Origin of the sequence: Amphritea sp., assembly GCF_050300915.1 — a bacterium.
GTDB lineage: Bacteria > Pseudomonadota > Gammaproteobacteria > Pseudomonadales > Balneatricaceae > Amphritea.
The window spans coordinates 1-46,370 of sequence record NZ_JBNKYN010000029.1; the positions used below are offsets into that span (position 1 = coordinate 1).

General features: G+C 51.9%; 49 protein-coding genes. 26 read left to right on the forward strand and 23 right to left on the reverse strand.

What is annotated here, in order from left to right; translation table 11 throughout:
- The 7 genes from ACQY8X_RS09575 to ACQY8X_RS09605 form a co-directional block, all read left to right on the forward strand.
- Positions 1–828 (forward strand): CmpA/NrtA family ABC transporter substrate-binding protein (locus ACQY8X_RS09575; protein WP_428034920.1); only part of this gene is annotated, 828 nt, incomplete at its 5' end.
- A gap of 103 nt (positions 829–931) precedes the next feature.
- Positions 932–1,915, forward strand: a complete 984-nt coding sequence (locus ACQY8X_RS09580; RefSeq protein WP_428034921.1) for an ABC transporter permease — start codon at positions 932–934, stop codon at positions 1,913–1,915.
- Positions 1,916–1,933: 18 nt separating this feature from the next.
- Complete coding sequence (locus ACQY8X_RS09585; RefSeq protein ID WP_428034922.1) at positions 1,934–2,833, forward strand: ABC transporter ATP-binding protein; 900 nt, start codon at positions 1,934–1,936, stop codon at positions 2,831–2,833.
- Between the two features lie 371 nt (positions 2,834–3,204).
- Complete coding sequence (locus tag ACQY8X_RS09590; RefSeq protein ID WP_428034923.1) at positions 3,205–4,578, forward strand: NAD(P)/FAD-dependent oxidoreductase; 1,374 nt, start codon at positions 3,205–3,207, stop codon at positions 4,576–4,578.
- Positions 4,575–7,121 (forward strand): nitrite reductase large subunit NirB, encoded by a 2,547-nt coding sequence (gene nirB / locus ACQY8X_RS09595; RefSeq protein WP_428034924.1) that lies wholly within the window; start codon positions 4,575–4,577, stop codon positions 7,119–7,121. Before ACQY8X_RS09590 ends, nirB begins: the two co-directional genes overlap by 4 nt.
- A 16-nt stretch (positions 7,122–7,137) precedes the next feature.
- Positions 7,138–7,473 (forward strand): nitrite reductase small subunit NirD, encoded by a 336-nt coding sequence (gene nirD / locus ACQY8X_RS09600; RefSeq protein WP_428034925.1) that lies wholly within the window; start codon positions 7,138–7,140, stop codon positions 7,471–7,473.
- A gap of 91 nt (positions 7,474–7,564) precedes the next feature.
- Positions 7,565–10,231, forward strand: coding sequence for a molybdopterin-dependent oxidoreductase (locus ACQY8X_RS09605; RefSeq protein WP_428034926.1), 2,667 nt, complete (start codon positions 7,565–7,567; stop codon positions 10,229–10,231).
- A gap of 5 nt (positions 10,232–10,236) precedes the next feature.
- Here the strand turns inward: ACQY8X_RS09605 and ACQY8X_RS09610 are convergent, their stop codons facing one another.
- Complete coding sequence (locus ACQY8X_RS09610; protein ID WP_428034927.1) at positions 10,237–10,632, reverse strand: diacylglycerol kinase; 396 nt, start codon at positions 10,630–10,632, stop codon at positions 10,237–10,239.
- Between the two features lie 86 nt (positions 10,633–10,718).
- Between ACQY8X_RS09610 and ACQY8X_RS09615 the strand changes: the two genes are divergently transcribed.
- The 4 genes from ACQY8X_RS09615 (at position 10,719) to ACQY8X_RS09630 (ending at position 15,058) form a co-directional block, all read left to right on the forward strand.
- Positions 10,719–11,405, forward strand: a complete 687-nt coding sequence (locus tag ACQY8X_RS09615) for a class I SAM-dependent methyltransferase (protein WP_428034928.1) — start codon at positions 10,719–10,721, stop codon at positions 11,403–11,405.
- 196 nt (positions 11,406–11,601) lie between these two features.
- Entirely contained in the window at positions 11,602–11,820 is a 219-nt protein-coding gene (locus ACQY8X_RS09620; RefSeq protein ID WP_428034929.1) for a hypothetical protein, read from the forward strand.
- Positions 11,821–12,222: 402 nt separating this feature from the next.
- Positions 12,223–14,151 carry an FAD-dependent monooxygenase gene (locus ACQY8X_RS09625; RefSeq protein WP_428034930.1) on the forward strand — a complete coding sequence of 643 codons (1,929 nt, stop codon included), beginning with the start codon at positions 12,223–12,225 and terminating at the stop codon, positions 14,149–14,151.
- Between the two features lie 154 nt (positions 14,152–14,305).
- Positions 14,306–15,058, forward strand: coding sequence for a helix-turn-helix domain-containing protein (locus ACQY8X_RS09630; RefSeq protein ID WP_428034931.1), 753 nt, complete (start codon positions 14,306–14,308; stop codon positions 15,056–15,058).
- Between the two features lie 241 nt (positions 15,059–15,299).
- On the opposite strand, the gene ACQY8X_RS09635 is transcribed toward ACQY8X_RS09630, so the two are convergent.
- Entirely contained in the window at positions 15,300–15,860 is a 561-nt protein-coding gene (locus tag ACQY8X_RS09635; RefSeq protein WP_299200542.1) for a dTMP kinase, read from the reverse strand.
- Entirely contained in the window at positions 15,838–17,136 is a 1,299-nt protein-coding gene (locus ACQY8X_RS09640; RefSeq protein WP_428034932.1) for a B12-binding domain-containing radical SAM protein, read from the reverse strand. Before ACQY8X_RS09640 ends, ACQY8X_RS09635 begins: the two co-directional genes overlap by 23 nt.
- A gap of 469 nt (positions 17,137–17,605) precedes the next feature.
- Between ACQY8X_RS09640 and ACQY8X_RS09645 the strand changes: the two genes are divergently transcribed.
- The 4 genes from ACQY8X_RS09645 (at position 17,606) to tal (ending at position 20,705) form a co-directional block, all read left to right on the forward strand.
- Positions 17,606–18,046: a hypothetical protein gene (locus ACQY8X_RS09645; RefSeq protein ID WP_428034933.1), complete on the forward strand. Its 441-nt coding sequence runs from the start codon at positions 17,606–17,608 to the stop codon at positions 18,044–18,046.
- Positions 18,037–18,393: a hypothetical protein gene (locus ACQY8X_RS09650; protein ID WP_299200549.1), complete on the forward strand. Its 357-nt coding sequence runs from the start codon at positions 18,037–18,039 to the stop codon at positions 18,391–18,393. The genes ACQY8X_RS09645 and ACQY8X_RS09650 overlap by 10 nt, the downstream gene beginning before the upstream one ends.
- Before the next feature lie 315 nt (positions 18,394–18,708).
- Positions 18,709–19,722 carry a tRNA dihydrouridine(20/20a) synthase DusA gene (dusA, locus tag ACQY8X_RS09655; RefSeq protein ID WP_428034934.1) on the forward strand — a complete coding sequence of 338 codons (1,014 nt, stop codon included), beginning with the start codon at positions 18,709–18,711 and terminating at the stop codon, positions 19,720–19,722.
- 26 nt (positions 19,723–19,748) lie between these two features.
- On the forward strand, positions 19,749–20,705 hold the full coding sequence (tal, locus tag ACQY8X_RS09660; protein WP_428034935.1) for a transaldolase: 957 nt from the start codon (positions 19,749–19,751) through the stop codon (positions 20,703–20,705).
- Between the two features lie 241 nt (positions 20,706–20,946).
- On the opposite strand, the gene ACQY8X_RS09665 is transcribed toward tal, so the two are convergent.
- The 3 genes from ACQY8X_RS09665 to ACQY8X_RS09675 form a co-directional block, all read right to left on the reverse strand.
- Positions 20,947–22,404, reverse strand: coding sequence for an NAD-dependent succinate-semialdehyde dehydrogenase (locus ACQY8X_RS09665; RefSeq protein WP_428034936.1), 1,458 nt, complete (start codon positions 22,402–22,404; stop codon positions 20,947–20,949).
- A gap of 111 nt (positions 22,405–22,515) precedes the next feature.
- A complete protein-coding gene (locus ACQY8X_RS09670; protein ID WP_428034937.1) occupies positions 22,516–23,724 on the reverse strand; it encodes a CaiB/BaiF CoA transferase family protein in 1,209 nt (402 codons plus the stop codon).
- Entirely contained in the window at positions 23,724–24,911 is a 1,188-nt protein-coding gene (locus ACQY8X_RS09675) for an acyl-CoA dehydrogenase (RefSeq protein WP_091356399.1), read from the reverse strand. The genes ACQY8X_RS09670 and ACQY8X_RS09675 overlap by 1 nt, the downstream gene beginning before the upstream one ends.
- A 404-nt stretch (positions 24,912–25,315) precedes the next feature.
- Between ACQY8X_RS09675 and ACQY8X_RS09680 the strand changes: the two genes are divergently transcribed.
- The 5 genes from ACQY8X_RS09680 (at position 25,316) to ACQY8X_RS09700 (ending at position 30,143) form a co-directional block, all read left to right on the forward strand.
- Entirely contained in the window at positions 25,316–25,735 is a 420-nt protein-coding gene (locus tag ACQY8X_RS09680) for a YbaN family protein (RefSeq protein WP_428034938.1), read from the forward strand.
- A 198-nt stretch (positions 25,736–25,933) separates the two neighbouring features.
- Positions 25,934–28,216 carry a 5-methyltetrahydropteroyltriglutamate--homocysteine S-methyltransferase gene (gene metE, locus ACQY8X_RS09685; protein WP_428034939.1) on the forward strand — a complete coding sequence of 761 codons (2,283 nt, stop codon included), beginning with the start codon at positions 25,934–25,936 and terminating at the stop codon, positions 28,214–28,216.
- A 145-nt stretch (positions 28,217–28,361) separates the two neighbouring features.
- The gene (locus ACQY8X_RS09690; protein WP_428034940.1) at positions 28,362–29,054 is read left to right on the forward strand and encodes a DUF4336 domain-containing protein; all 693 of its coding nucleotides are present in this window, start codon (positions 28,362–28,364) and stop codon (positions 29,052–29,054) included.
- 56 nt (positions 29,055–29,110) lie between these two features.
- Positions 29,111–29,452 carry a 5-carboxymethyl-2-hydroxymuconate Delta-isomerase gene (locus tag ACQY8X_RS09695; RefSeq protein WP_428034941.1) on the forward strand — a complete coding sequence of 114 codons (342 nt, stop codon included), beginning with the start codon at positions 29,111–29,113 and terminating at the stop codon, positions 29,450–29,452.
- A gap of 40 nt (positions 29,453–29,492) precedes the next feature.
- Complete coding sequence (locus ACQY8X_RS09700; RefSeq protein WP_428034942.1) at positions 29,493–30,143, forward strand: hypothetical protein; 651 nt, start codon at positions 29,493–29,495, stop codon at positions 30,141–30,143.
- Between the two features lie 25 nt (positions 30,144–30,168).
- Here ACQY8X_RS09700 and ACQY8X_RS09705 read toward each other — a convergent pair whose 3' ends face one another.
- The 3 genes from ACQY8X_RS09705 to ACQY8X_RS09715 all read right to left on the reverse strand — a co-directional run bounded on the left by ACQY8X_RS09705 (position 30,169) and on the right by ACQY8X_RS09715 (position 33,191).
- A complete protein-coding gene (locus ACQY8X_RS09705) occupies positions 30,169–32,373 on the reverse strand; it encodes a diguanylate cyclase domain-containing protein (RefSeq protein WP_428034943.1) in 2,205 nt (734 codons plus the stop codon).
- Between the two features lie 120 nt (positions 32,374–32,493).
- On the reverse strand, positions 32,494–32,838 hold the full coding sequence (locus ACQY8X_RS09710) for a hypothetical protein (RefSeq protein WP_428034944.1): 345 nt from the start codon (positions 32,836–32,838) through the stop codon (positions 32,494–32,496).
- A complete protein-coding gene (locus ACQY8X_RS09715) occupies positions 32,838–33,191 on the reverse strand; it encodes a NifB/NifX family molybdenum-iron cluster-binding protein (RefSeq protein WP_428034945.1) in 354 nt (117 codons plus the stop codon). The genes ACQY8X_RS09710 and ACQY8X_RS09715 overlap by 1 nt, the downstream gene beginning before the upstream one ends.
- Before the next feature lie 191 nt (positions 33,192–33,382).
- Here ACQY8X_RS09715 and ACQY8X_RS09720 point away from each other — a divergent pair, with 191 nt between their 5' ends.
- From ACQY8X_RS09720 to ACQY8X_RS09730, 3 genes are all read left to right on the forward strand, one after another.
- Positions 33,383–33,748: a bacteriohemerythrin gene (locus tag ACQY8X_RS09720; RefSeq protein ID WP_428034946.1), complete on the forward strand. Its 366-nt coding sequence runs from the start codon at positions 33,383–33,385 to the stop codon at positions 33,746–33,748.
- On the forward strand, positions 33,745–34,011 hold the full coding sequence (locus ACQY8X_RS09725) for a hypothetical protein (protein ID WP_428034947.1): 267 nt from the start codon (positions 33,745–33,747) through the stop codon (positions 34,009–34,011). Before ACQY8X_RS09720 ends, ACQY8X_RS09725 begins: the two co-directional genes overlap by 4 nt.
- A gap of 213 nt (positions 34,012–34,224) precedes the next feature.
- Positions 34,225–34,782, forward strand: a complete 558-nt coding sequence (locus tag ACQY8X_RS09730) for a hypothetical protein (RefSeq protein WP_428034948.1) — start codon at positions 34,225–34,227, stop codon at positions 34,780–34,782.
- A gap of 143 nt (positions 34,783–34,925) precedes the next feature.
- Here the strand turns inward: ACQY8X_RS09730 and ACQY8X_RS09735 are convergent, their stop codons facing one another.
- Positions 34,926–35,150, reverse strand: coding sequence for a tautomerase family protein (locus ACQY8X_RS09735; protein ID WP_428034949.1), 225 nt, complete (start codon positions 35,148–35,150; stop codon positions 34,926–34,928).
- A 197-nt stretch (positions 35,151–35,347) separates the two neighbouring features.
- Between ACQY8X_RS09735 and ACQY8X_RS09740 the strand changes: the two genes are divergently transcribed.
- The 3 genes from ACQY8X_RS09740 to ACQY8X_RS09750 all read left to right on the forward strand — a co-directional run bounded on the left by ACQY8X_RS09740 (position 35,348) and on the right by ACQY8X_RS09750 (position 37,823).
- The gene (locus tag ACQY8X_RS09740; protein ID WP_428034950.1) at positions 35,348–36,031 is read left to right on the forward strand and encodes a winged helix-turn-helix transcriptional regulator; all 684 of its coding nucleotides are present in this window, start codon (positions 35,348–35,350) and stop codon (positions 36,029–36,031) included.
- A gap of 176 nt (positions 36,032–36,207) precedes the next feature.
- A complete protein-coding gene (locus tag ACQY8X_RS09745) occupies positions 36,208–37,188 on the forward strand; it encodes an amidoligase family protein (RefSeq protein ID WP_428034951.1) in 981 nt (326 codons plus the stop codon).
- Complete coding sequence (locus tag ACQY8X_RS09750) at positions 37,161–37,823, forward strand: gamma-glutamyl-gamma-aminobutyrate hydrolase family protein (RefSeq protein WP_428034952.1); 663 nt, start codon at positions 37,161–37,163, stop codon at positions 37,821–37,823. Before ACQY8X_RS09745 ends, ACQY8X_RS09750 begins: the two co-directional genes overlap by 28 nt.
- 9 nt (positions 37,824–37,832) lie before the next feature.
- On the opposite strand, the gene ACQY8X_RS09755 is transcribed toward ACQY8X_RS09750, so the two are convergent.
- From ACQY8X_RS09755 to ACQY8X_RS09815, 13 genes are all read right to left on the reverse strand, one after another.
- Positions 37,833–38,309, reverse strand: a complete 477-nt coding sequence (locus tag ACQY8X_RS09755; RefSeq protein ID WP_428034953.1) for a NifB/NifX family molybdenum-iron cluster-binding protein — start codon at positions 38,307–38,309, stop codon at positions 37,833–37,835.
- 106 nt (positions 38,310–38,415) lie between these two features.
- A complete protein-coding gene (nifS, locus tag ACQY8X_RS09760; protein WP_428034954.1) occupies positions 38,416–39,624 on the reverse strand; it encodes a cysteine desulfurase NifS in 1,209 nt (402 codons plus the stop codon).
- A gap of 2 nt (positions 39,625–39,626) precedes the next feature.
- The gene (gene nifU / locus ACQY8X_RS09765; protein ID WP_428034955.1) at positions 39,627–40,541 is read right to left on the reverse strand and encodes a Fe-S cluster assembly protein NifU; all 915 of its coding nucleotides are present in this window, start codon (positions 40,539–40,541) and stop codon (positions 39,627–39,629) included.
- Positions 40,542–40,576: 35 nt separating this feature from the next.
- Positions 40,577–40,900 (reverse strand): HesB/IscA family protein, encoded by a 324-nt coding sequence (locus tag ACQY8X_RS09770; protein ID WP_428034956.1) that lies wholly within the window; start codon positions 40,898–40,900, stop codon positions 40,577–40,579.
- Between the two features lie 180 nt (positions 40,901–41,080).
- Positions 41,081–41,500, reverse strand: a complete 420-nt coding sequence (locus ACQY8X_RS09775; protein WP_428034957.1) for a hypothetical protein — start codon at positions 41,498–41,500, stop codon at positions 41,081–41,083.
- Positions 41,501–41,530: 30 nt separating this feature from the next.
- Complete coding sequence (locus ACQY8X_RS09780) at positions 41,531–41,902, reverse strand: hypothetical protein (protein WP_428034958.1); 372 nt, start codon at positions 41,900–41,902, stop codon at positions 41,531–41,533.
- A 50-nt stretch (positions 41,903–41,952) separates the two neighbouring features.
- A complete protein-coding gene (locus ACQY8X_RS09785) occupies positions 41,953–42,276 on the reverse strand; it encodes a (2Fe-2S) ferredoxin domain-containing protein (RefSeq protein ID WP_428034959.1) in 324 nt (107 codons plus the stop codon).
- Between the two features lie 43 nt (positions 42,277–42,319).
- On the reverse strand, positions 42,320–42,622 hold the full coding sequence (fdxB, locus tag ACQY8X_RS09790) for a ferredoxin III, nif-specific (RefSeq protein WP_428034960.1): 303 nt from the start codon (positions 42,620–42,622) through the stop codon (positions 42,320–42,322).
- Positions 42,623–42,651: 29 nt separating this feature from the next.
- Positions 42,652–42,855, reverse strand: coding sequence for a CCE_0567 family metalloprotein (locus ACQY8X_RS09795; protein ID WP_428034961.1), 204 nt, complete (start codon positions 42,853–42,855; stop codon positions 42,652–42,654).
- A 31-nt stretch (positions 42,856–42,886) separates the two neighbouring features.
- Positions 42,887–43,357 carry a NifX-associated nitrogen fixation protein gene (locus ACQY8X_RS09800; RefSeq protein WP_428034962.1) on the reverse strand — a complete coding sequence of 157 codons (471 nt, stop codon included), beginning with the start codon at positions 43,355–43,357 and terminating at the stop codon, positions 42,887–42,889.
- A gap of 143 nt (positions 43,358–43,500) precedes the next feature.
- Positions 43,501–44,013, reverse strand: a complete 513-nt coding sequence (locus ACQY8X_RS09805; protein WP_428034963.1) for a NifB/NifX family molybdenum-iron cluster-binding protein — start codon at positions 44,011–44,013, stop codon at positions 43,501–43,503.
- Complete coding sequence (gene nifN, locus ACQY8X_RS09810; protein ID WP_299200611.1) at positions 43,973–45,358, reverse strand: nitrogenase iron-molybdenum cofactor biosynthesis protein NifN; 1,386 nt, start codon at positions 45,356–45,358, stop codon at positions 43,973–43,975. Before nifN ends, ACQY8X_RS09805 begins: the two co-directional genes overlap by 41 nt.
- A 3-nt stretch (positions 45,359–45,361) precedes the next feature.
- Positions 45,362–46,370 (reverse strand): nitrogenase component 1 (locus ACQY8X_RS09815; RefSeq protein WP_428034964.1); only part of this gene is annotated, 1,009 nt, incomplete at its 5' end.

Here is a 46,370-nt window from a genome sequence, read left to right on the forward strand (position 1 = left end):
CGTTACTGGCTGGCCGCCGGTGGTATCCACCCTGGTTATTATGCCCCGATGCGCGGCGATACAGCCGGACAGATCGATGCGGATGCCCTGCTCTCTGTGACGCCGCCACCGCAGATGCCCTCCACCATGGAAGCCGGAACTATTTTCGGCTATTGCGTTGGCGAGCCCTGGAACCAGCAGGCGGTATTTAAAGGCATCGGTGTACCGGTCATCACCGACTATGAGATCTGGAAAGACAACCCGGAGAAAGTGTTTGGGGTATCCAAAGCCTGGGCTGACCAGTATCCCAACACCCATATCCGCGTGGTTAAAGCGATGATCCGTGCGGCCAAATGGCTGGATGACAATAACAACGGCAACCGCCCTGAAGCGGTCGACATTCTCTCCCGTCCGGAATATGTCGGTGCCGATTACGATGTCATTGCCAACTCCATGACCGGTACCTTTGAATATGAGAAGGGTGATAAGCGCGACGTACCTGACTTCAACGTCTTCTTCCGTCACAACGCCACCTATCCTTACTACTCCGATGCGATCTGGTATCTGACCCAGATGCGCCGCTGGGGGCAGATCGCTGAGCCAAAGTCTGATGAGTGGTTTATGGAAACAGCGAAGAAGGTTTACCGCCCGGACATCTATGCCATTGCCGCAAAAGAACTGATTGCAGAGGGTAAGCTGGAGGCCAGCGAGTTCCCTGACTTTGCCACTGAAACCGGCTTCAAGGCACCTCAAACCCAGTTTATCGATGGTGTCACCTATGACGGTCATCAGCCGAATGACTATCTGACTAAGTTTAAGATCGGCCTGAAACCCGATAGCAAAATTTAAAACTCAGTCCGGCCACTTAAACATAAGTGGCCGGATAAAACCACGCACCACCCCCTGAAGAAAACCAAAGGGTCGCGGGTGAGCGCCCCGTTGGAGAGTAACTATGAGTAGCATCGCACTGAAACTGTTAAAGCCATTAGGCTTGCCAGATAAGCTGAATCTGGCGGCGCTGATTAAAGCATTGGTTGTACCCATGAGCGGTATTCTGATCTTCCTGTTTATCTGGAATGTCGGTGCCCGGAATATCCATACCTCGCTGGGGGAGTTTCCTGGCCCCGCACAGGTGTATGAGCAGGGCCTTAACCTGCTGGATGAACATAACAGAGAACGTCAGAAAGAGGCGGATTTCTATCAGCGCCAGGATGATCGCAATGCTAAAAAGCTGGCGAAAAATCCCGACGCAGAGATCAAGATCCGCGCCTATACCGGTAAAGCGACCTTTATCGATCAGATCGGCACCAGCCTGATCACGGTGCTGGCGGGTTTTTTTGCCGCTTCGCTGATCGCTATTCCCGCGGGCATTGTGATAGGGCTGAATAAAACCCTTTATAGTGCCTTTAATCCGGTGATTCAACTGTTCAAACCGGTGTCCCCCCTGGCCTGGCTTCCGCTGGTGACAATGGTGGTCAGTGCCGTGTATGTCAGCGATAACCCGATGTTTGCCAAGTCCTTTATTACCTCACTGATCACCGTGTCGCTGTGCTGCCTCTGGCCCACTCTGCTGAACACCGCTGTCGGTGTCTCTAGCATCAGTGCCGATCTCAACAATGTCAGCAAGGTGCTGCGGCTGTCGTGGTTAACCCATGTGGTCAAGATTGTTATCCCCTCCGCGATTCCGATGATTTTCACCGGTCTGCGGCTGTCACTGGGGATCGCCTGGATGGTGCTGATCGCCGCCGAGATGCTGGCGCAAAACCCCGGGCTGGGTAAGTTTGTCTGGGATGAGTTTCAGAACGGCAGTTCCAACTCTCTGGGACGGATTATGGTGGCGGTGCTGGTGATCGGCCTGATCGGTTTTATGCTCGACCGCATCATGCTGATGCTGCAAAAGAAAGTCTCCTGGGATAAGACCCAGGAATTACGTTAACCGGTCAGGAGAAAGATCATGGCAACTAAAACACATCTGGAGCTTACCGGTGTCGATATTGACTTCCCGACGCCTAACGGCCCGTTCAAAGCCCTGAGCAATGTTAACCTGAAGATCGAACGGGGCGAATTTGTTTCCCTGATCGGTCATTCCGGTTGCGGTAAATCCACCGTACTGAATATCGTTGCCGGTTTGTATCAGGCCACCCAGGGCGGCGTGCTGCTGGATGGTAAAGAGGTGAATGAACCCGGTCCGGAACGTGCTGTCGTGTTTCAGAACCACTCCCTGCTGCCCTGGCTGACTGCGTATCAGAATGTCGAACTGGCGGTCAAGCAGGTGTTTAAGCACACTAAATCCAAGGCGGAGATGAAGGAGTGGATCGAACATAACCTGCATCTGGTGCATATGGATCACGCGATGCATAAACGTCCGGATGAGATCTCCGGCGGCATGAAACAGCGGGTCGGTATCGCCCGGGCACTGGCGATGGAACCCACGGTGATGCTGATGGATGAACCGTTCGGTGCACTGGACGCGCTGACCCGAGCACATCTGCAGGACTCACTGATGGAGATTCAGGCCGACCTGAACAACACCGTGATTATGATCACCCACGATGTTGACGAGGCAGTATTGTTATCTGATCGCATCGTGATGATGACCAACGGCCCGGCAGCCACGGTGGGTGAGATACTTGAGGTGAAACTGGAACGCCCGCGACATCGTCTGGCGCTGGCGGATGATCCCGAATATAACCACTATCGCGCTGCGGTTTTGAGCTTCCTCTATGAGAAACAGAGAAAGCCAGGCGAAGGCAATGCAGCTCCGGTGACAACGGACACAAAGCAGAACTCAGTTGCAGCGACCGCGGAGGAAACTGCGGCAAAGACGGTGCTTGCGGATGAACAGGCCGCCTGACGAAAACGCTTTGATGATCAATTTCAGCCCGGCAACTGCCGGGCTTTTTTTCGACTGGCTGTTTACTGCAGTTATCTCGTTCCCACGCTCCTGCGTGGGAATGCATACACCCCCTGAAGTTACCTTTCTGTGCACGCCAGGCGGTATTCGCCCCAACACAGTGCAACAAACCGGGGAAATTTGATTAGGAAAACAACTTAAATAGATTAAGACATTGATTTATATACAATTATAAATTTCAGGCACACTCCCTGCTATATACAGAGAGCCTATCTTAGGCTTCTCATATTTTTTTGGACAATGGTGTTCATCCTCCAGTACTTCGCACTCGTACTGGTCGGTGAATGCCATTTTTTTTTTGGATTTTTTTTATGCCCAAAGCAGATCTTATCATTATCGGTAACGGCATGGCCTGCGGCCGGTTGCTGGACGAGATTCTGAAACGGGATGCGGATCGCTTTCGCATCACCGTGTTCGGTGCTGAAGGCTATGCCAACTATAACCGCATTATGTTATCCCCGGTGCTTGCCGGTGAGATCACCGCAGAACAGATTGTTACGCACTCAGAGCAGTGGTATCGGGATCATCAGATTACCCTGCACAGTGACGATCCGGTGATTGAGATTGATGCAGAGAACCAGACACTGACCTGTCAGAGCGGCAGCCTGTTCAGCTATGACACACTGGTATTAGCCACCGGCTCTGAACCGGTTATTCCGCCTGCAGCCCGAGACTGTGATCTGGAGGGCATCCTCAGCTTCCGTAATCTGAAAGATATTGAGCGGATTATGCAGAAAGTCCGTCAGAGCCGTCATGCTACCGTGGTCGGTGGCGGTTTACTCGGGCTTGAAGCCGCCTGGGGGCTGCGTCAACAGGGACTGGAAGTCACCGTCATCCATCGTGGCGGCTGGTTGCTGAACCGGCAGCTGGACCCGGCAGCCGGAGAACTGTTAAAGCAGTCGCTGGAATCACGGGGTATCCGCTTCCACCTCAATGCTGAAATCCACCATTTCGCTACTAACCCGGGAATATCTTCTGATGAGAGCTCTGCCCTGCTGTCTGCAGGCTCAAAAAGCAAAGCATCGCCAACCCCGAAAACACTGCAGAAAGTCACCCTCAGCAACGGCACGGAAATCAACACCGATCTTGCCGTGATCGCCATCGGCATCTCCCCCAACCACCAGCTGGCGAAGATCAGCGGGCTCGATTGCGACCGGGGGATCCGGGTTAATGACCGGATGCAGAGCTCTCATCAGAGGATATATGCCCTGGGCGAATGCACCCAGTTTGGCAACCACACCTTCGGCCTGGTCGCTCCCCTGTGGGACCAGGCAGCAGTACTGGCCGACCAGCTGTGTCAGACCGCCGATAGCCGCTTCAGTGTCCAGCCCTGCGCCACCAAACTGAAGGTGTCCGGCATCGACCTGTTTTCCGCAGGCGAGTTTCTTGACTCCCCGGAGACTGAATCGGTGGTCTGTCAGGACAGCAGCAGTGGTGTTTACCGCAAACTTATTTTCCGCAACCAGGTACTCACCGGCGCCGTACTTTACGGCGCAGTTAACGACGGTAACTGGTATTTCGAACTGATTCAGCAGTCGCAGCAAATACAACATCTGAGCCCGGACCTTATTTTTGGCCGACGCTATTGCGACGCTGAATTAATCACCCCTTTAACCCCAGCCGGTGTCGAAGAGATCCCGACTTCAACACCTGAATTACGTCTGGCAACAGGAGCAACCCTATGAGCAAAACAAAACTGGTTATCGCCGGAAACGGTATGGTTGGCCATCAGTTTCTTCAAAGCCTGGCAGACAGCGGCCGCTTACATGATTTCGACGTCACCGTCTTTTGCGAAGAAACCCGGCTGGCCTATGACCGGGTGCATCTGAGCGCTTACTTCTCCGGTGCAACCGCAGAAGATCTGGCGATGGGCAATGCCGACACTTATCGCAGCTGGGGGCTGACTGTACTCACCGGTGAAACCGTCACCGGGATCGACAGAGAATATAAATCGGTAACCACCGACAAAGGCCGCGAACTGAGCTATGACAAGCTGGTGCTGGCAACCGGGTCCTATCCGTTTGTGCCTCCGGTTCCCGGTCATGACCGCCCGCAATGCCTGGTGTATCGCACCATTGATGATCTCGATGCCATCGCCGCCGCCGCAAAAAACTCTAAAGTCGGCACCGTGGTGGGTGGTGGTTTACTGGGGCTGGAAGCGGCTAAAGCACTCACCGATCTGGGACTGGAAACCCATGTGGTGGAGTTTGCTCCGCGTCTGATGGCCGTACAGCTGGATAACGGTGGCGGCGCGATGCTACGGCAGAAGATCGAAGCACTGGGTGTGAAAGTGCATACAGAGAAAAATACTCAGCTGATCGATGCTGGTGAGCAGTGTTTCCACAAGATGAACTTTGCCGATGGTGAAGTGCTGGAAACCGACCTGATTCTGTTCTCTGCCGGTATCCGCCCCCGTGACGAACTGGCACGCCAGAATGGCCTGGAAGTGGGTGAACGTGGCGGCATTGTGATCAACAACGTCTGCCAGACCTCAGACCCATCGATCTATGCCATCGGTGAGTGTGCCCTGTGGAACAAGCAGATCTTCGGTCTGGTCGCCCCCGGTAATCAGATGGCGAAAGTGGCACTGTCTCACCTGCTGGGTGGAGCCGACAGTTTCACCGGCGCTGATATGAGCACCAAACTGAAACTGATGGGGGTAGATGTCGCCAGCATCGGCGATGCCCACGGCAACACGCCGGGATCACGCAACTACACCTTTGTCGATGAGCGTGCCGAGGTTTACAAAAAGCTGGTGGTGTCAGAGGATGGCAAAATTCTGCTGGGCGCTATTCTGGTGGGCGAAGCTGAACAGTACGGCACCCTGCTGCAATATATGCTCAACGGTATTCACCTGCCGGAATACCCGGACACCCTGATTCTGCCCAACCGGGGCGACGACAAACAAACTGGCCTGGGGGTTGCCGCACTACCAGAAACCGCGCAGATCTGCTCCTGCCATGATGTCAGCAAAGCGGATGTGCGTGCGGCACTCGATGGCGGCTGCTGCACCCTCGCCGATGTCAAAGGCGCTACCAAAGCGGCCACCGGTTGTGGCGGTTGCTCTGCCCTGCTAACCGATCTGGTGAATCACGAACTGGAGGAGATGGGCGTCGAAGTTAACCGCGACCTGTGCGAACACTTCCCTTACACCCGTCAGGATCTCTATAACATCATCCGCATCGAAGAGATCCACAGCTTTGATGAACTGCTGGAAAAACATGGTCGCGGCCATGGCTGTGAGATCTGTCGCCCGGCGGCGGGCAGTATTCTGGCCTCCTGCTGGAACGATTATATCCTGACGGAAAACAACGTCAGCCTGCAGGACACCAACGATACCTTTATGGCGAATATGCAGAAGGATGGCACCTATTCGGTGGTGCCCCGGGTGGCGGGCGGCGAAATCACCGCCGATAAGCTGATCGTGCTGGGCCAGGTAGCAAAGAAATATAACCTCTATAGCAAGATTACCGGCGGCCAGCGGGTCGACCTGTTTGGTGCCCGGCTGGAGCAACTACCGGATATCTGGCAAGAGCTGATCGACGCTGGATTTGAAACCGGCCACGCCTACGGTAAATCGCTGCGTACCGTTAAATCCTGCGTTGGCAGCACCTGGTGCCGTTTTGGTGTGGATGACAGTGCCGGTCTGGCGATCGATCTGGAGAACCGTTACAAAGGTCTGCGCGCACCGCACAAAATCAAATTTGCGGTGTCCGGCTGCACCCGTGAATGTGCTGAAGCACAGAGCAAGGATATCGGCGTGATCGCCACCGAAAAAGGCTGGAACCTCTACGTCTGCGGTAACGGCGGCATGAAACCCCGCCACGGTGACCTGTTTGCCACCGACCTCGACCGGGAAACTCTGGTGCGTTACATCGACCGCATCCTGATGTTCTACATCAAAACCGCCGACCGTCTGCAGCGCACCTCCGTCTGGATGGAAAATATGCAGGGAGGTCTGGACTACCTGCGTCAGGTGATTATCAACGACAGCCTGAGTCTGGGCGAAGAGCTGGAGCAGCAGATGGAACATATTGTTGCCACCTATCAGTGCGAATGGAAAACCACCCTGGAAGATCCGCAAGCACTGAAACGATTCCGCCATTTCGTTAACTCCGACGCCCCTGACAGCAATGTCGTCTTTGTCGAGGAGCGCCAGCAGATTCGCCCGGCGACCCCACAGGAAAAAGCTGAAATTCAGGCGGAACCGATCAAACTGGTTAGTTGAGAACGAGGAAGAGAAGATGACTACACAAGCCCACTGGACTGCCGTATGCAGCCAAACCAACCTGGTGCCTGATTCCGGTATTTGCGCCCTGCTGAAAGAGACTCAGATCGCGCTTTTCTATGTTAAAAAAGAGCAGACAGTGTTTGCCATTGCCAACCATGACCCGTTCAGCCAGGCAAATGTGCTGTCACGGGGTCTGATCGGTTCAAAAGGTGACGACCTGTTCGTCGCCTCACCGGTCTATAAGCAGCACTTCTGTCTTAAAACCGGGCGCTGCCTGGATGATGAAACCACCCAGATTCAAACCTGGCCTGCGCGGATTGAGAATGGGCAGGTCGAAGTTCTTTTTTAAAGCTCTTTTTTAGAGCTCTTTAAGAAGGTTCTTTTAGAAAGCTCTTTTAGAAGGCTCTTTTCTAAACACCGCTATACAGGAAATTGTATTGATGATGACCACTGCAGCCAGCCCGCAAACCTGCGAGGTAAAAACCACCTGCCCTTATTGTGGAGTGGGCTGTGGTGTTAATGCCAGGGTCAGTGATAACCGGCTGATTGCCGTCAGTGGCGACAAGAGTCATCCCGCCAATCTGGGACGTCTGTGTGTTAAAGGGTCCGCCCTGCATGAAACAACCGGACTTGAGGGGCGCTTGCTGCAACCACAAATTAAGGGACAACCCGCTTCATGGGAGCAGGCGATCAATAAAGTCGCCCAGGGGTTTAAGGAGATCATCGCGGAACATGGCCCCGATGCTGTGGCATTGTATCTTTCCGGGCAGATTCTCACTGAGGACTATTACGTTGCCAACAAGCTGATGAAAGGCTTTATCGGCTCGGCCAATGTCGATACCAACTCCCGCCTCTGTATGTCCTCTGCCGTCGCTGCCCACAAGCGGGCATTCGGTGCCGACCTGGTGCCCGGCTGCTATGAAGACCTGGAGCTGGCCGATCTGTTGCTACTGGTCGGATCGAATACGGCCTGGGCACATCCGGTGGTCTATCAACGAATTGTAGCGGCTAAAAAAGCCCGCCCAGAGATGAAGATCGTGGTGATCGACCCCCGTCAGACCGCCACCTGCGATATTGCCGATCTGCATCTGCCACTCAAACCCGGCAGCGATGGCTATCTGTTTACCGGACTGCTGAGTTATCTGGCGGACAACAGTGCTCTGGATGCCGCCTTTATCGACAACCACACCGAAGGTTTTGACAACGCCCTGCTGGCGGCGAATCAGCTGACCGGCAGTGTGGCAGAATCCGCCCGCCTCTGTGGTCTGAATGAGGCCGAGCTGGGTCTGTTATATGACTGGTTCAGCCGCACCGAGAAAGTTGTCACCCTGTTCTCTCAGGGGATCAACCAGTCCTCCTCCGGCGTCGATAAGGGTAATGCGATTATCAACTGTCATCTGGCCAGCGGCAAGATTGGCAAACCGGGGGCAGCGCCCTTCTCCATTACCGGGCAGCCCAACGCCATGGGTGGCCGGGAGGTTGGAGGCCTGGCCAATCAGCTGGCGGCACATATGGATTTCAGTGATCCGGCCAATATCGCGCTGGTCGAGAGCTTCTGGGAAGCACCACAGATCGCCCGTAAAGAGGGCCTTAAAGCGGTGGATATGTTTCAGGCGGTCCATGATGGGCGCATCAAAGCGATCTGGATTATCGGCACCAATCCGGTGGTCAGTATGCCGGACGCCGACTTCGTCCGCGAGGCGCTGCAACGCTGCGAGTTAGTGGTGGTGTCCGATTGCATGGAAAAAACCGATACCACCGCCTGCGCCGATGTACTGCTGCCCGCCACCGGCTGGGCAGAGAAAGATGGCACTGTCACCAACTCCGAACGGGTTATTTCACGCCAGAAGGGGTTCCTCACACCGGCGGGCAATAGCCGCCACGACTGGCAGATTATCACAGCAGTCGCCAGAGCGATGGGCTTTGAAACGGGCTTTCGCTTCAGTTCACCCGGCGAGATTTTTACCGAGCATGCCGCATTGTCCGGTTTTCACAACAACGGCAAACGCTGCTTCGATATCTCGGGCCTGTCAGCACTTTCAGAACGCGAGTATGACCAGCTGAAACCGGTCAGATGGCCCTGTGTTAAAGGTAAACAACACAATCCCGTCAGATTATTCAGTGATGGACAATTCAACACCCCCTCCGGCCGGGCGCGGATGTTGCCGATCATGCCGGCAGCACCGCTGAATCAGACCTCGCCGGACTACCCTCTGATTCTCAACACCGGTCGTATCCGTGACCAGTGGCACACCATGACCCGCACCGGCAAAGCCAGTCGACTGCTGAATCATATCGACCAGCCCTTCGTCGAGCTCTCTACAGCAGACGCAGAAACTTACGCCATTATTGAGAATGATCTGGTCGAGATCGCCAGCACACAGGGACGCTGTGTGGTTCGCGCAAAGATAGCCCCGGGACAACCCGCAGGCTCACTGTTTATGCCGATCCACTGGAACGCGCAGTTTGCCTCTCAGGCACGGGTAGACAGTTTGTTTGCCTCGATAAAAGACCCAATCTCCGGTCAGCCGGAAGCAAAGCACTGCCCGGTCACTATTCGCAAACTGAATACGCTTTGGCAGGGGGTGCTGATCAGCGATAAAGAGCTGACTGACCTGCCCTGTGAATACTGGTGTAAAGTGCCGCTGGAAAAGGGATTTCGTTATGAACTGGCGGGCTTAACCCTGCCGCAAAACTGGCCCTCATGGCTGGAAAATCAGCTTGAGATTGGCACTGACCGGATAGAACTGAACTCATCAAATAACTACCGTCTGGCCTGCTTTAACGCGCAACAGCCACAACTGCTGTTTTTCGCCTCCAGCGACCAGATATCGAAACAGGCACTGCCCAACAGCGCCTGGCTAAGTAAACAGTTTGCTCAGACCACCAGCACGGCGGCTCAGCGGATGTCACTGCTGGCCGGAAAGCCAGTGGATAATAGTGATGATGGGGGCGCTATCATCTGCAGCTGTTTTGAAGTGGGGGAAAAACAGATCCGCCAGGCGATCAGTCAGGGCGCGACGAGCACCGACGCACTGGCGGCCAGGCTGAAGTGCGGCAGTAATTGCGGCTCCTGTCTGCCGGAGATCAGAGCGCTGCTGAGCTGATTTTGTTAAAACAGCGCTTTGACGACATCCAGATAACCATTATCCCAGGCAACACCGGCCCACACCACCCAGGTCATATTGAGCATCATAAACACCGCAGCAGACCCCATATCTTTAGCCCGCCCGGCCAGTTCGTGATATTCCGGTCCCCAGCGATCTACCACCGCCTCTATCGCTGAGTTAACAATCTCAAATGCCAGCACCAGAAAACAGCAGGCCAGCAACAGTGCCAGCTGAATACCAGACTGGGCCAGCCAGAAGGCGGCGGGCAGCATAACGACAGCCGCACAGACCTCATAGCGAAAAGCGGGCTCTTCCTGCCAGGCCGCTTTAATCCCCTGCAGGGAATATTTCGTAGCAAAATAGAAACGTTTAACACCGGTGCGTTTGATCTGATGCATCTGAATAGCAACTTTTAGTTTGCGAAGTCGGCATTAAAACATGAAAATAATGACACTACTATGGTCAGCGGGTCGCTGTAACAAAGATGCAAAATACCACTGAATATCTACGCCGCCATCACGGTGGCAATGGCGATAAAGCCGCCGAAAAAACCGTTCAAAGCTACGCTAAAAATCATGATGCGGATTTTCGGCTTTTCTGGGAAAGTCATTGCGCCGCGCACCTGTCTGACCACGCATCAGTGATCGATCTCGGCTGCGGTACCGGCCTGTGGCTTAATGAACTGGCGCAAACTTATCCACAGGCAAAACTGACCGGCTTTGAGCTGGCCCCCTACATGCTCAACCGGATGGACAGCCTGGCGAGCAATGTAGAGATCATCAGTGATGACCTGAACAACCCCTCAACGGAGTTAGCCAATCACTCGGTAGATGTCGCCCTGGCGAATCTTTTAATCCATGAGCTGCACCAGCCGGTGACGCTGTTCTGCAAACTGCGCCGCTGGCTGAAGCCCGGTGGCGTTTTTATCCTCTGCGATATGGTGCGCCAACCGCTGGCGGATTATCTGCAACATCAGTATGCCGATATCGACCTGGCAAGCCAGACGCCGGACTACACCGCTCTGGTAGATGCATTTCAACATTTTCAGGAACATAACCGCTATCACCCTGAGGATATTACCGCGCTGCTGCAACAGTGTGGTTTTGAAATTTCAGCCGTTGAAACCTTTAAAAAGGGCCGCGCGGTGAGAATAGCTGCAATATCAGTTTAAAAACAAATGGTTTGAATGCTATAGTTAGCCTCCCGCACAAACCGTTCAGAGATAATTCAAACGCTGCTTAATAGCTGACGGCAAAAAACCGCCTCTGGCAAGCTGTGCGTGGTCTACCATGGATGTATAAGTCATCTGCAACCACTGCAGAAACGTAAGGATTAGATCGTCTCTCTCAGGAAAATTTAAATATCCAATGCTTAGTAATGAAGTAGATGAAAAACTGAGTCATCTCAGTCTGGAACAGTTAAATAATCTGCTGGAAAGAGTTAAACAGAAAACCGCAGAGAAAAAGCAGGCCATTAAAGCCGCCAGCAAAGCGCCTCCCCGTACCCAAAACGATATTCAGAAACTTGCAGAACTTCAGGGGCTTGATCTGAGTGGTCTGATGCGGGAAATCTCCAAACGGCAATAACCTAAATCGAAACAGGATCGCTGATAAAACTGCGCCACAAAAAATAACTTTTCAGCGTGGCCTTAATGACAGACAAGCGTAATCTCCCCACAGCTCCCTGATTTATTTTCACGGATTAAATCAGGGAACAAAATGCTGCACTACAAAAAACAACTGGCTGTCAGGCCAGTGCTCACCCCTGCCCGAACATAGCGCTCAATACCCTAAGTTGAATACCGTAGCTGGATTGCGGCTTCCGGTCAGCATGCTTATAGCGGCCCCTCAGTTGTCCCCATTTTCAGAGGACAGGCTCTGCGAACTTATCCACGTAAACTGCACACCATCGATCAATGATGAATGCCAACAATCGACTTACAAAAACAATACCGGCCAGCCAATATGCTGAGCTCAAAGGATTATGTGATGCAGTATCATCTCAATGGTTTTAAACCCGGCAACTATCAGATTGCCGATTCAGCCCGGCAACCCGCTAGTCCACCACCGATGGTGGACCTGCCAACCGAGGTGGACGTTTTAATTGTCGGCTGTGGCCCTGCAGGCCTGGCGCTGGCACGACAGCTGTCGGAGTTTGCCGATATTAAAACCTGTATCGTTGAACAGAAACCCGGGCCACTGTTATTTGGTCAGGCGGATGGCATATCCTGTCGCACGATGGAGATTATGGAAGGGTTTAACAGTAGCGAGTTGCTGGTGAAAGAGACCTACCAGCTACACCAGAATGCCTTCTGGGAGCCGGATGCCCAACACCCTGAGAACATTAAGCGAACCCACAAAGTGCGCGATGCACGCCTGGGTCTCTCCGAATTTACCCATGGGGTTGTTAATCAGGCACGGCTGCACGATATCTTGCTCGAAGGCATGGCGAACTCGGTAACGCACCTTATTCCACATTATAACCGTCGGCTGCTTGAGCTGGAGGTTGATAAAAGTCTCACCCAAAATTTGAGTGCGCACCCCATCACCGCCACCTTTGAACGCAAAGATGCAACGCCATCATCCAAAGTAGAGACCATTAAAGCCCGCTATGTTGTCGGTTGTGATGGCGCAAGAAGTGCGGTGCGTAAAAACCTGGGAATTGAGCTACAGGGAGACTCGGCTAACAAAGCCTGGGGGGTGATGGATGTTCTGCTGGTCACCGACTTTCCGGACATCCGGGTGAAAAGCTTTATCCAGTCGAAAGACAACGGCGCGGTAATGATCGTCCCCCGCGAGGGAGGCTACCTGGTCCGCCTCTATGTCGAGCTTGATCTGCTGGACAAGGGTCATAGAGCGGCCGAACTTAATCTGACTGTCGACGATATTATCGCCAAGGCGAAACTGATCCTGAATCCTTATCAACTGGATGTTAAGGAGGTCGCCTGGTGGTCAATCTACGAAGTGGGTCAGCGTGTTGCTGAGAGCTTTGACGACACCCCGGCCGGTAATCCGCAAGGCCTGATTCCGCGAGCGTTTGTGGCTGGCGATGCCTGCCATACACACAGCCCCAAAGGGGGTTGGGGCCTGAATACGTCGTTGCCTGACACCTTTAACCTTGGCTGGAAACTGGCCGCTGTGTTGCAGGGCAAATCTGATCCCCGGTTGTTGCAAACCTACGAAGCAGAACGACGCAAAGTCGCCTTTATGCTGATCAATGCTGACCGTGAAATGTCAGCCCTGGTCGCCACTCGCCCAACGGCAGACAAAAATTCACAGCCGGTCAAAAAGAGCACGGCAGATATCGAGCAATTCGTTGCCCGCCAGAATGGCTTTATTGCCGGTACATCGATTGGCTACGATCAATCCTATCTCTGTACCGGCCACGAAAACCAGCACCTGGCAACTGGCTTTCATATCGGTGAACGCTTCCATTCGGCCAAAGCGGTTCGCCTGGCGGATGGCTGCCCCGTGCACCTGGGTCACCTGAATAAAGCCGATGGCCGCTGGCGTCTCTTTATCTTTGGCAGTCAGCAATCCCCTCTGGAGGCAACCTCCGACTCAGCCAGACTGGTCGACTTCCTGGCAAACGCTGCAACCTCACCGGTGCAGAAATATACGCCTGCTGGTGCAGATATCGACTCGGTGATTGATCTCTATGCAGTATTCCAGCAGCAAGATCTGTCAATCGAAGCGATGCCTGAACTCCTCTGGCCTGCCAAGGGCAGGTACGGTTTGAGAGATTACGAAAAGATATTCCGCACTGATCAGGCTATGGATATTTTTGAGCAGCGGGGTATCGATCGCACCCGCGGTTGTATGGTGGTGGTGCGACCCGATCAGCATATTGCCACGATCCTCCCTCTCAATGGATATGATCAACTGAGTGCGTTCTTTGATGCTTTTATGCTTCCCTAAGCACAGCTTTAAAGCGCCTCTCAGGTAATTATTCAGGAGGCGCTACCCCACTCACGAAGAGACACTGTAATCAGAAGGTTGATCACCCCCTGCTGCGTGAGTTAATTCAGCTGTAGCACTATACTTGGCTTTATTTCCGCTATCAGAGGTCAATATGCACGGCTCACGAGATATTTGGCCAGATATAGCTGAGCAGGTTGCAGGCTGCATTGACCGGCTCGGCAGCGGTGAGTTTTATCCCCGCTTCTTTCAGATGATGAAAACCCTCGCCCAGATCGATCAGTATATGGTGTTCGAGTTCTCCCCCAATGGTGATTACGCGACCTGTCGACTGGCGCATAATGTCGAGCGTCCTGATCTGGGACTCCAGCTGGCTTCCCTCTACCTGGATGGTGCCTATCTGGATGACCCGATGTTAAAAGAGCTGAAGCAGTCCGTCCTCTCCCAAGCTGACGCAGCGCCCTACCGCCTGTTGGCGAAACGGCAACTTCCTCCCGTTTATCGCCGACGCTTTTTTAACGTCCCCAACTTCGATACCAAGTTCTCATTAGTCGTGCTGGACCGAACCAGCCAGCATATCTTTTATGTCAACTTTTACAGTAAGAAGGAGGATGGCTTTGCGGAAGGTCAGCTTGATTCGCTGAAACAGGTCGCCTCACTGATAGGATCATTGCTGTTAAAACATTTCCGTGATGAACGTAAACAACGTGGCATGATTAAGTCCCTGCTCGCCTCGGGCCTTTCGGAGCGGGAAGCGCAGATCTGCGATATGATTCTGCAGGGCCATACCGCCAAGTCGACCGGTAATGCCCTTGGATTATCGGAATCGACCATTATCACCTACAAGAAAAGAGCGTTCAAAAAATTAAAGATCAGTCGCAAATCAGAACTGGTCCGGTTTGTGTGATGAGAGCCGGGCAATATCTTGCTTCCAGTGTGACAATACCATGATCTAGTCATAATTTAGTCTGAACTAATGTAGCTCAGACGCCAGATTTATCAATAGAAAACCTGAAACAGATCATTGAAGTTCTTACAAAATAATAATATCACCAAGAACTATTACGATCCGGCCTACCCCGATTTATCGGGATAAGCCAGCAGGAATTTTGACGTTAAGGTTTTCCTAAAAAATAGTACTTAATAAATTAGCTTAGATGACTTTGAATGCATGCATAAACCTGCGCAAGAGCCTCCTCTTCAGTCAACCCACTCAAATCTAGCTCCGTATCAATACGTTGCCGTAACTCAACTAACACCCGTTGACGAAAAATAGGATTCAATGTTTCCAAATCTTCATCGCTTGCCCCCCTCTTAATCAGGCGACTCTGGCGCTCCTGTTCGTCCAACGTCAGTAAAATAGTTAAATCAGGTTTTATAGATTTAGATAAGGACGCATCCAGGTCCATAGCTATACCTCGCGCTACGGCATAAGCAATTGTCGAAGCACTATAGCGGTCCATTACTACGTTTTCTCCGACTTGCCGAAAACTTGAAGCCTTTTCTCCTTCAGCTTGCACGGTAGCAGCATAGAAAAGCGCTCGTGCTATTTGGGATTGGCCCAACCCCTTGATGATTTTCTCTCGAATAAGCTGAAGCTCTGATCCAGGAGTGCTCATAAAGTTATAGTCATAATGATGGGCTAGCATCTTTGCCAGAGTTGTTTTGCCGACACCATCGAGTGCTTCAAGCACGATAAAAAATGCCATAATTCGATCCCTCCGGCTCATTAATAATACAACGTATGTTCGAAGCGTCTGCCAATGCTTTCATTTGTAGATACTCAGCGTGATTAAAGCTATTACTGGCGATGACATGTGGAATAGTTTCGTCTGTGGATTCCACTAACCCGAAACATTCTCTCTGTTTATCCAGCTCTGTTCCTCGCAAAATCATGAGAGGCCATGCGCGAATTTCTGGCACACCCTGACTCCGGCACCAGGCCAAAGAGCGCCCAAAGCTCTCGACAGTTTGTTCAGGTAACCCGTATATCAATGAAATTTCGAATGGGATGTTACGTGCTTTGAGTTTGTGAATAACTTTCTCGGCTATATCAAGTCGATTTGGCCTACCTATTAGCTTCCCCTCCTCTTGGATTGCAGTTTGTAAGCCAAACTCCAGCACAACTTCCAGTCCTTCAAGAGCATCCAGAAACTCATCTTTTACAGATTCAAACCGGCATTGGAGAGCAAGCTGAGCTGTCAAACCGACATCTCGAAATTGATTAAGAAGTTCAACGGTTCTAGGAGTGTCCAGATGAAAAATAGGATCCAAAATAGATATTCGTTTAACACCCGATTTAGCAAATAAATTCACTTCGTTCTGGATCCGAATAATATCTAATTGCTGCTCTTTAGTTTTAAAACGGTTTCCCGACTCTCTGTGTTGACAGAAGGAGCAACGGAATGGACATCCTCGCATTGTTTCCCAGCGTATGTTCTTCCCTGGGATCAGAATTCCTGTTAGCCACGGTGATGGTAAATCATTTAACGAATGCTCCGCTTTTTCGCCAAGGTCTTTTGTTCCAGAAAAATGAATACCTGCACTCGAGTGTATGCTTTCTGTCGCTAAGGAGACCATCGCTTTTTCACCATGACCTCGAACAAATATATCGGCATAAGGGTAGTTTAGTTCCAACTGCCCTACCTCCATGTAGGAAATTTGTGGTCCTCCCAATACCTGGGTTGCGTTAGTTACTGTCCGTACAGACTTCGTCAGTTGTTGTGTCTGCTGTTCATTCCAGATAAAAGCACCGATCCCAACCAAGCATTCATGACCTAAAGACTCCAATTCATTGATGGTTTCTAATACTCGCCGTTCCAGCGATAAATAGTCAAAATCAGGACTGTTAACCGCATCTTCAATGACTTGATACGGAATTTCTGCTGCTTTCAAAGATGCAGCAATTGATGCGATTCCAAGACTAGAGCGCCCGTCCTGTGGACGTTCCCAATCTAATGAAACAAGAACAATATGTTTTTTCATGATCGCACCTCACCACACATCTGCTTTGGTTAGATGCCAACCATAGTTATGGCAGCATTCGTACACGCTTAACCGCGCCCCACGCTCGTCATAGATACAATTAGCGCGTTTAATCGCCGCTCTATAGGAAAGATATAATTGCTTAGGCCGCCCATTACGATCTTTACAAGAATTACAGGTTTGACTAGGTGTATGCCGACTTTCAGGACATAAATGCCAGTGACCACAATCCTCACATGTATATGGAACCATAGAGTTTTGGTAGGTATTCAGTGCATAATCAGCAGCATGCACTGCTTCACTCTGAGTGAAGTAGGTTTTTAATGGATCACCAGTACGTTTGCTGGTGCAGTTATTGTAAGTCATTGCGTTATCTCCAAAGATTCAATCAATCTGTTTTGTGAAGTACAGATTGATATTGCAACACCCTTTGGGGACATCGTGGGACAGCAGAACAGGGACAAGTTTTATGTCTGAAGTTAGTAATGATTGCTTAACAATCACCTGTCCATCTTGCGATGGGGAAACTCGTATTCGTGCTATTGGAAATAATGCTGGCATCTGCAAAAGCTGCCAGACGAACTTATATGGCCGCAAATTCAAGCAAGTCAAACAACTATCGCAGGGCTTGATTGCTTTAAGTTGTCTTCTTGGTGGTGCCGGTATCAATGAGGTAATGACAGAAACTAGATTACCTGCGTTAGCGGAATACCGTTTGATGGATCTCTGTGTTAATGGTGATAGCAGGGTTTTGAAAAAGTCAATATATTCCAACAAACAGGAAATATGCAGCTGCATTGTCACAAAGGCAGTTGAAGATATAGATCTTACCTGGAAGGTTGTTTCAGCAGAACGATATACAAAATGGCTATTTGATTCGATGAAAGAGGCAGCCCCTCAATGTCGATAATTTCCAAAGAATCAGAGCGCGCTTCACCCGATGATATGAATGAACTTAGATCAGCACTGAAACATGCTGGTATCGATATCAGATCCTTTTGTGAATATTTAGCTGAGAGACTTGCCGAAGTTGGCCATGAAGAGGAGTCGATAGGAGAAAAATATCGAGGTTGGTTCAAGTCTGGACGATTTCCTGAAAAACAACTGTTAAAACAAATGTGGGAGCTTTTGTCTGAGCATGATGACTTCATAAAGTCTCAACAGGTTAAGCCTAATTATGTAAGAGGTATCATTGACAGTGAATTGGAACATGCATTAACCGAGCTTTCTAAAAATATTACTACTCAGTTAAAGTAGTCTTTTCTAAGGTTGGATATTCTCCAGACGACTAATTTTTTTTGTATATCAAAATATGCCAGCCCCACACCGCCCCCACGTTAGCAAGCGGCACTTTATCGAATGTTCTGCTTTCTTGTTATATAATCGCGCCTTTCCGCAGAATACGATTCCGAGTGTTATACGCAACAGATTCAGCCGCAGCGGTATGGGGTGTCAATAGTCAGCACTCAGTGCAACATGAACCACTGCAACATGAGTTCATGTTGCAATTTATGTTGCACTGTCTTCCCAAAAACACCTTAAAACAACCCAATCAGACCAAAAAATAGACCTTTGAAAACACCAGCCAAAACAAGCCACAGCCCAGCAACCCCGCGGAATACGCCGGATAGACGCTTTTCAGTTGCACCGATGATGGAGTGGACGGACCGGCATTGCCGTTATTTCCACCGGATTATCAGCCAGAACGCGGTGCTCTATACCGAGATGGTGACCACCGGCGCGCTGATTCATGGCGACCGGGAACGGTTTCTGCAGTACAGCCAGCAGGAACATCCACTGGCCCTGCAACTGGGTGGCAGTAATCCCGAAGACCTGACCACCTGTACCCAGATGGCCGAAGAGTTTGGTTATGATGAGGTTAACCTCAATGTGGGTTGCCCCAGCGACCGGGTGCAGAACAATATGATCGGTGCCTGCCTGATGGCCCATCCGGGTCTGGTGGCTGAGTGCCTGGAAAAGATGCAGTCCGCCGTGAGCATTCCAGTGACGGTGAAACACCGGCTGGGCATTGATGATATGGACAGCTATGAAGAACTTCATCATTTCGTCTCAATTGTCCGGGAATCCGGCTGTAAGACCTTTATAATCCATGCCAGAAAAGCGATACTTCAGGGGTTAAGTCCGAAAGAAAACCGGGATATACCACCGTTGAACTATGACTGGGTCTACCAGATAAAACAGGCGTTTCCCGATCTGGAAGTGCTGATAAACGGTGGCATCAAAACACTGGATGAAAGCAAAGCACATCTGCAGCATGTTGATGGTGTCATGATCGGCCGCGAAGCCTACCACAACCCCTATATGATGGCGGAGGTAGACAAGCTTTATAACCCGGACGCGGCAGTGAAAACCCGCTTAGAGATTATCGAACAGATGTACCCCTACATAGAAGAGCAACTGAGCCAGGGTTGCTATCTGGGCCATATTACCCGCCATCTGCTGGGCCTGTTTCACGGCCAGCCGGGCGGACGCCAGTTCCGCCGCTATCTGAGCGAGAATGCTCACAAGGCCGGTGCTGATGTCGACGTTTTGAAACACGCGGTTGCTAAAGTAGCTGCGTTCTAACAGATTATGGAATAAGGAATATATCAATGGAAAGCCAGCTGGATCAGCTTAAAAAGATGACCACCATTGTTGCCGACACCGGCGACATTAATGCGATCCGCGATCTGAAACCGGTGGATGCAACCACCAACCCCTCCCTGCTGCTGAAAGCCAGTCAGGACCCGGCTTACCGCCCCTATCTGGAACAGGCCAAAGCCTGGGCGCTGAGCCAGGGTGGCAGCGATGCCGAACAGCTGGCGAATATGACCGATAAGCTGGCGGTGTTGGCCGGTTGCGAAATACTCTCGCTGATTCCGGGTCGTATCTCCACCGAGGTGGATGCGCGCCTGTCATTTGATACCCAGGCAACGATCATTAAAGCGAAAAAACTGATCGGTCTGTATAACGAAGCGGGTATCGCTAATGAGCGGGTGCTGATCAAGATCGCCTCCACCTGGGAAGGGATCGAAGCGGCCCGTCAGTTGGAAAAAGAGGGTATCAACTGCAACCTGACACTGCTGTTTGGCTTCGCCCAGGCGGTGGCCTGTGCCGATGCCGGTGTGTTCCTGATCTCGCCATTTGTCGGGCGGATTCTGGACTGGTATAAAGCCAACAGCCCAGAGGGCACTGAGCTGAGCGGCTCTAAAGATCCCGGCGTACTATCCGTCAGCCGTATCTACAACTACTACAAACAGCACGGTTATAACACCGTGGTGATGGGTGCCAGCTTTCGCAACAGTGAAGAGATCCGCCAACTGGCAGGCTGTGACCGGCTAACCATCAGCCCCGGGCTGATTGAAGAACTGGCTGAAACCAAGCTACCCCTGGATCAGAAACTATTTGCCAGTGCTCCTCTCTGCAATGAAGCGAAAGTTGAAAACAGTGAACAGGCGTTCCGCTGGGCGATGAATGAAGATGCGATGGCCACCGAAAAACTGGCAGAGGGTATCCGCAACTTTGCCGCGGATCAGGTGAAGCTGGAGCAGTTGCTCAGCCAGCTATAAACCGGCTGAAAATAATCAACGCCTGATGCTAAAAAGCGTTTACCACAGTACCCAAAAGGCATGCTATACCCAAAGGGCATACTAGTTCACAGAGGACACGGAGAAGCATTGTTAACCAGCTTTTCTCTGTGCTCTCTGTGTCCTCTGTGGTGGATCTGTTTTATGCCCTAAAGGCCCCTGCTCCGGTACTCTCTTCCAGTACTCTCTGGCGCAAAGAGCCTTTTTTAACCAGTCAGTGCTGTTACAACCCGCCCACCAGCGTATATTTAATCTCCAGGTAGTCCTCCATACCGTACTTAGAGCCTTCCCGACCGGTACCCGACTCTTTGACACCTCCAAACGGGGCCACCTCGGTTGACAGAATACCATCGTTGACCGCTACCATGCCGTATTCCAGCGCTTCAGACACCCGGAACACCCGGGCATAATCACGGGTAAAGAAGTACGCCGCCAGACCAAACTCGGTGTCGTTAGCGATCTGCACCGCTTCCTCTTCAGTATCAAACCGGAACAGTGGCGCCACCGGGCCAAAGATCTCCTCATGGGCCAGACGCATATCCTTAGTGATATCAGCAACAATGGTCGGCTCGTAGAAATTGCCACCCAGTGCGTGGGGTTTGCCACCGGCAACGATACGCGCCCCTTTAGCCACCGCATCGTCAACCATCGCGGTCACTTTATCCAGCGCTGCCTTATTGATCAGCGGCCCCTGCTGAAATTCGCCTTGCGAGCAGTTACCCACCTGCAGTTTGGCAACCTCGGCGGCATAGCGCTGGGCAAACTCTTCATAGATACCACTCTGAATCAGCAGACGGTTGGCACAAACACAGGTCTGACCGGAGTTGCGGTATTTAGAGGCGATTGCGGCGGGCACCGCTTTATCGAGATCCGCATCATCAAAGATGATCAGCGGCGCGTTACCACCCAGTTCCATCGAGGTTTTCTTCACCGTGTCAGCACACTGACGCATCAGCTGTTTACCCACCGGGGTCGAGCCAGTAAAGGAGAGTTTACGCACCACCGAGCTATCGGTGAGGGTTTTACCCACTTCGATTGGACGCTTAGTGGTGACAACGTTGATAACACCTGCGGGAATACCCGCGCGGTCTGCCAGCTCCATCAATGCCAGCGCCGATAGTGGTGTATCTTCAGCGGGCTTGATAATCATGGTGCAACCCACTGCCAACGCAGGGGCACATTTACGGGTGATCATCGCATTGGGAAAGTTCCAGGGAGTGATCGCCGCGGTCACGCCGATCGGCTCTTTGGTGACGATTATACGTTTATCCGCTGCATGGGACGGGATAACATCACCGTAAGCCCGTTTTCCCTCTTCCGCATACCACTCGATAAACGACGCGCCATACAATACTTCACCGGCGGATTCTGCAATCGGTTTGCCCTGTTCAGCGGTCATCAGAATAGCGAGATCGTCTTTGTTGGCCACAATCAGTTCAAACCACTTACGTAACAGCACAGAACGCTCTTTCGCGGTTTTCTTTTTCCAGCTTTTAAAGGCAATATCAGCGGCGGCGATGGCGGCTTCAGTTTCTTCTGCGCCCAGATCTGGCACGGTGGCGATCTGCTCACCGGTGGCCGGATTCAGTACCGCATTGGTTGCGCCGTTCAGCGCATCGATCCACTGACCATTGACGTAGGCTTGTTGCTTTAGCAAAGAAGGGTCTTTCAGGGTAATCATATGTGACTCCAAAAACAGCAATGCCGCCCGCGAGTGATCTCCGGGCGCGCATCAGAATACAGAACGATAGATGAGCAATATACAAGCATCTTCACGGTCATTCACTGACGATCAGGCGATAACCTTTTGTGCTTTTAATTGTGTAATTTCCGCTTCGCTCAGCCCCAGAGTGGCCAGTACAGTATCGGTATGCTGCCCCAGTGTCGGTGGCGCGGCGTTGTACTCTATCGGCGTGTGCGAAAATTTCACCGGACTGGCAACACCCGGCACACTGCCACCCGACGGATGCGGCAGCTCGACCTGCATCTGCCGGTGTTTCACCTGAGGGTCAGCAAACACTTTATCCAGCGTGTTGATCGGCCCGCACGGCACCCCCTGCGACTCTAGGTTCTCCAGCCACCAGTCACTGCTGTGACTGCGCATCAGCTCGGCCACCAGCGGTGTCAGTTGTGCACGGTTTTCCACCCGCAGTGAGTTGGTGGCAAACGCGGGGTTATCCGCCAGCTCCGGCGCACCTGCCAGCGTACAGAACTTGGCAAACTGACCATCATTGCCCACCGCCAGAATAATATGACCATCGGCGGTCGGGAACGCCTCATAGGGAACGATATTCGGATGGGCATTGCCCAGACGCACCGGCGGTTTGCCTCCCACCAGATAGTTCATCGCCTGATTCGCCAGCGTCGCCACCTGGACATCCAGCAGGGCCATATCGATATGTTGTCCTACACCGGTTTCATTGCGATGCAGCAGCGCCGCCTGAATACCGTTACAGGCATATAAGCCGGTCATCACATCCACCAGCGCGACGCCCACCTTCATCGGCTGACCATCAGCCTCACCGGTGACACTCATCAGCCCGCCCATCGCCTGGATCATAAAGTCATAACCGGCCCGTTGCGCATAGGGACCATCCTGACCAAAACCGGTGACAGAGCAGTAGATCAGCCCGGGATTGACCGTTTTCAGGCTGTCATAGTCGAGACCATATTTTTTCAGGCCACCGACTTTATAGTTCTCGATAACTACATCGACCTCAGCCGCCAGACGCTTAATCAGCGCCTGCCCCTCAGGGGTGGTCATATCAATCGCAATCGAGTGTTTACCCCGGTTCGCCGCATGAAAATAAGCGGCGTCCGTGGGGTTACCCTCCGGGTCCTTCACAAACGGAGGCCCCCAGCCACGGGTGTCATCACCGCAGCCAGGACGCTCCACCTTAATCACTTCAGCACCAAAATCTGCCAGCATCTGGCCGGCCCAGGGGCCCGCCAGAATACGGCTGAGATCGAGTACTCTGATATGACTCAACGCGCCAGCCATCAGAAGAACGCCTGAATGCCTGTCATCGCACGACCCAAAATCAGGGCATGAATGTCGTGGGTACCTTCGTAGGTATTCACCGCTTCCAGGTTCATCACATGACGGATCACGCCAAACTCATCGGAGATGCCGTTACCGCCGTGCATATCCCGGGCAACCCGGGCGATATCCAGCGACTTACCACAGTTGTTGCGCTTCATCAGCGAGATCAGTTCAACCGGGCAACGATTGTCATCCATCAGACGGCCCATCTGCAGACAGCCCTGCAGACCCAGAGAGATCTCAGTTTGCATATCCGCCAGTTTTTTCTGCACCAGCTGGTTGGCAGCCAGCGGACGCTGGAACTGGATACGGTCGAGGGTGTACTGACGGGCAGCGGTCCAGCAGAACTCAGCCGCACCCAGTGAACCCCAGGCGATACCGTAACGGGCTTTATTGAGACAACCGAACGGTCCAGCCAGTCCCTCAACACCGGGCAGCAGGTTTTCATCAGGGACAAACACATCCTCCATGACGATCTCACCAGTGACTGACGCCCGCAGAGAGAACTTACCCTCTATCTTCGGCGCACTCAGACCCGGCATCCCTTTTTCCAGAACGAAACCACGTACCACACCATCCAGCTTCGCCCAGACCACAAACACATCGGCAACCGGCGAGTTGGTGATCCACATCTTCGCGCCTTTAAGGATGTAACCGCCATCCACTTTAGTGGCGCGGGTTTTCATATTGTTTGGATCAGAACCTACATCCGGCTCGGTCAGACCAAAGCAACCGATCCACTCACCGGTGGCCAGTTTAGGCAGATATTTCATCCGCTGCTCTTCGCTGCCGTAAGCATAGATCGGGTGCATTACCAGCGAGGACTGCACCGACATAGCCGAACGATAACCACTGTCGACCCGCTCAACTTCACGGGCCACCAGACCGTAGCACACATAGTTAACTTCTGAACCACCGTACTGCTCTGGCAGCGTAGACCCCAGCAGGCCGAGTTCACCCAGCTCCTGCATAATTTCGGTGTGGAAAATTTCGTTACGGTTGGCTTCCGTCACCCGCGGTAACAGCTGACCCTGACAGTAATCACGGGCGGCGTCACGCACCATCCGTTCCTCTTCGGTCAGTTGAGTCTCCAGGGAAAACGGATCTTCCCAGTTAAATGCAGGCTTTGTAGAAGATTTGCTCATGGAACACGCCTCTTGCTTCTCGTTATGTGCAGCCACCGCTTCTGAGAGCGATTTCCACTGGTTCAGTTAGAAATGATAGCAGCATATTGTTCATTATTTTTTACAAAATCAAGCCTAAACAATCAGGCTGATATCGATTTTGTCCTTATAGCGATACTACCTCTGACTCTTGTTACAGGTATATGCCCCAACCGGGGGAGGTTTAAAAGTATTCGTCACAGCCCGCCGCCACTCTGGGATGAGTTCTGCCAGCCACTCAGGTTTGAATTAGCGCGCAGAGGTCACTTCTGGCAGTGTACGGGCAGTGGCAGTGTTAAAAATAGTACTTCATAGAGAGCATATCAGCAGATCTGCCGGTGCCAGATCTGCTAGGATGATTCCATACAGACCATTAAGGAGAAACTGTGCGCCAGACACTAACCCGGGGGCTTTTCCTGATTGGCGGTTTTTTATTTGTTCTGTTGGGCATTATCGGGCTGCTACTACCACTGGTTCCAACGACCCCTTTTTTACTGCTCGCTGCATTCTGTTTTTCCCGCAGCTCGGAACGTCTGCACCAGTATCTGCTCAACCATCGCTGGTTTGGCCACTATATCCGTGACTGGGAAGAACACGGGGTGATCCCTCTGAAAGCTAAACTGTTCGCCACCAGTATGATGCTGATAATGATCAGCTACCCACTGCTGTTCCTCAGCTTTCATCCCGGATTGAAGCTACTGGCAGGAACGACTGTTGTTTTTGCCCTCTGGTATGTGTGGCGCAAACCATCGGAACGACCGGTGACAACAGAGAAAAAAGCGGACACTCCGCGGAATACCCCTTAACCAGCATCGTTACAACGACGCTCAATACAGTCATTGATAAAACTGTTGGTTATAAAACATACTGTATTAATTATATTCAATAATTTGTGATTTTATATCAATTTACCTCATATTAAATCAGCACCATAATCCTCTCCACTGTCGGATCAACACAAGCCCGACAGGTATATCTAAAGACCGAACTATCAACAGGAGAAGATGGTGAAAACACATATTCCGGGCTTTCCCCGTATTGGCGCTCAGCGCGAACTGAAGTTCGCTCTGGAGAACTACTGGCATGGAAAATCCAGCCGCAATGAGCTGGCTGATGTGGCAAAGTCTCTGCGAATGCAAAACTGGAATATTCAGGCTGAAAGCGGTATGGACCTGGTCACTGTCAATGATTTCTCTCTCTATGATCAGGTGCTGGACCACTCGGTACTGCTGGGAGTGGTGCCTAAGCGGTTTAGCGATGGCAGCTGCGATAGTTTTGATAACTACTTTCGCATGGCCCGGGGGCGGGCGCCGTCAGGCAACGCTACCCGTGCCTGTGAAATGACCAAATGGTTTGATACCAACTACCACTACCTGGTGCCCGAGCTGACCGCGACACAACAGTTTATTCTCAATCCGGAAAAACTGCTGGCGGAGATAAGCGAAGCGCAGCAAGCCGGCCATCGGGTTAAGCCGGTGATTATCGGCCCGGTTACCTATCTGTGGCTGGCGAAATGTGCCGCTGAAGAGTTTGACAAACTAACGCTGTTACCTGCTCTGCTGGAGAGTTATAAAGGCCTGCTGAACCTCCTGTCTCGCAAAGATATTGATTGGCTGCAGATCGATGAACCCGCACTGGTGCTGGAACTGCCGCCCAAATGGCAGGAAGCCTATCGAGAGGCTTATCAGACCCTGAGCAGCAGTGGCACCGGATTAAAGCTGATGCTGACCACTTACTTTGGCGCACTGGACAGTAACTTTGATCTCACCGCCTATCTGCCGGTGGATGGCTTTCATCTGGATGCAGTGCGTGGCGGCGATGAGTTTATCCGTTTCAGCGAGCGACTCAGAGCAGACCACGTGCTCTCAGTGGGCGTCATTGATGGCCGTAATATCTGGAAAACCGATCTTACTGCCGTGGCAGAGCGGCTTAAACCCGTTGCGGCACAGCGGGGTGACAACCTCTGGCTCTCCAGCAGCTGTTCACTGCTGCATGTGCCGGTCGATCTGGAGCAGGAAAGCGGCTTTGACCCCGAGCTCTACAGCTGGCTGGCATTTGCGCGGCAGAAACTGGCCGAAATTACGCTGCTGAAACAGACGTTAGAGGGAGAGAACAGCCCTCTGTTAACAGCCAATCTGTGGGATGTTAGTGCTCGCACCGCATCCCAGCGAGTGCACCGTATCGAGGTGAAACGCCGGGTTAACGGGCTGCGCCCCCAGGATGGTGAGCGCGGCCTGCCCTATGCCGAACGTGCCATCAGACAGCAGCAAAAGCTACAGCTTCCGGCGTTCCCAACCACCACTATCGGCTCATTCCCGCAAACCAGCGATATCCGTTCTGTGCGGGCCCGTTTTCGCCGCGGCAAACTGGATGAGGTCAGCTATACCGCGATTATGCAGACGGAGATTAAGGACTGTATCGAACGCCAGGAGCGCTATGGGCTGGATATGCTGGTGCACGGTGAACCGGAACGTAACGACATGGTGGAATATTTTGGCGAACAACTGGAAGGCTACGCCACCAGTCAGCTTGGCTGGGTGCAATCCTATGGCTCCCGCTGTGTAAAACCGCCAATTATCTATGGTGATATTCTGCGCAAAGAAGCGATGACCGTCAGTTGGAGCCGTTACGCGCAGTCGCTGAGCAACAAGCCGGTTAAAGGGATGATCACCGGTCCTGTGACGATGCTGCAATGGGCGTTTGTACGGGACGATCAGCCGCGTTCTGAAACCTGTCTGCAGATCGCGCTGGCCCTGCGGGATGAGGTAGTCGATCTGGAACAAGCCGGAATCGCTGCGATTCAGATCGATGAACCGGCCATTCGTGAAGGCTTGCCGCTGAAACGCTCAGACTGGGATTTCTATCTGCAGTGGGCGGTCTATGCCTTCCGCGTGTCCGCCAGCGGGGTACAGCCGCAAACGCAGATCCACACCCATATGTGCTATGCCGAGTTCAATGATATTATTCAGGCAATTGCCGATATGGATGCCGATGTCATCACCATCGAAACCAGCCGTTCCAATATGGAGCTGCTGGAGGTGTTTACCGAGTTTAACTACCCCAATGAGATCGGCCCGGGTGTCTACGATATCCACAGCCCGAACACCCCCACGGTGGAGCAGATTCAGGCGCTGATTGAAAAAGCTGCCACGCTGATTCCGGCAGAGCGGCTCTGGATCAATCCGGATTGTGGCCTGAAAACCCGCGGCTGGGATGAGGTAGCCACCAGCCTGATCAATATGGTTGCAGCGGCTAAAATCCTGCGGGAGCAGCAACTGGCAGCGTAGCCTCCTTGTAAGAGTGGTGATCAGCAAAAGGCTGGGAAGTCATTTCCGGCCTTTTCTATGTCAGGGCTTTTTTTTATTTCACAGCAGCGCAATCATCTGATATTAATCTGTCAGGTTGTGTTAAATCGCTGTTATGGAGAGAGTTGTGACTGAGATTGGTGAAAACATCTGGCTTTTTGAAGGGGCTGCGGTGCCGTTTTTCACCCTGCCCTACACCACGCGGATGACTGTCATCAGGCTGCCGGGTAATCAGCTGTGGGTTCATAGCCCCATCGAACTAACCCCCGAGCTGAGCCAACAGGTTGAGCAGTTGGGAAGCGTTACCTATCTGATCTCCCCCAACCCGCTGCACCACCTGTTTATCCAGGCCTGGCAAGATCGCTATCCCGAAGCGCTCACCTTTGGCACAAAAGCCCTGCAGCAAAAACGCCCGGAGATCTGTTTTGAAGGAATTTTCACCCCACATTTTAATGCTCCCTGGGCAGAAGATATCGCACAACTGCTGTTTACCGGCTCCCCAGCGATGGAAGAGTGTGTGTTTTTTCATAAACCTTCGGCAACACTGATTGTCACCGATCTGATCGAAAACTTTGCCCCCGAGTCATTCACCCCACTGAAACGCTGGGTGGCCTCTGCCGCCGGCATTTTAGCCCCCAACGGCAAGATGCCCCTGGACTGGCGTCTGAGCTTTATGTTCAATAAAAAGCAGGCAAAACAGCACCTGCTGGAGATACTGCACTGGCACCCGCAAAAGATCGTTATGGCCCACGGACAGATCATCACCAGCCAGGCGGAAAGCTTTTTAAAGCGTTCGTTTAACTGGCTGCATATCGACTAACAACCGCTTCGTTAGCCAGTAGCGCAGCAGACCACACCTATACCGGAGTACACCCCTTGCCACACTGTATTATTGAATATTCAGACACACTCAGATCGCAACTTTCCCCCTTAACACTGATGCAGACTGTCTACAATGGTGCGCTGACATCAGGCTTGTTTGAGGGGCCTGATATTAAAACCCGGGCACTAGCCTACGAAGATTTCCTCACCGGGGCAGACCCCGCCCCGTTCATCCACGTCACGATCCGTATTTTAAGCGGCAGAACAGATGAGCAAAAACAGCGTTTATCTTCTACAGTACAGAAGGGGTTAACAGAAATGGGTCTGACTGGGATATCGATCACAGTGGAGGTTGTCGATATTCACAGTAGTAGTTATGGCAAAATTCTTGCGTGAAGTTAGCCGCTTCAGGCACTGTTTTCTCTGAGAGGTCTGTATGTTAGCAGGTCATATTGGTGCCGCGCTTGCTATCAGTCGCCTGGAACGGCGTGTTAATTTAGGGGTGCTGGTTGCTGCGGCACTGCTGCTCGACCTGTTACTCTGGAGCTTTATACTGTTTGGCTGGGAATCGGTCACGGTGCCTCAGAACTACGCCGACAAGCATCAACTGACATTTAATTTCGCCTACTCTCACAGCCTGTCTGCTGCGGCTATCTGGTCAGCGATGGCGGGGGCCGCTTCGTTTCTGTGGTATGCAGAACATAAAGGACTGGGGTTTCGTGCTGTGTTTATGGTTTCGGTGCTGGTGTTATCCCACTGGTTGCTGGATTTTACCGTCCATAATCCCAACATCCCTGTTCTAGGAGAGACCTCCTTTAAAGTCGGACTGGGGCTCTGGGATAACATGCCGCTGGCGCTGCTATTTGAAGCCTGCATACTGATTACAGGACTGTTCCTGTTTCTCTTCGGCGCCAATATCTCAGCACTTAAATTAACCGCCATCACCATTATCTGCCTGCTGCTACTGGCGGGAACGGTGATAGGTATGACGATTGCTCCGGCACCTTCGTCAACCGTCATATTAGCGCAAAGTTCACTAGTGATGATCCTGTCGACCTGTCTGCTGACCGGGTGGCTGGCGAGGTAATGATCAGAGCAGCTGTTATCAGGGACTACTGCGGCAACCGCTCGATATCACCTGAAAGCCCCGGTTTCACCTGTAGCTCAGGGGAATAAAAACACAGTGTCACGGCACTCTTCTTCGCCGCATACATGGCGGTATCTGCGGCAGCAATCAGATCCACCCGGTTGCTTCCATCCTGTGGAAAGAACGCTACGCCGATACTATTGGATAGATGCAGCTGCGTTCCCGCTAACTCAAACGGATCACAGAGAGAGGCACTCAGTTTTTTCACGATAACGTTAACATCATCCACACTGGGACTGTCTGGCACGAGCAGCGAAAACTCATCACCACCTAAGCGCGCCAGAGTATCACTGTCACGCAGCACCTTGCTAAATCGCTGACTGACAGCCTTTAGCAGCTGATCACCGATCTCATGGCCTAATCTGTCATTGACCGCTTTAAAGCCGTTCAGATCCATATACAGCAGTGCCGCAGTCGAGGTGTTGCGCCGACACAGCGCTAACGCATGCTCAACCCGGTCAAGAAACAGGCGTCGATTGGGTAGACCGGTCAACGCATCATGAAAAGCAAAGTGTTCCAGCTCTGCATTGGCTTGTTTCAACTCATCGGTACGCAGGCTCACCAGTCGACTCAACCGCTCATGATAGCCAAACGATGACAGTACAATCAGCACTGCGAGAGAGCCAAACAACGCTTCAGCCAGCAGAAAATTCAGACTATCGCCAACCTGAAGTGCGGTCACCTCACTGGCATTGACATGCAGATTAAAGATCCACCGGTGGTTTGCGAAGCCCATATCGAACTGATGGTTCAGGCCTATCCCAGCAGCGATATCTTTCATGATGGCTGCGTTGCCAAACACTCTGTCTGCCGGGTTATCATTTTCATATACATAGAGATCAATATAATCCAGCCGTTGAAGGATCTCACTATTATCGAGAATTTCAGATACCAGAAAGACGCCAACAACAAAACCTTTCAGTGTTTCAAGACCTCCGAGAGAGCTATCCCCCGGATCAACCTGCTGAAACACCGGAGAGAAGATCAGAAACCCCTGCTTATCATGTTTAGCCTGTACCAGCTCAATGATATCGGTCGCGGTATCTTCCCGGGTTGCCCTGGCCTGCAACATACTCTGCTTACGGGCTTCGTTGGAAAAAACATTGAATCCCAATGCCGGATTATTCTCTTGTAACGGCTGAATATACTCAACTATCACCATCGGATCCGTCGGCAACAGAGGTTTACCTATAACCTTAAATTCCGGGTCCACTTCCTCCTGGGCATGCTGTTCAAAAACAGCCAGCTCATTCTGGTTGATAACAATATCCCAGGAGATCGCCGCGAATCCGGGAAGAGCCTCAAGATAGGGCCGGCTATACTCGTCAAATACCTTCTGATCGACCTCGTCGGTCTGCGCCAGACGGCTTCCCAGCTGATTAAGAGCATTGATATAGCTACTCATATGCTCTTTCAGAGTGTTTTCCAACGCTTCGGACTTAAGGGCAAAATCATTTTCAGTCTTAGCCACCACCGCCGCTTCAATATATTGCTGCGCTACCTGAAAACCCGTGATGATAATAAACAGAGGGATCGATAACGACTTCAACAGACGCAACCTGGCACCTTTGTCCAGCTGACGAAGAAACAGCCCTAACAACAGCGGCGTTACCAGGATGACACCTAAAAAATCCCCTATCCACCAGATCAGCACGTTATTCCAGTAGAGCTGCGCAACATCCGTGCTGTGACTAAAACTCAATGCAGCATTGCCCACCACGGCACTGATCAGACAGCAGAGCAAGGCGATGCCGATAAATCTTATCACCTGAGCGTATGAGGGCGCGTCAAGAATATTGACCTGTCTGAATCGCAAAAGACGGTAATTAGCCCATGCCTGCACCACCGAACCAAGCGCAATCACCCCGGAGGTCAGGACAACGGGCAACCCAAGCTCACCCTGTTGACAGAAATAATTACCAGAATTAAACACCAGAGAACCCAGCAGAATAGCGGGTAGAAAACGGCTACCAAAAGCCAGACAGCCCGCCAACGCAACACCCGCCGAAGGCCACAGCGAAACAATCTGCGCCTGAGGGCTAAAACTTGAAAAGAAGAATGCTAACCCGACATAGAGCAGAAAAAAAACAGCGTAAGCCACACGGCCTGATAGGATCAGTTGAACATTCAAAGCGCTGCCTGACTCCATATAGCGGGTAAAGTAAGTCATTTACCTGAGCCATTATAGTACGTGTATGGTTTTAGAATAGCGCTAAGACTATTGGTGAGATGAAACCAAAATGAGTAATAAAGGCTGAAGAGAAGATCCAGGTCATTGAATAACAACCTCTTATATCTCGTCCAGTAACCCCAGTTGGCGGATGCGGGCTTTAAACCGTTTCATAACTGGCCGGGAGATAATCGTTTCAGCCAGCAGCCGCTGTTCATACACCTGCAGTTTAACCGCTTCATCCTCACTATGCCGGGCGGTTGCGATCAAGCTGTGCACATCAGGCTCCAGCAGTGGATGATGCAACGAGCGAACCCCGTCATAGAGCGCAGCCATGACGGTTTTTTCCTGTTCCGTCATTTTGCATTTACCATCAATAATTTTCAGCATCACCGCGATAGCACAATCCACTTCAACCGGGCTGAGTTGATGCTTCGATAGCCAGTGCTCTATATCGGTCATCATCAGCTCCAGTCAGATTTTTGTACATAGTGAAGCAGCGACGCTTCAATCGCTTCATGTCCGTAATCGCTGACGGCGGTAACACCGATCTGCTGTAACTTCTCTTGCGGCCCGTCGCCGATTTTAACCACAAACACCGCATGACAATCATTGATCGTCTGCAAAATCATCTCCAGAGCAGACCGGTCACCGGTATGCCCCTGACAGTAGTGGTCTACGGCCCGTCGCTCGACAAATTCGCAGTAATCTGCGGATACACGATAGATTAAAAATGCCTTGGTATGACCAAAATGCAGATTGATCGAAACAGCATCCTTGCTGGCCACTGCCATAAGTACAGGTGTCGATTTCACCATCGGCTAAAACCTCTGTGACTGAGTTGTTTGCAGCTGCGCTAACGCACCTATTAAAGGACACTGATAAAGGACACTTAGAAAGCGCATCACATCAAAGTGCAGCTGCAAAAGCTATACCAGCCCGCCCGGATTGGCGTGTAAATTGCTGGAGCATCAGGACAAACAAGATTGTCAAGCTTAAAGGTTTACTCATGCAAAATTTGAATCATGCAGACATTGACCGTGATCATCAGCACTTTTCTGAGATCACCTCCCGGCTGAAATCCTCAGAAAATGGGCAGTTCAAAACCCTCTTCAGTGAGCTTCTGAGCCATACGGAGAAGCACTTTAAACGCGAAGAACAGTTAATAGAACAATACAACTATCCGGGTAAAAACGAGCACTGTGGCGAACATAATCGCCTGCTGACCGAACTGCGACAGTTTAACCAGCGAGTGCAGCAGGGCCGCCTGACAATGGCCAGAGCCTATATAAATGAACGGGTTGATGAGTGGTTACATCAGCATATTGCCAATATGGATGCCGCGCTGGTTAAACATCTAGAGAAGCACTTATGAATACCGTACTGAACACCGAGCTTAACCGGATTATTCAACTGGAAGATGGGCTGATCGCCTTAGCATCGCTGTATCACAACCCGATGACCGGTGACCGGATTCTGAAACTGGAGCTGAACTACCACACCCAGATTATCGGCGCCAAAAGCTTTACTCTACAGGGCTTCAGTTTCGAAGAAGCGGAGTCTCTGGTCAGAGAGCTGCCGAAAAATCACTACATTATGCGGGAGATTGATGAATTTCTCGCAGGGGATATGGATTAATGTTTGTCATAAACCTGACAAACGCTGAAACGAACGACTGCAGTGAAAACAACAATATGTGATGATTTTGCGCCCCATGATGGAACAAAATCGAGATGAGAAATTTTTCTCCATGTAAATCATTAAGTTAAACAAAAACCTACCTTAGGTACGCTAATTGCAGATTGTAGAAAAATTCAATGAATACGGTTTTATATACTCTGGAGTAAGCAAATGTTACTAGATCAATATAAGCAGGATGGGCTGTTCTTTAACGTAAACTTTCTCGAATCTACAGATACACCGATGCAAGCCTATCGGGGTGAGCTGATTCTGGTGGAAGGTGAGATTGGCGATGACAAAGGCCACTCCAAGCCCCCTGTCGATGTCATGCGGGGCGTGTTTATACTGGCAGACGACAAAATCAGAATGCTTGGCGGTATTATTGACTCCATGGACTCACTCCCCGCCCTGATGGATAAGTACAGCGCAGATTTTGCCAGCGATATCAGCGCCCTGATCTATGTCGTCAATCTGGAAAAACCGCTAGTGACCGAAATTTCCGGTTTCAGCTTTATCCTGATTCCGATGGTTCAGGGCGTTCCCTGGAACGAGACAATGGAGGAGCTGGCGATTGAGAAAAGCGATCTGAAAGGTCAGTCTGCAGGCAACAAACTGGTCACCGTCTACGAAGAGCTGAAAGCGTATAAGCCTAAATATCCCAGTGTTGCTTTTGACGCTGCGATGACGATGATCACCGATGCCAAGCGTGAAGGCTGGGGCGCAGTTTAATCGTTGCACATACCGTTAAAGTTCTGGTCAGATCAGCCCGCGTTGCACCGCACGAGCCCTGATCAGAACTCTCTGAACAACAGACTCTAGGGTCTGTATATGGCACCAGACCGGGGCTTTCGCCCCGGTCTTTGCTGTTTAAATTAAAGCACGCCATCTCGCTGCAGCTGATGCACCATCGCTGACGTCAGCGCTGTACCGCCGATGCCCCAATCCCCCTCTTTCACCTCTTCAATTTTCACCCAGGTGACTCCGCGCATATTTTCACCCTCGATAGCGACCATAGTGTCGGTGAGTTTGCTGATGATTTCGACTTTCTCTTCATCGCTGAATACATTTTCAATCAGGTTAACAGTAATAAGTGGCATGATCGTTCTCCGTATTTTTTATTTGAGTATCAGAATGAACTACTCTGATATAGGTAGATTAAGCCTTCAGGACGGATTCAACTGCTTCTCAAACTGTAGTAACCCACTACGTAATCTGTAGTAACCCACTACAGAATCCGATGCAGCGATAAATCCCGCCAACATTTCCGGGCCGCAAGGCAGTAAAAGGTGTAGTTATGGAATATGGTCAGTTTTGTCCAATCGCTAAGGCACTGGAGTTACTGGGTGAAAAGTGGACCCTGTTGTTACTGCGCGAACTTCATATGGGTGCCTCTCGTTTTAATGAGTTTCAGCGGGGGTTATCGCTTATCTCACCAACCATTCTCACAAAACGACTCAACGAGTTGGCGGATGCTGAGCTGATCCTGCGGAAAAAAATCCCCGGACAGCGCGGTTATGAATATTTTCTGACTCAGGCGGGGCGGGAAACCCTGCCCCTGCTGCAAACCGTTGGGGAGTGGGGAATGCGCTGGGCCAGAGGGGATATCCGCGACACCGATCTCGATGTTGAGCTACTGATGCTTTACCTGCAACGCAGCATCAATACCGCGATGCTACCCGGTGACCAGTCGGTTATTCAGTTCAAATTTACCGATCTGAATAAGCTGAATAACTGGTGGCTACTGGTGAAAGGCTGTCACGTGGATATCTGTCTGGAAGATCCCGGCAAAGATGTGGATATCTATCTCACCACCGATCTGCGAACCATGGTCAGCTGCTGGATGGGAGATGAATCCTATAAACAGGCGATTGTCGAAAAACGGATGATGTTAGTTGGCCCTTCAGCCCTGACCCGTAATATCCAGAGCTGGATATGCGATAATATGTTTGCCGGAATTCCTCCAGCAAACCAGATTTAGTGCCCCCCTGATACAGGAATAGAGTCATATTTACCTTTACTCCCCGGCCCCCTTCCCGGTTAAGGTCTTTGGTATACTTCTGCTTAAATGATTCAGCCAGATTCGATGACTGATCTGACAGGGGTTTTGATCCGTACCCCTTTATAAGCCAGAACCAATAACAGGAATGTTGAGCCATGGAGAGAGCAATCAGTTATAAATTACCCTCCTGCACCACCAACGCTGCTGGCGCTGAGCGCCGGGTCGGCTTTGAACTGGAGTTTTCCGGACTTACCCTGCGACAAACCTCAGATATCGTCAGAACCTCCCTGGAAGCAACCCTGCAATCTGAAACCGCTGCTGAACATAAGCTCAGGGTTGAGGGGCTGGGCGAGTTCAACATTGAACTGGACTGGAACTTTCTCAAGCAAAAAGCGGCCGCAGCCGGTGAGCAAAACCGCGAACTACTCGATCTGATCAGCGATGCCGCCAGTTTGCTGGTGCCCATTGAGGTTGTCTGTCCACCGATTCCCCTGTCCCGTCTGAATTCACTTGATCAACTGGTAACAGCGCTGAGAAACGCCGGAGCAGTCGGCACCGAGGAGTCGATGATCGCTGCTTATGGGGTGCATATCAATAGCGAAATACCCAGCCTGGATGCCACCACTGTGTTTAATTATCTGAGAGCCTTTGCCCTGTTGCAGTGGTGGCTGGTTGAGGCCCACGAGGTTAACACCACCCGCAAGATCAGCCCCTATATCGATCTTTATCCAGAGAGATATATTAACCAGTTACTATCCCGTGTGCAGCCGGATATGGAGATGATCTTCAACGATTACCTTGAATACAACCCCTCCCGCAACCGCGCGCTGGATCTGCTGCCACTGCTGGCTGAGATCGATGAAGACAGGGTTCGCAGCCGGGTGGAGGATACGAAAATAAACGCCCGACCCACCTTTCATTACCGTTTGCCCAACTGCAATATTGAACACCCGGACTGGTCCCTGATGTTTGCCTGGAACACCTGGTGGGTGGTTGAGCAGCTGGCTGCCCGGCCTGATCTTCTGGATGAGCTGAGCAGTGCATTTCTTAACGCCGGACAACCACTGTTCGGTGTCAGTCGTAAACAGTGGACAGAGTATATTGATCAATGGCTAAACGACCACGCATTGGTGTAACCGGCACCGCCCGTTCCTGGTCTCCCGGCTGGTGGTGCGCTGCGCTCGCCCTGCGACTGGCAGGGGGAATCCCTGAACGTATCAGCGTGCGCCACCCACCCAGTGGCAAACCGCTGGATGGCCTGCTGATTGGTGGCGGTGATGATATCAGCCCGGAGCACTATCAGGGCGATATGGATAAGCCGGTCAAAAGCGACCCGGCACGGGATGAGTTAGAGATCTACTGGATCAAAGAGGCGCTGGACAACCATATGCCACTGATGGGCATCTGTCGCGGCGCGCAACTGATCAATGTGGTTCTGGGGGGCTCTCTGCATCAGGATATACGACCTATTCGCCTGCATACCTATAACAGACCGGGACTGTTGCCAACCAAACAGGTAAAAATAACCGCTGAATCAAAACTGGCAGGCATCTTTAACAAGATTCACCTGAGGGTCAACAGCCTGCACCATCAGGCGATAAAGTCCACCGGAGAGGGGCTGACTATTGTTGGTCATGATCTGGATAAGATCACTCAGGCGGTCGAGTCAGAACGACATAAGATCATCGCCGTGCAGTGGCACCCGGAATATCTTATCTACCTGCCCTCGCAATTTGCCCTGTTTCGCTGGCTGGTAAACAACTCGCGCTGAGTCAGCCTCCTACTCGTCCCAGTCCTCATCGGCCGTAATCGCAAAACCATCGGTGCTCTGCCTGCCCTTCTGATTGATAATATTTTGCAACCAGAACGCTTTCTCACCTCTCAGCTGCGCCTGAATTGAATCAAGCAGTTCATCGACATCCGGGCCGCCTTTCACCTGCACCGGGGTGATCCCCAGAGAGATCAGCTGACGGGTGGCCGATCCGCCAATCGAACCGCAATAGACCAGATCAGCCCCCACCAGCCACTTCAGTTTCGGTTTGAGCTTATCCTCATTACCATCCTGGGCAGCAGCGGCAAAACTCTGGCTGGCCAGCAACGATGCCGAATGGCTGTTAACCGAGTAAACGAAAAATCCCTGCGCTGAACCAAAATGCTGATCGACCATATCTCCTTCCATCGAGGCAAAGGCGACAATCAGATCTTCATAATTAGTGACAGCGTCAGCAATGCTTGAATACGCAAGACACTCAGTCATGATTACCTCCAGCTAACCGCAGCGCGCAGCGCAAAGCTTAGTCAATAAAAAGCTTAGTCAATAAAGAGACACAGGGAGGGTTCGAATCCCTCCCTACACCAAGTGGTCAGGCATAAACCGGTGCAAACGCCTGTTCTGGGCTTTCTGCCGGTCCATCACCTTCCCAGTAAGGGGACAGCTTACGCAGCTTCGCAACGATCTCCGGTACTTCGGCAATCACCCGTTCCACCTCCTCCATGGTGTTGTAGCGAGAGAAAGAGAAACGCACCGTACCGTGGGCAGCGGTATAGGGAATCCCCATCGCCCGCATTACATGGGAAGGTTCCAGCGAGCCAGAGGTACAGGCACTACCACTGGAGGCAGCAATACCGACCTTATTCATCAGCAACAGAATCGCCTCGCCCTCAATATATTCAAACGCGATACTGGCGGTATTCGGCAGTCGGTTATCCACATCCCCGGTGGCAAAGCTATAAGGAACAGCAGCGAGGATGCCCTCTTCCAGTCGGTCACGCATCGCTTTCACCGTGGTATTTTCAAATGCCATATGTTGCATCGCCAGTTCACAGGCTTTGCCCAGCCCAACGATAGCAGCGGCATTTTCAGTGCCCGCACGACGTCCACGCTCCTGATGACCACCGCGCAACAGCGGACGGAAGCGAGTGCCGCGTTTCAGGTAGAGCACACCAATACCTTTCGGCGCATGCAGTTTATGACCGGACAGAGAGAGCATATGAATATTGCTCTCTTGCAGGTTGATCGGCAGTTTACCCACCGCCTGAACCGCATCGGTATGGAACATAACACCGGCTTCATGGGCCATGTCGGCCATCTTCTCAACCGGGAAGATAGTACCACTCTCATTGTTGGCCCACATCACGCTGACCACCGCAACCTTGTCACTCAGCAGACTGGCGTACTTATCCAGATCGAGACGCCCTTTGCTGTCCACTTCCAGTTTATGGACGGTGTAACCTTCCGTTTCCAGATATTCGCACAGGGTCAGCACCGCGGGGTGTTCAACCACGGTGGTAATGATCTCTTTACGTTCCGGCTGCGCTTTCAGTGCTGAGAGAATCGCAGTGGAATCCGATTCGGTACCACAGGAGGTGAACACGATTTCGGAATCATGCTCTGCCCCCAGCAGCGTCTGCACCTGCTGGCGCGCTTTTTTCAGCGCAAAGCCGACCTTATTACCAAAATTGTGCAGCGAAGACGGGTTGCCAAACTGCTCACAAAAAAACGGCAGCATCTCCTCCAGCACCTCAGGAGAGACCATGGTGGTGGCGTTGTTATCCAGATAGATATCATTCATGGTTAACCTCCTATACCGACCAGTTTGTCAGCCTTTTTCTCGACCTGAACCAGACGTACAAACTCACCCAGCTCTTCAATCAGTTGCTGCTGAATACCGCCCAGGGTCATCGACGCCATCTGGCATCCCATGCAGGCACCGGTGAGGTTGACATAGATCGTATTGCCATCAATGTCCATCAGCTCACAGTCGCCGCCATCGGCCTGTAGGCGGGGGCGCACCGCTTCAAGCACCCGCATAATAGTGCTGATACGTTTAATGTCGGTTTTCGGGGCGGCGTCAACAGGTGCCGCGGTGCTCTTCGCCGCAATTGCACTACCCACGCCACCGGCAACAAACTCTTCACCGCTCTCCGCCATTACCCGGCTGAGAATGTTCTCTATCCCTTCATGACAGGCAGAACAACCGCCACCGGCTTTGGTGTAATTGGTCACCTCTTCGACAGTTGTCAGGCTGTTGGCACGAATGGTGTCTTCAATCATCACCTCATCGATAGCAAAGCACTTACACACCAGCGCGCCCTCTTCGTGGTCATCGCTCCACACCTCACCGCGATAATCGGCAACCGCCGCCTGCAGCGCTTCACGTCCCATCACGGAGCAATGCATCTTCTCCGGTGGCAGGCCATCAAGAAAATCAGCAATATCCTGGTTGGACACTTCCAGCGCCTGATCCAGAGTCATCCCTTTGATAATCTCGGTCAGTGCGGACGAGGATGCAATCGCAGAGCCACAACCAAAGGTCTGAAAGCCAGCATCGAGAATAATCTCCGTCTCAGGATCCACTTTCAGGGTCAGCCGCAGCGCATCACCACAGCTTAATGATCCAACTTCACCGGTCGCATTGGCATTTTCAGCTGCCCCGGCATTCTTGGGGTTGTAAAAATGTTCTTTAACTTTTTCAGAATAATCCCACATATCGAATTCCTCTTATCTCTGTTACCGGTCAGTTGTTAACCTGCGAAGGATTTACCACAGTTGCAGCTTTCTGTTGCGTTCGGGTTTTCAAACTTAAACCCGGACCCCTCAAGGCCATCCAGAAAATCAACCGTTACACCGCTGAGCAACGCCGCACTCTCGCCATCAACGAGAATTTTTACACCGCTACACTCAATAATCTGATCCTCTTCAGAGCTCGCCTCTTCGAGTTTCATACCGTACTTAAACCCGGAGCACCCTCCTCCGTCGACCCGGATACGCAAACCAAAAACATCTTTATCGGCCTGGTCTATAAACCGGGAAATAGCACTTACTGCGCTCTCTGTTAGCTGAATCATGGTCTCGTCCTCATCAATCCGAGTGTTCAGTTATAAGCAGTGCAAGCCGAATGCCACCGACGATAAAAATTAAAAATCCTTATTTTTCAAATATTTGATCCAGATCAAAAGCAAAGCGCTTCGAGAACAGTATGACAATTGCGGGGGTTTTGTAGGAAGTACGACAAAGCAGATCGGGGTTTAGTCACCCAACAGACACTCATAGGCTTTTCTGAATAACAGACGTTCAACTACTGGCACTTTAAGAAGCTCCATCAAAGAGATGAAGCCGCCCTCTGCACCGGTCTCAGGCAGATCCGTGGTCATGATCCGGACCAGAGCGATAGCGACCGGGGTATCAGGTGTTTCGACCCAGGCGATCGCGGGGGAGACAACTTCCAATAACGCACTATCGATGCCGAGATAGCTGGCAACCGCAGTCAGATAGGGGGCCGGATGGGGGGTAACGGCTGAAGACATATCCCCCTCAATGATCGAAGCCAGTGCGGGCAACCCATCGGGAAGACAACCAAACGCCTGCGGCTTAGAGCGGTCGATCCAGAAGGATAACCGCGCACTGATCGGGTTAAGATGTACCAGAATAATGTTTAAATCACTCATATAACTCCTGCTCTGACGACAGTACTTTCATTAAAGCATCACCAACGGCGTGACTTCCGCGACCAGTGATTGTGAATCACGTCCCCACACCGACACCGATTCTGCCCATACCTGATCTTTACCCGGCCAGGGACAGATGAGATCAATCTCCAGCATCATCGAGCCATCACAGTTGATCACCAGCCAGCCACGCCGCTGGCTGGCACTATCAGCCCAACGACCATTCAGAGTCGCGGCGCCGTTGAGTGGTTCTGCCTTGGTTTCAAAGCTAAACTGGCTCAATAGAGGCAGTACTGTGCTGTCAAAGCCGGCAGTCGTGAGTGTCTTCACGGCGGTTGCCAGAGAAGCATCCAGCAGCTGACCATAGTCCGCCAGCAGTTGCGTTACCGTCGATTCGCTCATCTGAGTGACCTGCCCCCTAAGCGCTGATCAAACCCACATACCAGCATCGGTTACCACAGCTCTTCCGGCGCCAGCAGCTCGGTAACCGGCTCGCCGCCGATAATATGCTGCTCCACAATCCGGCTGACATCCTCAGGTTTAACCCTGATATACAGGTGCGACCCGGGATATACCAACAGATTAGGCCCACAATCACAGGGGCCCAGACAACCGGTAGCCGTCACAGCCACCTGAGTGAACAGATTGCGCTTAGCGACCTCTTCTGAGAGCATCTGGGTAATCTGTGCAGCACCTGAGGCGCCGCAACTTCCCCGGGGATGTCCCTCGGGCCGTGTCTGGTTACAGACAAACACATGAATCTCTGGTTTTGGCATGACACCACTCCTGTTTTAACTCAAACGCTTGATCAGATGCTGATCAGGCCGCTGCAGCCTCATGACTGTGACACTTTTTAGGACACACACGTAAGCATGACATGCAGCCGATGCAATCATCCGCATCCGCCACTGACATCACTTTCATCTCGTCATCGTCGTCCCAATCATCATCGTCATCTTCAGCCAGCGCTTCAGAGCGCTCCACCAGTTCAAACACATCACGGGGGCAGACCTTATAACAACGACCACAGCCGATGCAGGTTGCCTGATTGATCCCGGTAATAAAATTGGGTGTCCATTCGCTCCCGCCACGGGTGCGACCCTTAATCAGATCTGCAGACATCCCTACTCTCCTCTAAATACAGTTAATCTTTACTGAGCAGCGTCCAGCTTGTCCTGTGCCTCTTTCCAGGCCTGGCAGGCGGCTAAGGTTTTCTCCGCCAGTTCGGGCAGACGCTCATAGTCGGTCCACAGCTGATCTTCAACCAGGTCATGCATCTGTGATGCCCACTCAGTGGCTATTCGCTTCGCTTTACGCGCATCTTTTTGCAGACCTTTCAGCGCATCATCTGTCATCGCTCTCCCTCCTGAATCTTTCTTTGACGATCTAGGCCCTGGCCGCATCATTAAAGGTTTCGATGGTTGCCAGTGCTTTATCAATCAGTTTGTTGGCTTCCTCATCAAGCTTCTCCAATGACTCGAAGCCAAACCGGTGCACATCACGCAACACCTTATCCGCCACAATCAGCTTACCCACCATAATCAGTGCCCGGCCAAAGCCTTCATGACTCAGGTTGATCATCGGTGCCGCCATCATGCCGCACTCCTGTTCGATACGCACAGACAGGGCGTTGTAATACGCCTTCACCCGGGCAACCACGATCTCATCAGGATCGCCAACCACAGGAATCTCACGACGGCGGGCTTTGGTCAGAATCATCGGATCAAGAACCTTCTCATCGCTCCAGTCATCATAGGTGCCATAGCTATCTACAGCCCGCAGCTGAACCACCATCTGCCTGACGAAAGGGCTGCTCATCAGTTCATTACCCGGCTCAATACACAGCGCTTCATTCATACTATTCTCCGAAAATTTCCAATGTTCGTTTGCAGCTGTTCAGTCAGCCTTTTTGATCACTTGTTAACACTGCTTACGCAGCCTGATTCTTACGAGCTTGATGCTTACGTGCTTTATTTTTACGTGCTTTATTTTTACGAGCTTTATTCTTCCCAGCTGTCCGCTTCTGAATAACCGGGAGGGGGTTTCAACAGTAGTTGCTGTCGGGCAATCGCCTTTGCCAGCCAGCTACCCGGGCCCCGTTCAATCTCCCGTTGTAACGCGCCCAGCAGTTGCGAAATATACGCCTCTTCCGATACTCTGATCGGTTGAATCCCTTTCGCAATCAGCCGCCGAATCGCCGCGGCACCACAGGCATAGCTGTAGACTGCAGCGCAGCCTGAAAGAAACTCAATGCGCGCCTGCAGGCGATCCTCTTCACTGGAATCCAGCGTAAACTCCGCAACGGACAGCAGATCACACCGGTCTGTGGTTACCCCGTAGATTGAGAAGGATCGTGCCGAACCAAAATGCTCGTTGACGGTTTCCCCATCGTTTGTCGCAAACGCGACACGAATCATATAGGGTGTCTTTTCCTCCCGGATAACATTCAGATGGCGGGACATGTGAACCATGTCAAACTCCCTGCTGCTGCGGTCTTTTACTGTGTTCTTCATCACGTTTCTGCGATAAAGGCGAATAGTAAGTGGGGATCTCTTCGTGCTGACTCAGGCGCATATTGGCAATATCAAACAGCGCTTGCTGAATGCCCCGATAGCCGATCCAGACCCGGTTAAAACCACCCAGATAATCGTACTGGGGAAAACCAATTCTCAGGTGCGGCACATGCAGTCGCTCAGCACACTCATGCAGATGGCTGTTACCAATAAGGAACTCAGCGTGATGCTCCCGTGCCTGACGTTCGAGATCTTCAAGGTCGCCTTTCTTCACGGACTCCAGTGCGAGCTGATCCAGTGCCGGGCCTTTATCCGGGGTGACCGCGGCCACCACTTCGCCGCCCATTGCGGCAATCAGATCATGCATCGCCAGTAACAGATCAGGATCAGCCGCAATACCGACCCGCAGCTGTCCGAGCATAAAGTGGGTGTCCAGCATCGCATCCTGTAACTGACGACGCTGACGACGCCAACGATTGGGCACCGGTAAACCAGAGAGTTCAGACAGCGCCATAAACCAGTTATCAACCTGCTTCATAGTATGCAGATGAGGGAAAACCTGGCTGGGAACCGCCGTTTTCTCTTCCAGTTTTTTACCCGCCAGGGCCAGTGAGGCGCCGATCACCAGAGTCGCGCAGCTCTCGCCGGCTAACGCCAGCTCATCCATAGTGAGCCCACCGGTGGTTAGCGCGCTATATTCAGCTTCCGGCAGATGACCATCCAGCGAACGGGATAGATCGGGGATCAGCAATGGTCGCAGACCAAAGCTTTCAATAGTGTCGATAATAAATTCAAGATCACCCGGCGTCAGGTGGCAGCCACACAGTACATTCACCTGACGGGCACGGCTGCCAGCCCGTTCAGAGGGTTCCACCAACTGATCGATAATGGCACTCACGGCAGCGGCATAACCGGTTTCAAAACAGCCGCTAAAATCCGGAGTATTTACTTTAACGACGGCAACTTTTTCATGCTCAGGGAAGCGGCTTCTGAACTCGTGGATCGCCAGCCCCATGTCACAGCCCTGGGTTTCTGCCAGACCGGTGGAACAGACGCCAATAATCGCAGGAGACTGTTTTTCGGAGATCGTCTTCAGCGCTTCAACCACATTTTCATCCGCCCCCATCACCGAGCTGACCTGATCCATTGCGGTGGTTTGCAGCGGGATCGGCTCGCGAAAATGGCGCACAAAGAACACCTTGGCAAAGGCGGTACACCCCTGACTGCCATGCATCAGCGGCATCGACCGACTGAAGCCGAGAAACGCCAGGGTTGCCCCCATGGTCTGACTGGCTTTCAGTGGATTGACCGACATCGCTTTTTTGCGTTTTTCCAGAATAGCCATGGCCTACACCCCCTCTGCGATTAACAGTTCAGCCTCACTGGGCATCTCATCCCAGGGTGCCGGGTCGCGGACGGCGGACCAGATAGGGCTTTCAATGGTAATGGCCAGCTGTTTAACCAGCTCCAGCATTCCGGAATAACCGGCATAGCCAAACTCCCGCTCCTGATTAATATCCAGAAACGGAATCCGCGCTTTCAGGGCGGTATAGAGGTTACGGCCACCGGCAATAAGAATGTCAGCTTTGTATTCATGGACGATACTGATCAGTTCCTTCGCACCACCCTCGTCGATCATCTTGGTGTCTTCACCCATCAGTTCACGAATGCGGGCTTTATCCTCTTCGGTGGATTTCTTGGTACCGGTAGCCACCACCACCATGCCCAGATCCTGCAACGCAGACACCACTGACCAGGATTTAACACCGCCGGTATAGAGCAGCACCCGCTTGCCCTGTAACCGTTCACGCCAGGGTTCCAGCGCGGTTCTGACTTTCGCCTCCTCCCGCGCAATCAGCGCTTCGGTGCGTTGGCTCAGATCGGGGTCATCAATAAAACGGGCAAAATCACGCAGCGCCTGGGAGGTATCGGAGATGCCATAAAAACTACCTTCAAACCAGGGCGTACCATATTTGTCCTGCAGTTTGCGCGCAACATTCACCATCGCCTTGGAACACACCATCATATTCACTTCGGCGCGATGCATCGACTGCACTTCATGAAAGCGGGCATCCCCGGACAGGGTACAGAGCACGCGGATTCCCAGTTCATCTAACAGCGGCAGTACATGCCAGAACTCACCGGCGATGTTGTATTCACCGACCAGATTAACGCTGTGAATTTTAGTGCCAGGGATAAGCGGTTCGGGGTCGGGCTCAGGCTCGCGGGTGCCGATCACATGTTTTACCATCGCCTCGCCCGCAATACGGTTGCCGAGATTTTTGGTGCCATAAAAACCGGCCCCATCGACAGGAACCACCGGCGTGCCCCACTGTTCGGTGGCGGCTTTACAGACA

Bases quoted from the DNA above. Each gene is read 5' to 3' on its own strand.
- ACQY8X_RS09580 (WP_428034921.1), top strand. From the start codon at position 932: ATGAGTAGCATCGCACTGAAACTGTTAAAGCCATTAGGCTTGCCAGAT.
- ACQY8X_RS09585 (WP_428034922.1), top strand. From the start codon at position 1,934: ATGGCAACTAAAACACATCTGGAGCTTACCGGTGTCGATATTGACTTC.
- ACQY8X_RS09590 (WP_428034923.1), top strand. From the start codon at position 3,205: ATGCCCAAAGCAGATCTTATCATTATCGGTAACGGCATGGCCTGCGGC.
- nirB (WP_428034924.1), top strand. From the start codon at position 4,575: ATGAGCAAAACAAAACTGGTTATCGCCGGAAACGGTATGGTTGGCCAT.
- nirD (WP_428034925.1), top strand. From the start codon at position 7,138: ATGACTACACAAGCCCACTGGACTGCCGTATGCAGCCAAACCAACCTG.
- ACQY8X_RS09605 (WP_428034926.1), top strand. From the start codon at position 7,565: ATGATGACCACTGCAGCCAGCCCGCAAACCTGCGAGGTAAAAACCACC.
- ACQY8X_RS09610 (WP_428034927.1), bottom strand. From the start codon at position 10,632: ATGCATCAGATCAAACGCACCGGTGTTAAACGTTTCTATTTTGCTACG.
- ACQY8X_RS09615 (WP_428034928.1), top strand. From the start codon at position 10,719: ATGCAAAATACCACTGAATATCTACGCCGCCATCACGGTGGCAATGGC.
- ACQY8X_RS09620 (WP_428034929.1), top strand. From the start codon at position 11,602: ATGCTTAGTAATGAAGTAGATGAAAAACTGAGTCATCTCAGTCTGGAA.
- ACQY8X_RS09625 (WP_428034930.1), top strand. From the start codon at position 12,223: ATGCAGTATCATCTCAATGGTTTTAAACCCGGCAACTATCAGATTGCC.
- ACQY8X_RS09630 (WP_428034931.1), top strand. From the start codon at position 14,306: ATGCACGGCTCACGAGATATTTGGCCAGATATAGCTGAGCAGGTTGCA.
- ACQY8X_RS09635 (WP_299200542.1), bottom strand. From the start codon at position 15,860: ATGGCATTTTTTATCGTGCTTGAAGCACTCGATGGTGTCGGCAAAACA.
- ACQY8X_RS09640 (WP_428034932.1), bottom strand. From the start codon at position 17,136: ATGAAAAAACATATTGTTCTTGTTTCATTAGATTGGGAACGTCCACAG.
- ACQY8X_RS09645 (WP_428034933.1), top strand. From the start codon at position 17,606: ATGTCTGAAGTTAGTAATGATTGCTTAACAATCACCTGTCCATCTTGC.
- ACQY8X_RS09650 (WP_299200549.1), top strand. From the start codon at position 18,037: ATGTCGATAATTTCCAAAGAATCAGAGCGCGCTTCACCCGATGATATG.
- tal (WP_428034935.1), top strand. From the start codon at position 19,749: ATGGAAAGCCAGCTGGATCAGCTTAAAAAGATGACCACCATTGTTGCC.
- ACQY8X_RS09665 (WP_428034936.1), bottom strand. From the start codon at position 22,404: ATGATTACCCTGAAAGACCCTTCTTTGCTAAAGCAACAAGCCTACGTC.
- ACQY8X_RS09670 (WP_428034937.1), bottom strand. From the start codon at position 23,724: ATGGCTGGCGCGTTGAGTCATATCAGAGTACTCGATCTCAGCCGTATT.
- ACQY8X_RS09675 (WP_091356399.1), bottom strand. From the start codon at position 24,911: ATGAGCAAATCTTCTACAAAGCCTGCATTTAACTGGGAAGATCCGTTT.
- metE (WP_428034939.1), top strand. From the start codon at position 25,934: ATGGTGAAAACACATATTCCGGGCTTTCCCCGTATTGGCGCTCAGCGC.
- ACQY8X_RS09700 (WP_428034942.1), top strand. From the start codon at position 29,493: ATGTTAGCAGGTCATATTGGTGCCGCGCTTGCTATCAGTCGCCTGGAA.
- ACQY8X_RS09705 (WP_428034943.1), bottom strand. From the start codon at position 32,373: ATGACTTACTTTACCCGCTATATGGAGTCAGGCAGCGCTTTGAATGTT.
- ACQY8X_RS09710 (WP_428034944.1), bottom strand. From the start codon at position 32,838: ATGATGACCGATATAGAGCACTGGCTATCGAAGCATCAACTCAGCCCG.
- ACQY8X_RS09715 (WP_428034945.1), bottom strand. From the start codon at position 33,191: ATGGTGAAATCGACACCTGTACTTATGGCAGTGGCCAGCAAGGATGCT.
- ACQY8X_RS09720 (WP_428034946.1), top strand. From the start codon at position 33,383: ATGCAAAATTTGAATCATGCAGACATTGACCGTGATCATCAGCACTTT.
- ACQY8X_RS09725 (WP_428034947.1), top strand. From the start codon at position 33,745: ATGAATACCGTACTGAACACCGAGCTTAACCGGATTATTCAACTGGAA.
- ACQY8X_RS09730 (WP_428034948.1), top strand. From the start codon at position 34,225: ATGTTACTAGATCAATATAAGCAGGATGGGCTGTTCTTTAACGTAAAC.
- ACQY8X_RS09735 (WP_428034949.1), bottom strand. From the start codon at position 35,150: ATGCCACTTATTACTGTTAACCTGATTGAAAATGTATTCAGCGATGAA.
- ACQY8X_RS09740 (WP_428034950.1), top strand. From the start codon at position 35,348: ATGGAATATGGTCAGTTTTGTCCAATCGCTAAGGCACTGGAGTTACTG.
- ACQY8X_RS09745 (WP_428034951.1), top strand. From the start codon at position 36,208: ATGGAGAGAGCAATCAGTTATAAATTACCCTCCTGCACCACCAACGCT.
- ACQY8X_RS09750 (WP_428034952.1), top strand. From the start codon at position 37,161: ATGGCTAAACGACCACGCATTGGTGTAACCGGCACCGCCCGTTCCTGG.
- ACQY8X_RS09755 (WP_428034953.1), bottom strand. From the start codon at position 38,309: ATGACTGAGTGTCTTGCGTATTCAAGCATTGCTGACGCTGTCACTAAT.
- nifS (WP_428034954.1), bottom strand. From the start codon at position 39,624: ATGAATGATATCTATCTGGATAACAACGCCACCACCATGGTCTCTCCT.
- nifU (WP_428034955.1), bottom strand. From the start codon at position 40,541: ATGTGGGATTATTCTGAAAAAGTTAAAGAACATTTTTACAACCCCAAG.
- ACQY8X_RS09770 (WP_428034956.1), bottom strand. From the start codon at position 40,900: ATGATTCAGCTAACAGAGAGCGCAGTAAGTGCTATTTCCCGGTTTATA.
- ACQY8X_RS09775 (WP_428034957.1), bottom strand. From the start codon at position 41,500: ATGAGTGATTTAAACATTATTCTGGTACATCTTAACCCGATCAGTGCG.
- ACQY8X_RS09780 (WP_428034958.1), bottom strand. From the start codon at position 41,902: ATGAGCGAATCGACGGTAACGCAACTGCTGGCGGACTATGGTCAGCTG.
- ACQY8X_RS09785 (WP_428034959.1), bottom strand. From the start codon at position 42,276: ATGCCAAAACCAGAGATTCATGTGTTTGTCTGTAACCAGACACGGCCC.
- fdxB (WP_428034960.1), bottom strand. From the start codon at position 42,622: ATGTCTGCAGATCTGATTAAGGGTCGCACCCGTGGCGGGAGCGAATGG.
- ACQY8X_RS09795 (WP_428034961.1), bottom strand. From the start codon at position 42,855: ATGACAGATGATGCGCTGAAAGGTCTGCAAAAAGATGCGCGTAAAGCG.
- ACQY8X_RS09800 (WP_428034962.1), bottom strand. From the start codon at position 43,357: ATGAATGAAGCGCTGTGTATTGAGCCGGGTAATGAACTGATGAGCAGC.
- ACQY8X_RS09805 (WP_428034963.1), bottom strand. From the start codon at position 44,013: ATGAAGAACACAGTAAAAGACCGCAGCAGCAGGGAGTTTGACATGGTT.
- nifN (WP_299200611.1), bottom strand. From the start codon at position 45,358: ATGGCTATTCTGGAAAAACGCAAAAAAGCGATGTCGGTCAATCCACTG.